This window comes from Variovorax sp. E3 (genome assembly GCF_016082275.1).
GTDB lineage: Bacteria > Pseudomonadota > Gammaproteobacteria > Burkholderiales > Burkholderiaceae_C > Variovorax.
The window spans coordinates 1-41,825 of record NZ_MOWM01000056.1 but is presented as its reverse complement, the minus strand read 5'-3'; the positions used below and the strand labels follow the sequence as shown (position 1 = coordinate 41,825).

41 protein-coding genes and 8 pseudogenes are annotated in these 41,825 nt (G+C 67.9%); 17 read left to right on the top strand and 32 right to left on the bottom strand.

Going from position 1 to position 41,825, the window contains the following annotated elements; translation table 11 throughout:
* Positions 1-202: pseudogene (locus BMG07_RS20080) on the top strand (helicase SNF2); the annotation flags it as partial.
* Between the two features lie 204 nt (positions 203-406).
* A complete protein-coding gene (locus BMG07_RS20075; protein ID WP_198086032.1) occupies positions 407-769 on the top strand; it encodes an alpha/beta hydrolase in 363 nt (120 codons plus the stop codon).
* 27 nt (positions 770-796) lie between these two features.
* On the opposite strand, the pseudogene BMG07_RS20070 reads toward BMG07_RS20075, so the two are convergent.
* From BMG07_RS20070 to BMG07_RS20040, 7 genes and pseudogenes are all read right to left on the bottom strand, one after another.
* Positions 797-1,857: pseudogene (locus BMG07_RS20070) on the bottom strand (maleylacetate reductase).
* 25 nt (positions 1,858-1,882) lie between these two features.
* Positions 1,883-3,241, bottom strand: a complete 1,359-nt coding sequence (locus BMG07_RS20065) for an MFS transporter (protein ID WP_269759197.1) — start codon at positions 3,239-3,241, stop codon at positions 1,883-1,885.
* A 96-nt stretch (positions 3,242-3,337) separates the two neighbouring features.
* A complete protein-coding gene (locus BMG07_RS20060; protein WP_198086031.1) occupies positions 3,338-3,748 on the bottom strand; it encodes a DoxX family protein in 411 nt (136 codons plus the stop codon).
* The gene (locus BMG07_RS20055; RefSeq protein ID WP_307867024.1) at positions 3,745-5,145 is read right to left on the bottom strand and encodes an MFS transporter; all 1,401 of its coding nucleotides are present in this window, start codon (positions 5,143-5,145) and stop codon (positions 3,745-3,747) included. Before BMG07_RS20055 ends, BMG07_RS20060 begins: the two co-directional genes overlap by 4 nt.
* Positions 5,142-6,353, bottom strand: a complete 1,212-nt coding sequence (locus tag BMG07_RS20050) for a 3-hydroxybenzoate 6-monooxygenase (RefSeq protein ID WP_198086030.1) — start codon at positions 6,351-6,353, stop codon at positions 5,142-5,144. Before BMG07_RS20050 ends, BMG07_RS20055 begins: the two co-directional genes overlap by 4 nt.
* Before the next feature lie 133 nt (positions 6,354-6,486).
* A complete protein-coding gene (locus BMG07_RS20045) occupies positions 6,487-7,458 on the bottom strand; it encodes an amidohydrolase family protein (RefSeq protein WP_198086029.1) in 972 nt (323 codons plus the stop codon).
* Between the two features lie 7 nt (positions 7,459-7,465).
* On the bottom strand, positions 7,466-8,455 hold the full coding sequence (locus tag BMG07_RS20040; protein WP_198086028.1) for a tripartite tricarboxylate transporter substrate binding protein: 990 nt from the start codon (positions 8,453-8,455) through the stop codon (positions 7,466-7,468).
* 74 nt (positions 8,456-8,529) lie between these two features.
* Here BMG07_RS20040 and BMG07_RS20035 point away from each other — a divergent pair, with 74 nt between their 5' ends.
* Positions 8,530-8,979 (top strand): MarR family winged helix-turn-helix transcriptional regulator, encoded by a 450-nt coding sequence (locus BMG07_RS20035; RefSeq protein ID WP_198086027.1) that lies wholly within the window; start codon positions 8,530-8,532, stop codon positions 8,977-8,979.
* 24 nt (positions 8,980-9,003) lie between these two features.
* On the opposite strand, the gene rtcA is transcribed toward BMG07_RS20035, so the two are convergent.
* The 11 genes and pseudogenes from rtcA to BMG07_RS19985 all read right to left on the bottom strand — a co-directional run bounded on the left by rtcA (position 9,004) and on the right by BMG07_RS19985 (position 18,074).
* Positions 9,004-10,062 (bottom strand): RNA 3'-terminal phosphate cyclase, encoded by a 1,059-nt coding sequence (rtcA, locus tag BMG07_RS20030; protein ID WP_198086026.1) that lies wholly within the window; start codon positions 10,060-10,062, stop codon positions 9,004-9,006.
* A gap of 30 nt (positions 10,063-10,092) precedes the next feature.
* Complete coding sequence (locus tag BMG07_RS20025; RefSeq protein ID WP_198086025.1) at positions 10,093-10,758, bottom strand: TerD family protein; 666 nt, start codon at positions 10,756-10,758, stop codon at positions 10,093-10,095.
* Positions 10,644-12,167 carry a hypothetical protein gene (locus tag BMG07_RS20020; RefSeq protein WP_198086024.1) on the bottom strand — a complete coding sequence of 508 codons (1,524 nt, stop codon included), beginning with the start codon at positions 12,165-12,167 and terminating at the stop codon, positions 10,644-10,646. Before BMG07_RS20020 ends, BMG07_RS20025 begins: the two co-directional genes overlap by 115 nt.
* 117 nt (positions 12,168-12,284) lie before the next feature.
* Positions 12,285-13,129, bottom strand: a pseudogene (locus tag BMG07_RS20015) (DNA polymerase beta superfamily protein).
* Positions 13,130-13,146: 17 nt separating this feature from the next.
* Entirely contained in the window at positions 13,147-13,581 is a 435-nt protein-coding gene (locus tag BMG07_RS42490) for a hypothetical protein (RefSeq protein ID WP_269759199.1), read from the bottom strand.
* A 146-nt stretch (positions 13,582-13,727) separates the two neighbouring features.
* Positions 13,728-14,099: pseudogene (locus BMG07_RS42485) on the bottom strand (MBL fold metallo-hydrolase); the annotation flags it as partial.
* A gap of 2 nt (positions 14,100-14,101) precedes the next feature.
* Positions 14,102-14,758, bottom strand: a complete 657-nt coding sequence (locus BMG07_RS20005; RefSeq protein WP_198086023.1) for a zinc-ribbon domain-containing protein — start codon at positions 14,756-14,758, stop codon at positions 14,102-14,104.
* A 58-nt stretch (positions 14,759-14,816) separates the two neighbouring features.
* Complete coding sequence (locus BMG07_RS20000; protein ID WP_198086022.1) at positions 14,817-15,098, bottom strand: hypothetical protein; 282 nt, start codon at positions 15,096-15,098, stop codon at positions 14,817-14,819.
* An 8-nt stretch (positions 15,099-15,106) separates the two neighbouring features.
* The gene (locus BMG07_RS19995) at positions 15,107-16,339 is read right to left on the bottom strand and encodes an RtcB family protein (RefSeq protein WP_198086021.1); all 1,233 of its coding nucleotides are present in this window, start codon (positions 16,337-16,339) and stop codon (positions 15,107-15,109) included.
* Between the two features lie 43 nt (positions 16,340-16,382).
* On the bottom strand, positions 16,383-16,880 hold the full coding sequence (locus BMG07_RS19990) for a hypothetical protein (RefSeq protein WP_269759196.1): 498 nt from the start codon (positions 16,878-16,880) through the stop codon (positions 16,383-16,385).
* A gap of 42 nt (positions 16,881-16,922) precedes the next feature.
* The gene (locus tag BMG07_RS19985) at positions 16,923-18,074 is read right to left on the bottom strand and encodes a slipin family protein (protein WP_198086020.1); all 1,152 of its coding nucleotides are present in this window, start codon (positions 18,072-18,074) and stop codon (positions 16,923-16,925) included.
* Positions 18,075-18,750: 676 nt separating this feature from the next.
* Here BMG07_RS19985 and rtcR point away from each other — a divergent pair.
* From rtcR to BMG07_RS19945, 9 genes and pseudogenes are all read left to right on the top strand, one after another.
* On the top strand, positions 18,751-20,358 hold the full coding sequence (gene rtcR, locus BMG07_RS19980) for an RNA repair transcriptional activator RtcR (protein WP_198086019.1): 1,608 nt from the start codon (positions 18,751-18,753) through the stop codon (positions 20,356-20,358).
* A 53-nt stretch (positions 20,359-20,411) separates the two neighbouring features.
* Positions 20,412-20,936, top strand: a complete 525-nt coding sequence (locus BMG07_RS19975) for a 2'-5' RNA ligase family protein (RefSeq protein WP_198086018.1) — start codon at positions 20,412-20,414, stop codon at positions 20,934-20,936.
* Positions 20,937-20,946: 10 nt separating this feature from the next.
* Entirely contained in the window at positions 20,947-21,126 is a 180-nt protein-coding gene (locus tag BMG07_RS19970) for a hypothetical protein (RefSeq protein WP_198086038.1), read from the top strand.
* Positions 21,123-22,097: an SMI1/KNR4 family protein gene (locus tag BMG07_RS19965; protein WP_198086017.1), complete on the top strand. Its 975-nt coding sequence runs from the start codon at positions 21,123-21,125 to the stop codon at positions 22,095-22,097. The genes BMG07_RS19970 and BMG07_RS19965 overlap by 4 nt, the downstream gene beginning before the upstream one ends.
* Positions 22,094-22,423: a hypothetical protein gene (locus tag BMG07_RS19960; protein WP_198086016.1), complete on the top strand. Its 330-nt coding sequence runs from the start codon at positions 22,094-22,096 to the stop codon at positions 22,421-22,423. Before BMG07_RS19965 ends, BMG07_RS19960 begins: the two co-directional genes overlap by 4 nt.
* A gap of 43 nt (positions 22,424-22,466) precedes the next feature.
* Positions 22,467-23,050, top strand: a pseudogene (locus BMG07_RS42480) (exonuclease).
* The gene (locus tag BMG07_RS19955) at positions 23,047-23,910 is read left to right on the top strand and encodes an alpha/beta hydrolase (protein WP_198086015.1); all 864 of its coding nucleotides are present in this window, start codon (positions 23,047-23,049) and stop codon (positions 23,908-23,910) included. Before BMG07_RS42480 ends, BMG07_RS19955 begins: the two are co-directional and overlap by 4 nt.
* Complete coding sequence (locus BMG07_RS19950; RefSeq protein WP_198086014.1) at positions 23,907-24,848, top strand: ornithine cyclodeaminase family protein; 942 nt, start codon at positions 23,907-23,909, stop codon at positions 24,846-24,848. The genes BMG07_RS19955 and BMG07_RS19950 overlap by 4 nt, the downstream gene beginning before the upstream one ends.
* Positions 24,849-24,984: 136 nt before the next feature.
* Positions 24,985-25,251, top strand: a complete 267-nt coding sequence (locus tag BMG07_RS19945) for a hypothetical protein (protein WP_198086013.1) — start codon at positions 24,985-24,987, stop codon at positions 25,249-25,251.
* Here the strand turns inward: BMG07_RS19945 and BMG07_RS19940 are convergent.
* On the bottom strand, positions 25,242-25,853 hold the full coding sequence (locus BMG07_RS19940; RefSeq protein ID WP_198086012.1) for a TetR/AcrR family transcriptional regulator: 612 nt from the start codon (positions 25,851-25,853) through the stop codon (positions 25,242-25,244). The genes BMG07_RS19945 and BMG07_RS19940 overlap by 10 nt on opposite strands.
* Positions 25,854-25,973: 120 nt before the next feature.
* Here BMG07_RS19940 and BMG07_RS19935 point away from each other — a divergent pair, with 120 nt between their 5' ends.
* Positions 25,974-26,483 carry a DinB family protein gene (locus BMG07_RS19935; protein ID WP_198086011.1) on the top strand — a complete coding sequence of 170 codons (510 nt, stop codon included), beginning with the start codon at positions 25,974-25,976 and terminating at the stop codon, positions 26,481-26,483.
* A 32-nt stretch (positions 26,484-26,515) separates the two neighbouring features.
* Here BMG07_RS19935 and BMG07_RS19930 read toward each other — a convergent pair whose 3' ends face one another.
* Positions 26,516-26,932, bottom strand: coding sequence for a hypothetical protein (locus tag BMG07_RS19930; protein ID WP_198086010.1), 417 nt, complete (start codon positions 26,930-26,932; stop codon positions 26,516-26,518).
* A 303-nt stretch (positions 26,933-27,235) separates the two neighbouring features.
* Here BMG07_RS19930 and BMG07_RS19925 point away from each other — a divergent pair, with 303 nt between their 5' ends.
* Together BMG07_RS19925 and BMG07_RS19920 are read left to right on the top strand one after the other, a co-directional pair.
* Positions 27,236-27,814: a DJ-1/PfpI family protein gene (locus BMG07_RS19925; protein ID WP_198086009.1), complete on the top strand. Its 579-nt coding sequence runs from the start codon at positions 27,236-27,238 to the stop codon at positions 27,812-27,814.
* A gap of 79 nt (positions 27,815-27,893) precedes the next feature.
* A complete protein-coding gene (locus BMG07_RS19920; protein WP_269759195.1) occupies positions 27,894-28,325 on the top strand; it encodes a ribbon-helix-helix domain-containing protein in 432 nt (143 codons plus the stop codon).
* A 2-nt stretch (positions 28,326-28,327) separates the two neighbouring features.
* Here the strand turns inward: BMG07_RS19920 and BMG07_RS19915 are convergent, their stop codons facing one another.
* The 5 genes and pseudogenes from BMG07_RS19915 to BMG07_RS19895 all read right to left on the bottom strand — a co-directional run bounded on the left by BMG07_RS19915 (position 28,328) and on the right by BMG07_RS19895 (position 32,865).
* Complete coding sequence (locus BMG07_RS19915; RefSeq protein WP_198086008.1) at positions 28,328-29,059, bottom strand: hypothetical protein; 732 nt, start codon at positions 29,057-29,059, stop codon at positions 28,328-28,330.
* 60 nt (positions 29,060-29,119) lie between these two features.
* A pseudogene (locus tag BMG07_RS19910) lies at positions 29,120-30,120 on the bottom strand (Bug family tripartite tricarboxylate transporter substrate binding protein).
* 149 nt (positions 30,121-30,269) lie between these two features.
* A pseudogene (pcaF, locus tag BMG07_RS19905) lies at positions 30,270-31,474 on the bottom strand (3-oxoadipyl-CoA thiolase).
* A 45-nt stretch (positions 31,475-31,519) separates the two neighbouring features.
* Positions 31,520-32,167, bottom strand: a complete 648-nt coding sequence (locus tag BMG07_RS19900) for a 3-oxoacid CoA-transferase subunit B (RefSeq protein ID WP_269759194.1) — start codon at positions 32,165-32,167, stop codon at positions 31,520-31,522.
* Entirely contained in the window at positions 32,164-32,865 is a 702-nt protein-coding gene (locus BMG07_RS19895) for a 3-oxoacid CoA-transferase subunit A (protein ID WP_198086006.1), read from the bottom strand. The genes BMG07_RS19900 and BMG07_RS19895 overlap by 4 nt, the downstream gene beginning before the upstream one ends.
* A gap of 179 nt (positions 32,866-33,044) precedes the next feature.
* Between BMG07_RS19895 and BMG07_RS19890 the strand changes: the two genes are divergently transcribed.
* The gene (locus tag BMG07_RS19890) at positions 33,045-33,779 is read left to right on the top strand and encodes an IclR family transcriptional regulator C-terminal domain-containing protein (RefSeq protein WP_307867023.1); all 735 of its coding nucleotides are present in this window, start codon (positions 33,045-33,047) and stop codon (positions 33,777-33,779) included.
* A 41-nt stretch (positions 33,780-33,820) separates the two neighbouring features.
* On the opposite strand, the pseudogene BMG07_RS19885 reads toward BMG07_RS19890, so the two are convergent.
* A pseudogene (locus BMG07_RS19885) lies at positions 33,821-34,826 on the bottom strand (Bug family tripartite tricarboxylate transporter substrate binding protein).
* Positions 34,827-35,003: 177 nt separating this feature from the next.
* On the opposite strand from BMG07_RS19885, the gene BMG07_RS19880 reads away from it, so the two are divergent.
* Positions 35,004-35,507, top strand: coding sequence for a hypothetical protein (locus BMG07_RS19880; protein ID WP_198086005.1), 504 nt, complete (start codon positions 35,004-35,006; stop codon positions 35,505-35,507).
* Here BMG07_RS19880 and BMG07_RS19875 read toward each other — a convergent pair.
* From BMG07_RS19875 to BMG07_RS19850, 6 genes are all read right to left on the bottom strand, one after another.
* Positions 35,485-36,513 (bottom strand): branched-chain amino acid ABC transporter permease, encoded by a 1,029-nt coding sequence (locus BMG07_RS19875; RefSeq protein ID WP_269759193.1) that lies wholly within the window; start codon positions 36,511-36,513, stop codon positions 35,485-35,487. The genes BMG07_RS19880 and BMG07_RS19875 overlap by 23 nt on opposite strands.
* Positions 36,514-36,527: 14 nt before the next feature.
* The gene (locus BMG07_RS19870) at positions 36,528-37,394 is read right to left on the bottom strand and encodes a branched-chain amino acid ABC transporter permease (RefSeq protein WP_198086003.1); all 867 of its coding nucleotides are present in this window, start codon (positions 37,392-37,394) and stop codon (positions 36,528-36,530) included.
* On the bottom strand, positions 37,387-38,109 hold the full coding sequence (locus BMG07_RS19865; protein WP_198086002.1) for an ABC transporter ATP-binding protein: 723 nt from the start codon (positions 38,107-38,109) through the stop codon (positions 37,387-37,389). The genes BMG07_RS19870 and BMG07_RS19865 overlap by 8 nt, the downstream gene beginning before the upstream one ends.
* Positions 38,110-38,254: 145 nt before the next feature.
* On the bottom strand, positions 38,255-38,974 hold the full coding sequence (locus tag BMG07_RS19860) for an ABC transporter ATP-binding protein (protein ID WP_198086001.1): 720 nt from the start codon (positions 38,972-38,974) through the stop codon (positions 38,255-38,257).
* A gap of 11 nt (positions 38,975-38,985) precedes the next feature.
* Positions 38,986-40,239, bottom strand: a complete 1,254-nt coding sequence (locus tag BMG07_RS19855) for an ABC transporter substrate-binding protein (RefSeq protein WP_198086000.1) — start codon at positions 40,237-40,239, stop codon at positions 38,986-38,988.
* A gap of 47 nt (positions 40,240-40,286) precedes the next feature.
* Positions 40,287-41,750, bottom strand: a complete 1,464-nt coding sequence (locus tag BMG07_RS19850) for an aldehyde dehydrogenase family protein (RefSeq protein ID WP_198086033.1) — start codon at positions 41,748-41,750, stop codon at positions 40,287-40,289.
* Positions 41,751-41,825: the final 75 nt, after the last annotated feature.

Here is a 41,825-nt window from a genome sequence, read left to right as displayed (position 1 = left end):
CGCCGGCCCCGCTTCGGTCGTCGCTTCGTCGACCAGCCGCGCCGCCGTGCGCGCCGAGGCCGTGGCCGCCGCGCACAGCGACAACCCCTATGCCGAAGGCGCCTCGTCGGGCACGGCCCCGATGGTGGCCAGCACGATCGATCGCGCCACCGTGCGTGCCGCCGCCCGCGCCGCGGCCCGTGGCGACGCACTGCCGCTGTAATCGGCGCGCCGCGCCTGTCTCGCTTCGGCGAGCCTCCACGCCCAAGCCGGCCCTTGCGAAAGCAGGGGCCGGTTTTTCATGTGCGGCAATGCGTGAAAGCGGTGCGCAAACGCACAGCGCGCATCACGCCGTGGTTTCACACTTCATGTTGTGGCAACGACGAATGTCCGCCGCCCACACCGTGAACCAAAGGGACTCTTCACCATGAACTCCAAGCAACGCATCGCCGCCTCCGTCTTCGCCACCGCCTTCGCACTGTTGGGCACCGCCGCCGCGCACGCGGAAAGCTATGACGGCGTGCACGCCATCACCTCGGCCGCCAGTCGCGCCGACGTGAACGCCGAAGCCGTGGCCGCCACGCGCGCGGGCAATGCCTACTCGGACGCCGCCGCCGAAGGCACCGTGGCCCTCAACTCCACGCTCGACCGCGCCGCCGTGCGCGAGCAGGCCGTGGCCGCCGCGAACAACCCGCTGCAAAGCCTGGACCGCCGCGCGTTCTACCGCGACGAAGTGCCTGCCGCGTACAAGAAGCCGTCGGTGTCGTTCACGCGCCGCGCCGGCCTGTAAGCAGCGGCGCAACGCGGCCCCGGGCGTTCAGGGCCGCACGCCTTCCCACGCGTTCTGCAACAGGGCGCGAATCGCGTCCCGCGCCAGCGGGCGCGGATTGGGATACTGGTTCTGCAGCGCGTGCGCGCAGGCCAGGTCGAGATCGGACTCCTTCATGCCGATGTCGCGCAGCGCAACCGGCGCGCCGTTGTCGCTCGCCAGGTCGTACACGGCCTGCGCGGCGCTGCTGCCCCCCAGAGCCTTGACGATGCGTGCCATCGCTTGCGGCGCCGCCTCGGCGTTGTAGGCCAGCGCGTGCGGCAGCACGATGGTGTGGGTCTCCGCATGCGGCAGGTTGAAGCTGCCGCCCAGCGTGTGGCACAGCTTGTGGTGCAGTGCCATGCCGACATTGCCCAGCACCGTGCCGCACAGCCACGCGCCGTAGAGCGCATCGCTGCGCGCGCCCGCGTCTTTCGGCGTCGCGCGGATGGCGGGCAACGCACGGCCCAGCGCGGCAATGCCTTCCTGCGCCATCAAATCCATGATCGGGTTCGAGTCGACCGCGTAGAGCCCTTCGGCCGCATGCGCGATGGCGTTGATGCCGCTCGTCACGCTCATGCCCACGGGCAGGCTCAGCGACAACTCGGGGTCGTAGATCACGGTGCGCGGCAGCACCTTGAAGTCCTTGCCCGTCTTCTTCATGCCGGCTTCGGTGATGCCGTAGATCGGCGTCATCTCGGAGCCGCGTAGGTGGTCGGGATCGCAAGAATCGGCAGGCCCGAGTCGAGCGCAATCGCCTTGCCCAGCCCCGTGGTCGAGCCGCCGCCGATGGCCACGGCGCAGTCGGCGCCCAGGCGCCGGGCCACTTCGCGCGCCTCGCGCGCGGTCTCGATGGGCACGTGCATCACGGCGCGGTCGAACACGCCGGCCGCATGGCCGCCGAGCATGTCGGCCACGCGCTCGGCCTGCGGGCGCTGCTCGGGCGTGGACAGCACCAATGCGCGGCGCGCGCCGAGCGCATCGATCTCGCGCGCCAGGTGCTGCAGCGAACCGGCGCCGAACACCACGCGCTGAGGCACGCTGTTGTAGACGAACGAAGGGGTGGTCATGGCTTTCCTGTCTCTTTCAGAATGTTCATGAAGCGTCGGTGTGGCTGATGCGGCCCTTGATGAAGACGCCCAACATCGCCAGCACCGCCGGCACGATCAGCACCGTGAGCACCTGCTCGAAGTTCCAGCCCAGGCCCAGCAGCGCCGCCCCGAGCCAGGCGCCCAGCACCGCGCCGAAGCGCCCGATGCCGAGCATCCATGAAACGCCCGTGGCGCGCACGTGGGTCGGGTAATAGCGCGCCGCCAGCGAGGGCATGGCCGACTGCGCGCCGTTGATGCACATGCCCGCGAACAGCACCAGCAGCACGAGCGCCAGCCCGCTGCCCATGCTGTGGCCCACCGCCACCGCGAGCACGCCGGCCAGCAGGTAGCAGAGGCCGATCACCTTGTGCGGGTTGCCGCGGTCCATGGCCCAGCCCACGCCCACCGCGCTCAGCACGCCGCCGAACTGGAACAGCGCGCCCACCACGGCCGACTGCGTCATCGACGCGCCGCTTTCGCGCATCAGCGTCGGCAGCCAGCTCGTGAGCAGGTAGATGATGATCAGCCCCATGAAGTTGGTGCCCCACAGCAGCAGCGTGCCCGGGCCCAGGCCGCTGGTGAACATGCGCGCCAGCACCGGGCCGCGCGGCCCCTTGCCGCCGGCCTGCTGGCCCGGAATGGTGAACGCCTCGACGCCCGCCAGCGACTCGCGCGCCACCGGCTGCAGCACCTTGCGGATGCGCTCGACCGGCTGCCCGCGAACCACCATGAAGCGCGCCGACTCCGGCAGCCAGAGCAGCAGCACGGGCAACAGCAGCATCGGCACGATGCCGCCGATCAGCAGCAGGCTGTGCCAGCCCCAGAGCGGAATGATCGCGGCCGACAGAAACCCGCCGCCGGCCATGCCCAGGTTGAAGCCGCAGAACATCGTCGTCACCAGCAGCGACTTGACCTTCTCGGGCGTGTACTCCGACAGCAGCGTGGTCGCGTTCGGCATGCCCGCGCCCAGCCCGATGCCGGTCAGGAAGCGCAGCACCACCAGCTGGTCGATGCCGGTCGCGAAGGCCGACCACAGCGAGAAGCCGCCGAACACCGCCACCGACACGCACAGCACCGCCTTGCGCCCGAAGCGGTCGGCCAGCGGGCCCGAACCCAGCGCGCCGAAGATCATGCCGGCCAGCGCCGCGCTCATCACCGGGCCGAGCGAGGCGCTGGGCACGCCCCAGTCGCGCACCAGCGCCGGCGCGATGAAGCCCATGGCGGCGGTGTCCAGGCCGTCGAGCAGCACGATCAGGAAGCACATCGCCACGATGCCCCACTGGTAGCGCGACAAGGGACGGGCGTTGATGAGCCACTGCACGTCGACGGTGCGGCGCGTGGCGATTGAACCTGTATCGGTCATGGCGTTGTCTTGTCTCCATCGCTGGTTTGCGATGGGCGCGAGTGTCCCGCCGGCCCGCGACCGGTTCAACGACGCGAGCGGAAAGCAGTTTTCCGCTCAGCCGGGGGCGCCGGCCCGGCGCCGGCCGGCCGGCGCGTGGACGATCAGCAGCAGGAAACCGCCGACCATGGCCACGTTCTTCAGGAAGTTGTTGAGCTGCCCCGCGAACTGCGCCGCGTCGGCCGCCCAGAAGGCGTGCGCGGTGAAGGCCGTGGCCAGCGTGAACAGCGCGAGCGCCGAGGCCACCCACTGCACCCGCCACCCGGCGATCAGCAGCAGCCCGCCGCCCACCTCGAGCGCGATGGTCAGCGGCAGCACCACGTCGGCCAGCGGAATGCCCAGCTTGCCGAAGTAGCCGAGCGTGGCGCCGTAGGTCATGAGCTTGCGCACGCCCGCGACCAGGAAGATCACCGCCATCAGCACGCGCGCGGCCAGGGCCCCGCCGCGCGAGGAATCGTTCGTCGTCATTCGTTCTCTCCAGGATGTGCGAGCGCCGCCGTGGCGCCCGTGAATTTCAGTCGCCCCATGCACAGCACCATCAGGCACGACAGCAGCGCCGGCACGGCCGCCGCGATGAAGAGTGCGCTGTGGCTCCAGTGCAGGCCGATGAGCCAGCCCGCCAGCACCGGCCCCACGATGGAGCCCGCGCGGCCGATGCCCAGGCTCCAGCCCATGCCGGTGGCACGCACCGTCGTCGGGTACACGCCCGACGCCAGCGCGATGAGCGCGGGCTGCGCCCCCACCACGCAGAAGCCGCTGACCATGACCACCGCGAGCAGCAGGGCCAGCGGCAGCGCCGGCTGGCCGATGACCGCGATGGTCACCACCGCCACCGCGAACACCGGCACCAGCACGCGGTAGAAGCCGATGCGGTCGATCAGCGGCCCCATGGCCACCGTGCCCACCACGCCGCCCACCTGCAGCAGCGTGCCCACCAGCACCGCCATGCGGCCGCTGTAGCCGGCCTCGGTCGCGATGGTCGGCAGCCAGTTCGCCAGGAAGAACAGGTTCAGCAGGTTCATGAAGTTGATGCCCCACAGCAGCAGCGTGGCGGGCCCGCGCCCGGCGCGGAACAGCTCGACCACGGGCGCACCGTCTTGCTTCGCCTCATGCACCACATAGCGCGTGCCGGGGCCCACGCGCACCTCGGGCGCGATGCGGCCCAGCCACTGCTGCACGCGATCGAGCTTGCGCCCGCGCAGCACCAGGAACTGCATCGACTCGGGCATGTAGCGCAGCATGAGCGCGGCGATCACCAGCGGCACGATGCCGCCGAAGACGAACACCGCCTGCCAGCCGCCCCACGGAATGAGCACGGCCGAGATCAGCCCGCCCAGCACCGCGCCGCCGGTGAAGCCGCACGACACCCACATCATCAGCGTCACGCGCCGGCGCCTCGGGCTGTACTCGCTGGCCAGCGCGCTGGCGTTGGCCATGATGCCGCCCAGGCCGATGCCGGTGATGAAGCGCATCGCGAGCAGCTCGTTGAGCGTGTGCGTGAACGCGGTCGCCAGCATGCACAGCGCAAAGAACACCGTGGCGCCGATCAGCACCGGCCGGCGGCCGATGCGGTCGGCGCACACGCTCAGCACCAGCGAGCCGACCAGCATGCCGAACAGGCCCGCGCCGAACACCGGGCCCAGCGCCGCCTTCTCGATGCCCCAGGCATGCACGATGGCCGGCGCCACGAAGCCCATGGCCTGCACGTCGAAGCCGTCCATCACGACCGCGCAGCCCACCAGCAGCAGGATCCATTTCTGGAAGGCGCCGACGGGGTGGCTGTCGATCAGCGCGGGGATGTCGATGGCGCCTTCGGCCGCAGCCGGGCCACCGCCCGCGTCCAGAGAATGCGGCAGGATCTTCACGCGACGTCCCCGGCCAGGCAGTTCGCGGCGGTCCAGCCGTAGAGCCACTCGAGCGCGTCGTAGAAGCGCTCCTGCGGGCGGCCGGTCCACATGCCGTTGCGCACCAGCCGCTCGACGCCCTTGGCGTGGTAGATGCGGCCCATCTCGCGCGCCGACAGCACCACGCGCGCGGTGCGCGCCACGCGGGAGCGCTCGTACAGCGCCAGCGCGCGCGGCCAGTCGCCGCCTTCGCGGCGCAGGGCCAGGCCCAGCGTCACCGCGTCTTCGCAGGCCGTGCAGGCGCCTTGCGCCAGGTACTGCACCATCGGGTGCGCCGCGTCGCCCAGCAGCGTGGCGCGGCCGAAGGTCCATTGTTCGATGGGGTTGCGGTCGGCGGTGGAATAGCGCTTCCATGCCTTCGGAATGCGCAGCAGTTGTTGCACCTGCTCGCAGGTCGAACGGAAGTAGCGCTGCACTTCGGCCGGGTCGCCGTCCATCGAGCCCCACGCCTCGGGCTGGTCGCTGTGGAAGGTGACGGCCAGGTTGAACTTGTCGCCGCCCTTCAGCGGGTAGTGCACCAGGTGGCAGTTGGGCCCGACCCAGATGCACGGTGCGGTGAAGCGCAGCGCCTCGGGGAAGTCGGCCGTGTCGATCACCGCGCGAAACACCACGTGGCCCGACACGCGGATGCTGTCGCCCACGTACTGCTGGCGCACCGCCGAACGCACGCCGTCGCAGCCGATCACGGCCTGCCCTTGATGCCGGCCGCCCTGCGCGTCGATCAGCGTCACGCCGTGGTCGTCCTGCTCGATGTGCACGACCCTGGTCGAGGTCAGGAACTCGATGCCCTCGGTGGTGGCCTTCACGCCTTCGAGCAGCGCGCCGTGGATGTCGGCGCGATGGATCACCGCATACGGGTTGCCGAAGCGCTCGCGAAAACGCTGCGACAGCGAAATGCCCGCCACGCGCTGCGCGTCGATGGCGTCGAACATCACCATCTCTTCGGTGTAGACCGCCTTGGCGCGCAGGTGTTCGCCCACGCCCAGCGCGTCGCAGGCGGCGAATGCGTTGGGGCTGAGCTGGATGCCGGCGCCGATCTCGCCGATCTGCCCGGCCTGCTCGATCACCTTCACGCGGTAGCCCTCGCGCACCAGCGCCAGCGCGGCAGCCAGGCCGCCGATGCCGCCGCCGGCCACGAGCACGGGGCGAGTGTCTTTGGATCTATTCATCGACCTTCCTCAGGGATTTGCGCAGGAGTTCTTTCCAGGAACACCGCGGAACCGGCTTTGCCGGGCCGCCGGTGTTGCCCCCTGCAAGGGGGTTGGCGTAGCGACACGAAGTGCGCGAAGACTGGGGGTGAGCTCATACCAATCCGAACAGCTTGCGCGCGTTGTCGCGGCCGATCTTCTGGCGGTCGTTTTCGCTGATCTCGCACGTGTCGAACCAGCGGGCCGCGTCCTCGTGCTTCTCGAACGGGTAGTCGACCGAATACATGATGCGGTCCGAACCCACCTCGAGCAGGGTCGACAGCAGCGTGGGCGTGCGGAAGTTGCCGCTGGTCGTGATGTGCACGTTGCTGCGCAGGTAGTCGCCGATCTCTCTGTCGCAGGGCATGCCGCGGCGGCCCTTGCGCAGGATGTGGTCGACGCGCCAGATGTTGAACGGCAGGCCTTCGCCGAAGTGGCCCAGGATCATCTGCAGCTCGGGGTGGCGGTCGAACAGGCCGCTGGACATGATGCGCAGCGCATGCAGGCCGGTCTCCACCGCGAAGGCCCAGGTCGGGCCGGTGAGCCAGTGCGCGCCTTCGTAGATGGGCTCGCGGCTGAGCAGCGGATCACGCGGGTGCATATAGAAGGGCTTCTTCAGCGCGGCCGCCACGGCCCAGAAATCGGCGAAGCGCGGGTCGTCGTAATAGACCACCGTGTGCTCGTCGCCGACCTGCGAGAAGCCGTTGACCAGGAAGCCGTGAAAGCCCAGCTCGTTCACGCAGCGTGTCAGCTCGCGCGCGGCGGCTTCGGGGTCTTGCAAAGGCAGCGCGGCAAAGCCGCCGAAGCGCGTGGGGTGGCGCTTGACCTGTTCGGCCAGCACGTCGTTGGCGCGGCGGGCCACCTCGACGGCGCGCTTCGCGTCGGGAATGCCCTGCACCGCCGGCGAGTTCAGCGAGAGGATCGACATCTCGGTGCCCCACGCGTCCATCTGCTCGATGCGCTGCTGCTCGAAGTCGAGCAGGTTGTTCTTCAGGCCCTGCCACACCTCGGGGCGGGCGTACACCTGCGAGTCGGCAATGGTGAGGTCGATCGCAAAGTGCTCTTCGAGCGCAATCTTGTTCTTCATGGGTGAATCACTCCGGTTTGATGTTGAGCTTGTCCAGCACGTCCTGCCAGACCTTGCGGTCGTCGGCGATGTAGCGCGCCAGCTGTTCGGGGGTGCCCGGCCGTGGGTAGGTGCCGAGCTCGCGCGACTTGGCCACCACGTCGGGCAGCAGCAGCGCTTCGTTCATGTCCTTGTTGAGCCTGGCGAGCACCAGCGGGTCGACGCCCTTCTTCGCGATGACCGCGAACCAGCCGTGCGCCACCGCGCCGGGCACTGTCTTGCTCGCGAGCGGGAACGGCTCCAGCCCCGCTTCCACGCGGTCGCCCATGCTCGCGAGGATGCGCATGCGGCCGCCCTGCACATTGCCGGCGACCACGTTGTAGGTCTCGACCATCATCTGCGTCTGGCCGCCCAGCGTGCCCTGCATGGCCTGCGCGCCGCCGGTGTAGTGCACCTCCAGGAACTGCGTTCCCGACTGCAGCCCCAGCAGCGCCGAGGCCAGGTGCGGCGCGGTGCCGCGCCCGTTGTCGGCCACCTCGAGGCCCTGCGGCTTGGTGCGCGCGGCGGCAAGAAAGTCGGCCAGCGTCTTGTAGGGCGAGTTGGCCGGCACCGCGAGCATGAAGGGCGCCACGGCCGCGAGCGTGACCGGCACGAAGTCGCGGTTGAAGTCGTAGTTGACGCCCTTGATGATGCTGGGCGCCACCGAGATCGCCGAGCCCTGCACGAAGCCGAAGGTATAGCCGTCGGCCGATGCCGAGAGGATGCTGTTCATGCCGATCACGCCGCTGCCGCCGGGCTTGTTGTCGACGATCACCGCCTGCCCCCACTTGTCGCCCAGCTTGGCGCCCACCTGGCGCACCAGCACGTCGGGCGCGGAGCCCGCCGGAAACGGAACGATGAAGCGCACCGCCTGCTGCGGCCACTTGGCCGCCGCGCTCTGCGCATGGGCCAGCGGCAACGCCGACAGAAGAGAAAGCGCCACCGCGATGGCACCCCGACGGGAAGGGCTCAGGTTCATGGTCGTCTCCGTTTTTGCTTGATTATTCAAGTAATTGCGGCGGACTATATACTTGATTGTTCAAGCATGTCTACATGAAAACCCTGTCTCGCGATCACGACCTGGAGAAGGCCATTCCGTTCCTTCTGGCGCGCGCCGGCGCGCGCATGGGCAACGCCTTTGCGAAGGCGCTGAAGCCCTACGGACTCAGCCTCAGCGAGTGGCGCGTGTGCGCGTCGCTGCAGCACACGCCGCGGCAAACGCTGTCGGAACTGGCCACGCATGCATCGACCGACCTGTCGGCGCTGTCGCGCATCGTCGACCGGCTGGTGGCGCAGGAACTGGTGGCGCGCGAGAAGTGCGACACCGACAAACGCGCGGTGCGCATCGCGCTCACGGAACGCGGGCTGGCGCTGACCTGCGAACTGATTCCGCGCGCGCAGCACTATGAGGCCGTGGCGACCTCGGACTTCACCGCGGCCGAGGTGAAGACGCTGCGCGCGATGCTGCTGCGCCTGTACGCCAACGCGACGCCGCTCGCCTGAGCGAGCGGGTTTTTTCTCTCTACTTCAGGCCGGAGAGACCTGCACCGTGCAGGCCTCGCGGCGCTCGGTGATGGCGAAGCGCACCGGCAGGAACCGCTCGATCACCGCGCAGTTGGTGCGCGTGTGCTCGGTCACCTCGCTGCAGGTGAAGGCCGCGGCCTTATGGCCCTGCCACGCCGCGAGCGCGAGCAGCAGCGCCAGCTGGTCCGCCAGGTGCGGGCCGACGGCGGCTTCGCTCTTCTGGAACGCGCGCAGTTCCTTGACAAGGCCATGCGCCACCTGCTCCGCGCTCATCGACTTCTCGCCGAAGACCGTGAAGACCTCGGTGATGTGCTCATAAGCCAGCGTGGCCAGCAGCGCATTGCCCGGGCCTTCGTTCTGCCGCACGGCGCCCAGGCGCAGCTGCTCGCCGGACCAGCCCATGGCGCCGCCCAGCGTGTCGAGTTCGCGCGTCGGCACATGGCGCGGCAGGCCGGGCGCCAGGCATTCGGCATGGCTCGACTGGAGCGCGCCGCGCGCCATCAGGTCGAATGACTGCAGCGCGCCCACGGCCGGCACGATGATCGCCTCGACCTCGCCGCCGCCGGCCGGGTAGAAGCCGCAGCGGCGCAGCGTCAGTTGCAGGTCCGCGCCCAGGCGGCGCACCAGCGGCGCGAACGCGCGCTCCAGGAAGTGGAACGGCGGCGCCATCGGGTTGTGCGTGCCGCCGCTGAGCTGCACGCGGCTGCTCGCGCCGGCCAGCAGCAACGGCGGCAGCACGGTCTGCAGCACCAGCATGCAGCTGCCGGCGCTGGCGATCGAGAAGCGGTAGTCGCCCGCGCGCACCGCGCCCGGCGCGAAGCGCAGCGACTGCGAGCCGAGTTCGGCGCCCTCGACCTGCGCGCCGCTGATTTCGGCGGCGGCGTTCACGCACGCCAGGTGCTGGCGCATCAGGCCCGGCTTGGCGCGGCCCGCGCGGATCTTCTCGATGGCCAGCGGCTGGCCCGTGGCCACCGACAGCGCGAGGCTGGTGCGCAGGATCTGCCCGCCGCCCTCGCCTTGCGAGCCGTCCAGCGCGATCGTTTCTTTGTCCTTGTTCGTCATCATCTTGTTCTTCTTGCAATGCGCCGGCCGCTACATGAAGTCGGCGCGTATCTTGTCCAGGTCGAAAGGCGTGATCCCCTGGTGCACGCCGAACACCGTCTCGGCCTCCCCGGCCGTTTCCATCAATTGCCCACGCGCCCGCGCATGCAGCATGAAGAGCGTGTGGAGATCGGGCTTGGCCAGTTCCACCAGCGAGCGCAGCATCAGCGACACGCCCGCGAGATTGTTCTGCACGTTGTTCCACAGCGGATACCGCTTCAGCGCGATGTCCGCCCAGATCACCTCGCGCGCCTGGAGATCGAAGATCGCCGGCAGGCAGATCGTCGTGTTCGCCGCCACGTCGACCTTGTCGATCACCGTGGACGGCTCAAAGATCTCGCCCGAGCCCGCGGACTCGCGCGCCATCCAGCCCGCGAAGCACTCGGGCAGGTCGCAGAAGGCCTGCGAGGTGTAGCTGTTGATCGAGCTCACCACGTAGCGCACGCCCTTCTCGCGCAGCAGCGCGATGTCGAGGTCGATGAACTCCGCCGCTCCCTTCGGCGCATCGACGATGTCGCCGCTGTGCACGCCGCCGTAGCTCTTCAGGTTGTAGTACGCAAGCACGTCCAGGTACTTGTAGCGTGCGTCGAAGAGCGCCGCCGACAGGTCGATGTCCGTGCGTTCGCGGCCGTTCTTCCACCAGAGGAAGAGGCGCACGATGTTGCCCGCCGGCATCGGCAAACGGCTGCCGCGCACCAGCGTGCGCAGCGCCTTCGAGGCCGAGCGCTGCGAGAACGGCACGAGGTAGTTGCGCAGGTCCGCGTCGACATGGCAGCGGCCGAGCGACGGAAGCTGCGCAAAGCGCCGCAGCAGCGCGGCTTCGCACAAGGCCGCGGCCTCCCCGGCCGCGCCTTGCGGCAAGGGGCGCGCGTGTCCTCGATGGCGAAGACGTTGGCCGTCTCGCCCTTGGGGAAGAAACTGCGCAGCGTGTGTTCGCCACGCCGGCGGAACTGCACCATCGCCTGCAACAGCACGGCCGTCGATGCCTGGTCCGCGACGGCCTCGAAGCGCGCAAGCACATCGGCCGGTTGCGGCGCCACGCGCAGCACGTGGTCCAGACGGCGCGCGAATTCACCGGGCCGCGTCGGCAGCAACGCCAGCGCGTCGTCGATGGCGCGCATTTCCAGCTGCCGCTCGATGTGGTGGTTGAAGCCCTGCGGCCGCACACCGTTGCGCACGCCTTCGAATGCAGCCGCCGCGGCCGGGAAACGCTTGGCGTATTCGCCGGGATGCAGCACCTCGCCCAGCCGCTTGAACACCTCGGGGCGGCGCGCCATGTCTTCGGCCACGCTGCCGCAGCGGTCCATCATCGCGATGAGCCAGCGGCGCATCGGGCGCTTCATGCGCGCGAACTTCGTCGGCTCGGCGAGCGACACGTCGCCCTTGCTCCACGCCACGGCCAGCCGCAGCACATCGGTCGCGGTCTGCAGATGCGCCTCGAGAAAAGGCAACGCACCCGGTTCTTCCGCGCGCAGCAGCGCACCGCCGAGCGTGGCGAGGTTTTCCTTCGACACGAACTGCGCCGGCATCCAGGCGTACACCTTGCCGCCGTACTGGCGCACGAACCAGTCGAGGTCGTCCTTGTCCTGCGGCGAGAGCGAACTGCGCGCGCCGGCCAGCTGCGTGAAGATCTGTTCGAAGTCTTGCTGCGTTCCGATGTCGATGGTTCGCAGGTGCGCGCGGCGCGCGGCTTCGCCCAGGTCGCGGCGGGGCGAAGCCGTTTCGTCGGGCCGCCAGGTTCCGAAGCTCGCGTAGTGCCGCACCGCGTTGAGAAACAGCTCGGCCGCGCTGGCCCGCACGACCTGCGCGGGAAAGTCCGGGTAGAGCGGGCGCCACGTGTGGTGCACGCCCTTCATCTCCCGAATGTCCTTGAGCAGCGCCTTGTAGAACACCTCGAAAGGCCGTGCCTCCCACGTGCCCAGGCAGGCGTCCAGCGCCGGCGACAGCGTGAAGCCGAGCGCCTCGAGTTCCTTGTAGAGCGTCGCCAGGTAGGCCGGCGGCAGCATCGCGCGGCCGGGCTGGGCCAGCACACGCGAACGTCGGCGCAGGTAGATCTGGCCGTTCATTGCATGACCTGCGCAAGCGCCGGTGCGAAGGCACGGCGCACGAAAAAAGAGCGGAAAGCGCAGACCCTGGATTCAGTGGATGGAAGAAGGAAGGACCCACATAGCCGCTCACGAACATCATACGACCTCCATGGCCGCGCCATCGAAGCGCAGCACCGTTTCATGCAGGAATGCATCGAGCCCGGAGCCATCGGCCGAAGGCAGCGGCGTGATGGGTTCGGCCGCGTTGGCGGCCAGCTCGGCTTCGATGAACGCGTGGATGCCGGGCCAGCGCGGGCTGGTCGCGGCTTCGCCGGCGCGCATCTTCACCTCGAGCAGTGCGTTGATCTCGGCGATCAGCGCGGCGTCGCGCGCCGCGTCGAGCGTGTGCTGCGCCAGGTCGGCGAAACGCATCGGCGGCACGCCGGGCCGCGCGCGGATCCAGCGCGCAGCCAGCAGCGGGCGCAGCACGTAGAGGTACTTCTTGTAGCGCACCTCGTCGGCCTGCAGGTGCTCGCGAAAGTTCTTCTTCGCCATCGAGGTGTAGTGATGCCAGCCGCGCGCGTGGAGAACACCGCCTCCGACAGCGCACGAAAACGCGGCATCGCCACCGCGTCGTCGCGGTAGACGATGGGCGAACGCAGCCATTCGAGCAGCGTCGGGTTCGACTCGCGCATCAGGCCCAGCGCCTTGCGCAGGTCCCAGCCGTTGATATCGAGGTCGCCGCTGATCGGCAGTTCGATCACGTCGCGACGCGGCGCCACCGTGAGGTACCACGGCAGGCGGTTCACGTAGATGAAGCGCACGTCGTAGTCGCTGTCGGGCGAAGCGAAGCCCCAGCCGCGGCTGCCGGATTCGCAGGCGAAGAGCACGGTGACGTCGTGCTCGGCTTCGATGCCGCGCAGGGCCTCCATGATCTGTGCGCGCATGGCGGGGTCGATCGGGTGGGCGGAGCGCAGGAACTCTTCTTTCTCAGTGCTCATTTCTTCTTTTTCCTCCTTCAAGCTCGGGTGACGGCTACGTGGCCGGCACTGTCGAGTTCATAAACATCCAGGTCGTTGGCAAGAAACGCATTGCCGTTGTAGTGCGCCTTCGTCTCAGCCATCAATGCGGCCATGCCCTCGTCGTTCTGGTGGCGCGCGCTGAAATGCGTGAGGACCAGGTTGGGCACTTCGGCCGTTTGCGCGAACTCAGCGAGCAGGCGCGCGGAACTGTGCATCGGCCCGGGGCCGACCTTGTCGAGCGCGTCCTGCGTGAAAGTGGCTTCGTGCACCAGCAGCTGCGCGCCCTTGCAGGCGTCGAGCAGCAACGCGGGCTCGGCGTTGTCGCCGCCCAGCACGGCGGTGGCCGTGTCGACCTGCGTGTCGGTGTAGTCGGCGCCGCGCAGCACCTGGCCGTTGAAAGGCACGTCTTCGCCGGTCTGCAGCGCGCGCATGCGGGGCCGGGCGGTAGGCCGATGGCGCGCAGCGCGTCGGCTTTCAATCGCGAACGGCGCGTTTCGACCTGCACGCGGAAGGCGTGGCTGGGCACGCGATGGCGCAACACATGGCACTCGATGCGAACGCCGGGTGCGGCATGCACGAGCGCACGGTCTTCGAGATCGACGTGCTCGATTTCGTAGGGCAGATGCAGGTCCGTCAGGTCGCGCGTGGCCTGGAACCACTGCCACACCGGCAGCGGCGCGATCAGCTTCAGCGGCTTGGTGCGCTTGTTCATGCCCGCGCTCGCGAGCAGGCCCGGCAGTCCGTAGCAATGGTCGCCGTGCACATGCGTGATGCAGACGGCGGCCAGGTCGTTCAGCGACAGCGGCGTTTGCAGCACGCGATGCTGCGTGCCTTCGCCGCAGTCGACCAGGAACCAGTCAGCGCCCAGCACCGTCTGCACGGCGAGGCCGGAGACGTTGCGATGGCGTGTGGGGGTGCCGGAAGAGGTCCCCAGGAAAGTCAGTTTCATCATCATTTTGTCTTTTCCTCCGCAAGGCGAGCCAATGCTTTTGCGGCCGCATCCGCTGCCTCGCGCTCCCACCAACGGTGATTGCTTCCGCCCGGATGGCCGGCCACGAAGGCTTTCAACCGCACGACCTGTTCCGGGCCACCCCAGCGCCCCATGACCTCGATCGCAACGACGCGCAGGCTTCGCCACTTGCTCTGCAAGGCGGCATCTATTTCTGCCAAGGCTACGGCATTGGGCTTGGCTGCGGCGAGGGCACGCAACCGCGCCACCTCCTCGCGCAACAGGTTGGCACCCGCATGCGCCGAAGCCGTTGCTTGCAACTGGCGCCGCGCCTTCCGGCACGCGCTGCATCGAACCGCGTGACTGTAAATCGATCCTTGCGCGGACTCGTACCACCACTTCTGCTGCTTGGCCGTCCACACTTCCTCGGCGCTGCAATCGCGGCACGTGAAGACACGGTCGATATAGAAGTCGGGCACCTCGCCGTACAAGGTGTTGCAGTGCGCAAGTTTGGACTTGTCGGCCACCTCCAGACCTGGCACGGACTCCCAGACCCTGGGCGTCCGCACATCGCGCACGCGCAGCCTGGCTTCCAGTGCCGCCGCACGTTCGAGGCGCCGCGCCTTGATCTCGGCACGCCGCTGCTTGTTGCTTTTCATTTTCTTCCCACCTTCGCAATACGTCGCTACGAAGGCCGGTCGTTCTCCCGAAAACCTTCTATAGCGCTTCCACTGTCACGATACCTTCGCCCGCGGCAAGTTGAACGATGCAGCCCAACACCTGCCGCGCGAAGTTGCTGTTCGCAAGCAGGCAGACGACGAAGCCATCTGCCTCGATGCTCACCGAGACCTGGGCCCATTCAGAGGGCGAGGACGGCGGCGCGGGATAGAAATCCGCACGCGCGCCGTCCATGCGCAGGTGGCAGCCGATGCCCGCCTTCCTGCACATGCCTTCCGCCACGGCGCGCGACGGCAACGTGACCTTGACGCGATATTCCACGCCCACGTTCAACCCTTCACGCACACGACCTGCTTGAGCGTGTAAACCACCTCCACCAGGTCCTTCTGCGCATCCATCACCGCGTCGATGTCCTTGTAGGCCATCGGAATCTCGTCGATCACGTCGGCGTCTTTTCGGCATTCCACGCCTTGCGTCGCGGCGATCTGGTCGGCGATGGTGAAGAGCTTCTTCGCCTTGGTACGGCTCATCTTTCGACCGGCGCCGTGGCTGCAGCTCATGAAGCTCTCGGGGTTGCCCTTTCCGCGCACGATGAAGCTCTTGGCGCCCATGCTGCCGGGAATGATCCCCAGCTCGCCGGCCTTGGCGCTCACCGCACCCTTGCGGGTCACGAGTACGTCTTCACCGAAGTGCGTTTCGCGGCTCACGTAGTTGTGGTGGCAGTTCACCGCTTCCACATGCGCCTCGAAAGGCTTGGTGATTACCTTGCGCGCGGCCGCGACCACGCGCTGCATCATCACCTCGCGGTTCGCACGCGCGAACTTCTGGGCCCAACCCACCGCGCGCACGTAGTCGCCGAAGTACTGGGCGCCTTCCTCGAAGTACGCCAGGTCCTGATCGGGCAGGTTGCGCTGGTGCAGTTCCGCGTCCTTCTTGGCCAGCTCGATGAAGTGCGTGCCGATGGCGTTACCCACTCCGCGCGAACCCGAGTGCAGCATGAACCACACGGCTCCCGCTTCGTCCAGGCACACCTCGATGAAGTGGTTGCCCGTACCCAGCGTTCCCAGATGCTTGTGGTTGTTGGTGTTCTGCAGGCGCGGGTAGTCCTCGCAGATCAGGTCGAACTCGTTCACCAGCTGGGCCCAGGCCGCATCGGTTTCGTCAGGCGGCGTTTCCCACGAACCCTTGTCGCGGCCCATGCGCTTGGGGTTGCTTCCGTGCGGCACGGCCTTCTCGATCGCCGAGCGCAGCGGGCCCAGGTTGTCGGGCAGGTCGCGCGCGTTGAGCGTGGTCTTGCACGCCATCATTCCGCAACCGATGTCCACGCCCACCGCGGCCGGGATGATGGCCTTGAAGGTCGGGATCACCGAACCCACGGTCGCACCGATGCCGTAGTGCACGTCGGGCATGGCCGCGATGTGCTTGAACACGATAGGCAGGCGCGCGGCGTTTTCCAGCTGCTTCTGCGCCTCGGCTTCCACGGGCACGCCGCGGGTCCACATCTTCACGGGCACGCCGTTCTCGACTTCGTGCAGGTTGTAGTTCGTTTGTTCTGCGTTCATCTTCGTCCTCTTCTGTTCTCTTCTTCGTTCGTTCCGTGTCGCCTCAGGTCATCGCGCGCTTGTGCAGCGCGATCGACAGGCGTTCGTAGTCCTGCAGCGGGAAGTCGTGCTCGACCCACATCTCGCGGTATCGCTGCGGCCCCACGTCATCGTGAATGCGCCGCAGGATCGCATGGATGTTGCCGACCAGCCCGGCACGCCCGATCTCGCCGCGCGCCACCACCTCGTGGGCTTCGAGCGCGACGATGCCCCAGCTGGCCCAGTCACGGTACTGGCGCAGCTCGTACTGCAAGGTGTTCCCGGCGCCCGAGACCACAAGAATCGCCTCGCCCGGCTCGTCCATGAACACCGCCTCGGCGCGCCCGGCGCCCTTCTGCAGGGCAAGGCCCATGCGTGCCAGGTCGCCGAGCGAATCGTGCAGGTAAGACACCGCAAAGCCCAATCGCTCGGGTGCGGCACTGAGCCGCATCTCTGCCCAGCCCGCATCGTGCAGGTGGTAGGCGATGAGCTCGTCTTGCGACTGCAATTCTTCTTCGGTCATTCTCTTCTTCCCTTCTCTCTCTGTCTCTCTCGAATGCGCGACTCAAGGGGCGTTCGGCCGCAGCGTCACCAACCCGTTGAGCACCTGGTCCAGACCGCCGATCACGGAGATCTTGTCGATGCGCTCGGCCACGCGTTCCAGCGTTTCGAGCTCCTTCATCCGCAACGCGACGGGGTTGCCCTCCATCACCTTGGCGGTGTTCAGCAGCGAGCGCGTGGCCGCGGTTTCCTCGCGGCGGCGGATCACGTTGGCCTGCGCCGACTTCTCCGCCTCCACCACCTGAGCGAGGATGGTCTTCATCTCGCCGGGCAGGATGATGTCCTTCACGCCCACGCTTTCCAGCGCGATGCCGGTGCCCTGCAAACGCTCGCGCACTTGCGCCAGCACCGTCTGGTCGATGGCCGACTTGTTCTCCAGCAGCGCATCGAGCGTCTGCTCGCCCACGGCGGCGCGCAGCCCGAACTGCGGCTCGCGGTACACGTGGTCGGCCGGCTTCGGCATCTGCGCCATGGCCTGCCGCACGTCGGTGAAGTGCCACACCGCCGACATGTTCAAGCGCAGGCCCACCTTGTCGCGGGTCAGGATTTCCTGGCCGCTCACTTCGGCGATCTGCGAACGCAGGTCCACGCAGGTCACGGCCACCTGCCGGTTGAAGCGCCAGAAACCATGGTTGCCCGGCGCCAGCAGTTCCTGCATCTGGCCCTGGAGCGTCAGCACGCCGACATGGAACTCCGGCACCTGCACCAGCAGCACACCGTCCAGGCCCGCCACCGCACGCGGACGCAGGGCCACGCTCTGCAGCTTGGACACCAGCTCGGCCGGCAGGCGTGCGTCGCTTGCCACGTCGATCACATCGACGCGCTGCGCACGCAAGCCGCGCCAATACAGCTTGCGCGTGGCGGGCGGCAGGATCTGCACCAGCACGCCGTCTTCCAGCCGCAGGCCGACTTCGGTTTCGCCGAGCGACACATGCACGAACTCGCGCTCCACCAGCGCGGGCTCCTGCGCCAGAAAGTAGTCGGTCAGTTCGTGCTCGAACGCGGGCTGGGTCAGCGCGAAGCGCTCCAGTTGCACCTTGTCCAAGCCGGAGAACACCCAGTGCTTGCCGGCGCCCAGCAGTTGCTCGAAATCGCCGTTGCGCAGCAGCAGCGCGCGTTCGCTCTTCTTGATCGTGATTCGGTTGAAACCCAGCATTTTTGTACTCCCGTTCTTTCTTCGTTCAGTGTTCGTTCGTCGTCATTCAGTGCCCGGTAAGGGCAGGCGGCGGGCACTGCGGTTCGCAAGGTTCGCGATGCAGCGGTCGCCGGGGCGGGAAGCCTGCGCCGCCCCGTGGGCGACGCCGTCTCTGTCCTCTCCGTCGATGGCTGCACGCGGTTCCTTGCGGAACGCACGGTGCACAAGCCGCCTGCACTGGCACGGTGTCGCGCGCCGCAGGGAATTGGTTTGCCCTGCGCCATCGCTCCGGTGTGCCGGGGCGGTGGGGCTTTCGCCCCCATCAGATGGCGGTGCAAGCACCGCGTGGTTTTCGCGGGAATCGAACCCGCAACGCCATGTGGTCAACACGGTGCTCAACCATGAGCAAAACTGAATCGAGTTCAGTTGCCAGACAGCTCAACCGCGGCATACGGCAAACCCAAGGAAGGACCTGGCTTGCGGCACCGGACCGCTTTCATGCGGAACCTGCGAGTGGATGAACTGCGTCCTGACGGGAGATGTATTGCAGCCGGCGTGCCAGCTTTGCGTTCGGCACTCTCATCCTCCATGCAAGTCATTGATGTGAAAGGAAAAAATCTTTTCGCGGCTTGGTTGCACGGGACTTCACCACCGTTAGAATTCGATCATCTATATAAATTCAGCTAGTTTTATATCTATGAAGCCAATCGTCGTCATCGGCTTCCTCGGCACCCAGCTCGACGCCGGCCAGGGCGCGGGCCGCTGGAACAAGTGGCGCCCCACCGTCTCTCTCGCGCAGCACGAGGACATGGTCGTCTCGCGCATGGAGCTGCTCTACACGCTGCGCCACAAGGCGCTGGCCGAGATCGTGAAGGCCGATATCACCAGCGTGTCGCCCGAGACCATCGTCAACCTCGTGCCGTTCGACCTCGCGGACCCGTGGGACTTCGGCGAGGTCTACACGCGCCTGTACGACTGGGCACGCGGCTACAGCTTCGACACCGAGCGCGAGCAGTACTGGACGCACATCACCACCGGCACGCACGTCGCGCAGATCTGCATGTTCCTGCTGTCGGAGTCGCGCGTGGTGCCGGGCGTGCTGGCGCAGACCTCGCCGCCCAAGAGGCAGCGCCAGGGCGATGCCGGCAAGTGCACGCTGATCGACCTCGACCTGTCGCGCTACGACGTGATCGCGCGGCGCTTCGACGCGGAGCAGCGCGACGCGGTCGCGTTCTTGAAGAGCGGCATCGCCACGCGCAATGCGCGCTTCAATGCGCTGATCGATGAGATCGAACGCGTGGCGGTGCGATCGCGCGCGCCGATATTGCTGGTCGGTCCGACCGGCGCGGGCAAGTCCTTTCTCGCGCGGCGCATGTTCGAGCTGAAGCAGGCGCGGCACCAGGTGACGGGCCCCTTCGTCGAGGTGAACTGCGCCACGCTGCGCGGGGACGGCGCCGCGTCCACGCTGTTCGGCCACAAGAAGGGCGCGTTCACCGGCGCCGCGAGCGACCGCGCGGGCCTGCTGCGCACGGCGCACCAGGGCGCCCTCTTCCTCGACGAAATCGGCGAGCTCGGACTCGACGAGCAGGCGATGCTGCTGAAGGCGATCGAAGAAAAGCGCTTCTTCCCCGTGGGCGCCGACAAGGAAGTGGAAAGCGACTTCCAATTGATCGCCGGCACCAACCGCGACCTGCGCAGCGACGTGGCCGAGGGGCGCTTTCGCGAAGACCTGTTCGCGCGCATCAACCTCTGGACCTACGACCTGCCCGGCCTGGCGCAGCGGCCCGAGGACATCGAGCCCAACGTCGACCATCTGCTGGCCATTCACGCGGCCGAGAACCACCGCGTGGTGCGCTTCAACGCCGAGGCGCGCGCGGCCTACCTGCGCTTTGCGCAGAGCGGCGAAGCGGTCTGGAGCGGCAACTTCCGCGACCTGTCGGCCAGCGTGACGCGGCTGGCCACGCTGGCGGACGGCGGGCGCATTCCGGTGGCGCTGGTCGAGGCCGAGATCGCGCGGCTGCGATGGCTGTGGAAGCATGCGGGGCCGATGCCCGCGGCGCGCGGCGACATCGATCTGGATGCGCTGCTCGGCGAAGAGCGCGCGGCGGCGCTCGATCTTTTCGACAGGCTGCAGCTCGAAGCGGTGGTGCGCGTGTGTCGCCAGTCGCGCAGCCTGTCGGATGCGGGACGGCAACTGTTCCAGGCCTCGCGCGCGCAGCGCAGCGTGGTGAACGATGCGGACCGGCTGCGCAAGTACCTGGCCAAGCTGGGGCTGGACTGGGCGCGCGTTTCCGCTGCTTTCTAGAGCGCGTGATCCAGGAGCCCGCCCCCTGCATCGATGGGCTATCCTCCGCCCCGATGGCCATCTCCGCATTCGTCGTGAAGGTTCCCGCCGCCGAGCCCATGGCCGGTGACCTGCGCCGCCGCTACGACGCCACCGTGGCACTCGGCGTGCCGGCGCACATCACGTTGCTCGTGCCCTTCATGGACCCGGCGCTGGTCACGCCCGACGTGCTGGCGCGTGCCCGGCGGGTGTTGATGCAGACGCCCGCGTTCGCGTTTTCGCTGGGCAAGGTCGGGCGGTTCCCCGAGACCGCGTACCTGGCACCCGAGCCGTCCGCGCCCTTCATCGAAATGACACTGGCGCTGGCAAAGATGTTCCCCGGGTTCCCGCCTTATGGCGGCGAACACGCCGACGTCGTTCCGCACCTGTCGGTCGCGCACGGCAACGCGAGCGACGCGGAAGAAGCCGCCGCCGAGCTGCGCACGCGCCTGCTCGCATCGGGCACCGTGCATGCACGCTGCACCGAGGTCACGCTGATCGAGAACGCATCGGGGCGCTGGCAGGACATGCATGTCTTCCCCTTGCCCGAGGCCCCCTGAACATTTCTTCATGCCCAAAGAACCACCGACCACGACACCCGTGCGCAACGTGCTCTTCATCCGCAGCCGCAGCCAGTGGCGCAGCCCGACCGCCGAGCAGGTCTGGCGCCGGCATCCGCTGGTTTCCGCGCGTTCCGCCGGCATCGAAAAACTCGAGCGGTCGGTTGCTTGCATCCTGGACATCGAGTGAACGACATTCTTTCCCAGCTCCGCACGCTCACGCGGCTCGACCTCGACTGCGCCTGCTTCGCGGCGAAGTCGCACTGGTACGACCTGAACCCACCGCTCGCCGAGGAAGAAGTCGCGCGGATGGAGGCCAAACACCAGTGCCGTTTTCCGTCAGAGTACCGACGGTTCATCACCGAGATCGGCAATGGGGGCGCCGGCCCGTCCTATGGCGTGTTTCCTCTCGGCCAGCATGACCACGGCCATGATCTCTCGCGCTGGGAAGACGGCTACGGGCTCGTCGGCGATCTGTCGAAACCGTTTCCGCTGACAAACGCCTGGAACCTGCCGGACACGTTCTGGCAGCAGGAGCCAGACCCGCCCGAAGGCACGCCAGTCGACGAAGAAGACCAGTTGTGGGAAGCCTGGAATGCGAGGCTCGAGAGCGAGTACTACGCAACGCACCTCACGGACGGCGCCATTCCCATCTGCCACGAGGGCTGCGCGTTGCGCAACTGGCTGGTGGTCACGGGGCCGCTGGCCGGCACCGTGTGGCGCGACTTGCGCGCCGACAACGGCGGCATCCACCCGTTCCTCAACGCGGATGGAACCTTCATGGGTTTCAACGACTGGTACCTCGACTGGCTGCGAAAGAACATCGCGCAGGTCACGGCCTCGCATGCGCAGAGCCGCTTTGCCCAGGCCTACACGGCGCGGCTCGAAAGCCTTTCGGACAAGAAGCAGATGGCCTTCGCGGCTTTTTGCGCGCAGGCGATCCAGCCGAATCTCGCGGCGTATGCCAAGGCCATTGGCGTCGAAGAGGCGCGCATTCCACAGGACATACTGGACCATTGGCTGTGGCGCCGATTGCTGGAGCGGCGGGCGGATTTTCCCAGGGAGTGCCACGAGATGGTGGACGACTTCCTTGATCTCTGGCACGACCTGAGGCGCCATCTGCAGTCGCAGAAAAAACGGGGCCCGACGATGCCGCCATGAAGGCGGCGATCTTCTCTCGCATTGCCGCATTCGCGTTCTGGTACAGCAAAGGCAGCGTGGCGCAACTGCTGGCCGTCGTGCAGGGCGCGGCCGACGCCACGCCCGTGCCCGCGGAAGCCGAGGCGGAACTGCAGTGGGCACTGGCACAACTGGAAAGCGAGCCGTCAGAGTGGGCACCTCACGGCGTCCTCGAAAGCCTCGCGGACCGCGCCCGCACGAGCGGGAAATTTCTGCAGTCCCCCATCGAATCGCCGCAGGCGCCTCCCGCCGATCCGTCGGCACAAGGCCCGTGGTGGAAGCGCCTGTTTCAGGCCAACACAAGTTAACCGGGCTTGCAGCCTTGCTGCGGCCCTTGCAATCATTCAACTCATGTCAGAAATCTACATCAGCACCGACGTCGAATCCGACGGCCCCATTCCGGGGCCGCATTCGATGCTCAGCTTCGGCTCGGCCGCCTACACGGCCGACAAGCAACTCGTCTCCACCTTCAGCGCCAACCTGCACACCCTGCCCGGCGCCGAGGCTGACCCGAAAACCGCCGCCTGGTGGCAGACCCAGCCCGAAGCCTGGGCCGCCTGCCGCAGCGACCTGCAGGACCCCGCGCACGCCATGAAGAACTACGTGGCCTGGCTCAAGGGCCTGTCGGCGCGGCCGGTGTTCGTGGCGTACCCGGCCGGCTACGACTTCCTGTTCGTCTACTGGTACCTGATGCGCTTCGCGGGCGAGAGCCCGTTCAGCCACTCGGCGCTGGACGTCAAGTCGTACGCGATGGCGATGCTCAAGCTCGACTACCGCGACAGCACCAAGCGCGCCATGCCGCGCCGCTGGTTCGACCGCGGGCTGCCGCACACGCACGTGGCGCTGGACGACGCCATCGAGCAGGCGCCCTGTTCTGCAACATGCTCGCGGAGAACCGCGCGGCCACCAAAGATACAAAGGGCCCGCAGCCATGACCGGCAGCAGCGGCATCCGCAGATGGTGCAAGCGGCTCGCGCTGTGCGCGCTGCCGCTGATGCTCGCGGGCTGCGTGCAGTCGATGTTCTACTACCCCGACAGCGTGCGCTACGAAACGCCCGACGTGCTGGGCATGCGCTACGAGGCCGTGCAGTTCACCAGCGCCGACGGCACGCGCCTGAGCGGCTGGTTCCTGCCCGCCGCCGGCCGCGAGAACCCGAAGGAAGCCAAGGGCACGGTGGTGCACTTCCACGGCAACGCGCAGAACATGAGCACGCACTGGCGCTTCGTGGCGTGGCTGCCCAAGCAGGACTACAACGTGTTCGTCTTCGACTACCGGGGCTACGGCCAGTCCGAAGGCAAGCCCGAGCCCAAGGGCGTGTTCGAAGATTCCAATGCCGCGCTGAACTACGTGCGCTCGCGCGCCGATGTCGACCCCGAGCGGCTGTTCGTCTTCGGCCAGAGCCTGGGCGGCACCAACGCGATCGCGGTGGTGGGCTCGGGCAACCGGGCGGGCGTGAAGGCCGCGGCCATCGAGTCGACCTTCTACTCGTACTCGTCGATTGCCAACGACAAGCTCAAGGGCGCGGGCTTGCTGGTGAGCGACGACTATGCGGCGTCGAAATACGTGGCGGCGGTTTCGCCGATTCCGCTGCTGTTCATTCACGGCACGGCCGACCAGGTGATTCCGCTGGCGCATTCGAAGCGCCTGCTGGCCGACGCGCGCGAGCCCAAGCGGCTGATCGAAGTGCCGGGCGCCGGCCACCTCGAGCCGATGACGGCGCTGCGCTTCGGGCACGCCTACCGGAAGGCGCTGACGGCGTTCTTCGAATCTTCCATGCATCCGCTGCAGCAATGAAACACTTCGACGAAGCCGCCACCCGCGCACCCCTGACCTTCGAGCGGCTGGTGCCCGCGCTGCGCGCCGCTTTCGCGGCCGAGGCGCAAGTGCCGCCGCGCCACGTGCACGGCATCGAGACAGCCGGCGGCAAGGGCACGGTGCTCATCATGCCGGCATGGAGCGACGCGGGTTTCCTGGGCATCAAGACCATCAACATCTTTCCCGGCAACAGCGCGCGCGGCCTGCCCGGCCTGCATGCGACCTACGTGCTGTACGACGCGCACACCGGCGTGCCGTTGGCCCTGATGGACGGCAACGAGATCACCGCGCGCCGCACGGCCGCCGCGTCGGCGCTGGGCGCGTCGTTTCTCGCGCGCAAGAACGCGCACCGCCTGCTGGTGCTGGGCACCGGCCGCGTCGCGCGCATGCTGCCGGCCGCGCATGCGAGCGTGCGCCCCATCGACGAGGTGTGGGTGTGGAACCACCGCGCCGAAGGCGCCGAAGCGCTGGCCGCGCAATGGCGCGCCGAAGGCCGGAACGCGCATGCCGCCACCGACCTGGAGACGGCCGTGCGCCAGGCCGACATCGTGAGCTGCGCCACGCTGGCCACCGCGCCGCTGGTGCGCGGCGACTGGCTGGCGGCGGGCTCGCACCTGGACCTGATCGGCAGTTTCACGCCCGCAATGCGCGAGGCCGACGTGCACTGCTTCGCGGGCGCGCGCACCTTCGTCGACACCGACGAGGCGCTGCGGAAGTCGGGCGACCTGCTCGACGCCATGGCCGCCGGCACGCTGCGCGCCGACGACATCCAGGGCACGCTCGCCACCCTGTGCCACGACGAGCAGCGCGCGGGCCGCGCCAGCGACGAAGAACGCACCGTGTTCAAGGCCGTGGGCAGCGCGCTCGAAGACCTGACGGCCGCCACGCTGGTGTGGCGCGCGGCGGGCTCGACATAAGACTTTTGGCTTAGTACCGGTACTGGAAACCGGTGCCGGCGGGCTTTTGCCTGCCTCCGCATACGTCGTGCAGCCGATGGCGGCGTTCACGCCTTGTTGCTATCGTGTTGTACACGACAGACACAGGAGGCTTCGCATGCTCAGCATCCAACACATGGCCAACATCCTGCGCAAGGCCGGTTACGACGTGCCGGCCTGTCCGATCGCCCACGACGCGGCGGTGCCGTACCCCGCCAGCCTGCCGGCCGACACAGTCCACCAGACGCCGCAGGCCTGGGGCAAGGCGATCGAAACGCTGTACGTGTCCTACGCGGCGGCCCGCGCCGCCAAGAGCCTGCGCGACGCCGAAGAAGCGCGCATGCTGGCCATGCTGCAGCTGCGGCCGGCCAAGGCTTACGCCTGAGCCCGGTCGCGCAGGTAGGCCAGGATCAGGCGCACGAGTTCGGTCCGCAGCGCCGTGGCGCCGAGATCGCCACGGCCCGCCGCCGAATGCACGACCCCTTCGACCGCTGACGAGAGCATCCGCGCCGCCACGCCGTCGTCATCGTCGTCGTCTTCATCGCTGCGGCCACCGCTCGATGCGAGCAGCGCCCGGTAGCGGCGCTGGTATTGCGCTTCGAAGGCGCCATGGCTGGAGCGCGCGCTCAGCGGCACTTCGTCGACCAGCACGTGGTGCAGCGCCTGGTCGATCGAATGGGCGGCAATGACGCCGTCGACGAATTGCGCGACACGCTGGTCGAGCGTGATGGCTGCGTCGTCGTCCTGCCCGTCCGCGCCGGACAGCACCAGCAGCACTTCGCCCAGGTGCCGCTCGCGGATCGCCTCGGCAATGGCCAGCTTGTCCGGAAAGTACTGGTAGAGCGAGCCCACGCTGACACCCGCGACCGCCGCGATCTCGTTCGTCGTGAAGCGCGCCCATCCGCGCCGGGCCAGAACGCGAGCAGCGGCCTCGACGATCACGTCCACCGTGGCGCGCGAACGCTGCTGGCGCGGCGCTTTGCGCATGGTCTTGCGTTGCGAGGGAATGCGAGTACCCAAGTTCGAGGCTCCACTCAAGAATGAGACCGCACACCCGCAGTCGGCCCATGAGGGCGAAGTGTGCCGTTTTAATTCAAGGGAACCACGATGAGTACGCAGACGCTTTTGACTTCACTGTTCCGCTACAAGGCCTGGGCGGACGAAGGGCTGCTCGCGGGCCTGGCCGAATTGGCCATGAAGGCGCCGGAAGCCGAGTACCGCGCGGCGGTGCGCGTTTTCAACCACGCGTGCATCGTCGACCGCATCTTCGTCGCGAACCTGCAGCAGGTGGCGCACGGCTGCATCGCCACCGGATCGGACGTGGCACCACCGCTGCCCGCGCTGGCCGAAGCCGTCAGGGCAACGGATCGCTGGTACATCGACTACGCCGCCAGCGTGGGCGCGAGCGCGCTGGCGGAAAGCATCGGCTTCACCTTCACTGACGGCGCGCCCGGGCGCATGTCGCGCGAAGAAATGCTGGGGCACGTGGTGACCCATGCCGGCTACCACCGGGGCGAAGTCGGCCGGATCATGTGGCGGCTCATGGGCGCGTCGCCGCCCGACACCTTCACCGGCTTTCTGCACGCCACCGAACCCACGCGCCGCCTGCGCGCGTGATCGACGGCTGTTGCTGCTGCTGTTGTTGTTGCTTACTTGCCCTGCGCGGACTTCAGCACGGGGTTCTCCATGGTGGAGATCACCCGGCTGTTGACGCGCGAGCCGCCGGTCACGTTCTGGTCGGGCGCGGCGGCCGTGGCCATGGCTTCCTGGAGGACTTGTGCCGGGTCGCGGGTCGAGGTGAACGGATCGGCGCCGCGCGAACCGCGGGTCACGTTCTGGTTCGGCGCGTGAGCCGTGTCGACGGCTTGCTTGTACATGGCTTCGGGGTCGGCCGTGGACGTGAACGGATCGGCACCGCGCGAGCCGCGCGTGACGTTCTGGTTCGGCGCATGGGCGGCGGCAACGGCTTCGGCTTCGACGGATTCGCGGGTGCGCTGCTGCGCGTTGGCGGAAGCGACGGCGAGCACGGCGAGTGCTGCAACGAGGGCGAGTCGGGTGGTCTTCATGGTTCGGTCTTTTCTGTGAGTTGTCTGTTTGGATGGCGTCGGCCCGTGGATGCGGGAAAACCCTGAGCAAGACTAGTCAGCGCAAAAGTCGGATCCGTGACGGCCCCGAGCGGCGGACCGGGCTCTTTCGCGGGCGCTGCAGCGTCGGCGAAGTTCTGGTAACGCACGCCTCCCGCCCCGGGGTTTGCAGGTCACAGCCCGCTGCTACCCGCTGCCCCCTTTACCTTCGAATAATGCGGCGACGGTTGCCGCGAACGCGCGCGCACCGCGTTCCACCCACCTCATTCGAAGGAGACAAATCAAATGGCTCGCAAGATCCTGATGCTCTGCGGCGACTACGCCGAAGACTACGAAACCATGGTGCCTTTCCAGACCCTGCTGGCCGTGGGCCACACGGTGCACGCGGTGGCGCCCGACAAGAAGGCCGGCGACTGGGTGCACACCGCCATCCACGACTTCGAGGGCGCGCAGACCTACAGCGAGAAGCCGGGCCACCGCTTCACGCTCAACGCCAACTTCGACGACGTGCGCCCCCAGGCCTACGACGCGCTCGTCATTCCCGGCGGCCGCGCGCCCGAGTACCTGCGCATGCACGCCCGCGTGGTCGAGATCGCCAAGCACTTCCTGGCTGCCGACAAGCCCGTGGCAGCGGTGTGCCACGGCGCGCAGCTGCTCGCGGCCACGGGGCTCATCAAGGGCCGCAAGGTGTCGGCCTACCCGGCCTGCCAGGTCGAGGTGGAGCTGGCCGGCGCCGAGTACATGGGCATCCCGGTCGACCAGGCCGTGACCGACCGCAACCTGGTCACCGCGCCCGCGTGGCCCGCGCACCCGGCGTGGCTCGCGCAGTTCCTGGTGGTGCTGGGCACGCGCATCACGCACTGATTGATTGATTTCACGGCGGGCGGCGCTACAGTGCGTGCGTCCGCCCCACCGTCCACCTACCCCGCAAAGGAGACAGCCCATGTGCGAGGTCTTCATCAGCGCCGACCCGCAGAGCTACGACGCGCGCACGCGCTCGGTACGGCTGCACGGCGTGGTCACCAGCATCCGGCTCGAGAACCTGTTCTGGCAGGTGCTCGAGGAAATCGCGCAGCGCGACGGCATGGTCGTGGTGCAGCTCATCGAGCGGCTCTACGACGAGCTGGTGGCCGCGCGCGGCGAGGTCGGCAATTTCGCGTCGTTCCTGCGGGTCTGCGCCTTGCGCTACGAGGCGATGGTGGCGCAGGGACGCATACCGGCGGACACGTCGGTGGCGATTCGCTCGCTGGATGCGAAGGCTGTGCTGCATGAACTGCCGCGGGGGTGGGGACGGCCGTCGCCGGAGGCGCTACAGCCTGACCAGCAGACTCGGGTACGCACGCTGCATGTGGCTGCAAGGCGGCACGCTTGGTAGCGTTACACGTCTGCCGCCCGCGCGCGCTGAATCTGCCGCTTCGTCTTGGCGTCGGGCGCCTTGTAGGTCGGTGACAAGCGGCGCTTGACGGACTTGATGGCGTTCGCTCGCGCGGCGTCGACATCGGCCCCAGGCACTTCGAGCTTCTGCAGCCATGCAAGCGCCTGCGCCGTCGGGGCGCCGCGAGCCGCCCAGAGGCAAAGGCTCTTCAGGAAGGGCTCGGGCGTGGCGTCGAAGGCCGTGATGACGACACGCAGCAGATCATCCATCACCGCTTGCTCAACCCTCACACCGTCGTCGAAACTCAGCAGCAGGTTCAGCGCCGACAGGGCCTTCCATTCCGCATGCGTCACATCGGGCGATTGCCAGCCGGCGGACGCGCAAAAGCCAAGCAACACCTGAACGCTCTGCGCGGTCTTCACCTCTTGCAGGACGCCGATGGCAAAGCTCGCAAGCTCTGGGTCGGCCAGCAGCAGGCGCAGCGCGGCGACACCGCCGCGCCCGAAGGCCGCGCAAGCTTGCGCCCACAGGGCGAACGGCACGACGCGCGTGCCGTCCTCCAGCAAGGCGTTGCGCAGCCAGCCGTGCTGCGCGCAGAGGCGCTCGATCTCGTCCGCGCCTCCAGCGCCATGGACCAAGGCGAAGCGGATCATGTCCTCGACATTCATTGCGCCGCCACGGGCCGACGGTGCCGAGCCTTTCGATGCCTTGCGGGCCAGTGCGTTCAGGTTCATTCGTTCATTGGCAGACGTATGGAAATTGCTCGGCACCCGGCGCTCAAGGCTTCGCGCCTCTCAGTCCAGCGACACGTTCGCCTTGCGGATCACGTCGGTGAACCGCGTCGTCTCGTTCGCCACGAACTGGTCGAACTGCGGGCGCGTGGTCGGGAACGGCTCGTAGCCGAAACTCTTGAACTTCTCCAGCACGTCGGGTTCGGCCAGGCCCTTCTCGATGTCGCGCTTGATCTTCTCGGTGACCGACGGCGGCAGGCCCTTCGGCACGGCAATGGCGTTCCAGCCGATGACCTCGAAGCCCTTGGGCCCGCCCGATTCGCTGACGGTCGGCACGTCGGGGAACGCGGCCACGCGCTGCGGCGCGGCGGCCGCCAGGAAGCGCAGCTTGTTCGCGCGCTGCAGCGGGCCGGCGGTGGCGCTGCTGCCCAATGCAAAGGCCAGCTCGCCCGTGGCCACCGAGGTGTAGAGCTGCGTGGTCTCCTTGTAGACGATGTGCTCCATCTGCGTGCCGGTGGCCGACTCGAACAGCTCCGAGCCCAGGTGCACCGGGTTGCCGATCGACCACGAGCCGTAGTCGAGCTTGCCGGGGTTGGCCTTGGCGTCGCGATCAGGTCGCCGATGGTCTTGTACTTGCTGTTGGTGGCCACGGTGAAGAAGAAGTAGGTCTTGAACAGCGGCAGCAGCGCGTCGAAGTCCTTGGCCGTGTCGTAGGGCAGCTTCTTGAACAGCGCGGGGTACGCGGCCAGGTGCACGTTGTCGAGCACGATGATGTCGTGCCCGTCCTTGGCGCCGCGCTTGAACGCGTCGATGGCGATGAAGCCGTTGCCGCCCGGGCGGTTCTCGACCACCACGGGCTGGCCCCAGGCGCGCGAGAGTTTGTCGGCCACCAGGCGCGCCACGCCGTCAGGGCCACCGCCCACCGGGAACGGCGTGATGATGCGCACGGGCTTGGTGGGAAAGGCCGGCTGCTGCGCCGATGCGGCGGCGGGCAGCAGCGCCGCGGTGGCCAGCGCCAACGCGGCCAGGCCGGCGGTGCGGCGCGTGGTCTTCGTGTTCTTCATCCTCTGATCCTCTTCTTTCGATCCTCTTTGATTGAAAAAAAGCCATCGGGCCGCTCTGTGTGCGGCTTCCGATGGCTTGTTCGCTTGCTTCTTGTGGTTGTTATGTATTCGTTCCCGCCGATCCGGCGGTGGCGGCGGCGACGGTGGCGTCAGACGCGCTCGAGAATCACCGCGATGCCCTGGCCCACGCCGATGCACATGGTGCACAGCGCATAGCGGCCGCCGCCCTTGTGCAGCTGGTTCACGGCCGTGGTGGCCAGGCGCGCACCGCTGGCGCCCAGCGGGTGGCCCAGCGCAATGGCGCCGCCGTTGATGTTCACGCGGGCGTCGTCGTCCTTCAGGCCCAGCAGGCGCAGCACGGCCAGGCCTTGCGCGGCAAAGGCTTCGTTGAGCTCGATCACGTCGATCTGGTCGAGCGTGAGGCCGGTCAGCGCCAGCACCTTCTGCGTGGCCGGCGCGGGGCCGATGCCCATCACGCGCGGCGCGACGCCGGCGGTGGCCATGCCGACCACGCGGGCGCGCGGCGTGAGGCCGTGCTTCGCGGCGCTGGCTTCGTCGGCCAGCAGCAGTGCGCAGGCGCCGTCGTTCACGCCGCTGGCATTGCCTGCCGTCACGGTGCCGTCGGGGCGCACCACGCCCTTGAGCTTGGCCAGCGACTCGAGGCTGGTCTCGCGCGGATGCTCGTCCTTGTTGACGATGAGGCGTCGCCCTTTTTCTGCGGCACGCTCACGGGCACGATCTCGGCGTCGAAGAAGCCCGACTTCTGCGAGGCCACGGCACGCAGCTGCGAGTTCAGCGCCATCAGGTCTTGCGCCTCGCGCTCGATCTTGTAGTCGGTGGCCACGTTCTCGGCCGTCTCGGGCATGGAGTCGACGCCATACTGCGCCTTCATGAGCTTGTTGACGAAGCGCCAGCCGATGGTGGTGTCGTACACCGCGTTGTTGCGGCTGAAGGCGCTCTCGGCCTTGGGCATGACGAAGGGCGCGCGGCTCATGCTTTCCACGCCGCCGGCGATCATCAGGCCGGCTTCACCGGCGCGGATGGCGCGCGCGGCGGTGCCCACGGCGTCCAGGCCCGAACCGCACAGGCGGTTGATGGTGCCGCCGCCGATTTCGAGCGGCAGGCCCGCCAGCAGCGCCGACATGCGCGCGACGTTGCGGTTGTCTTCGCCGGCCTGGTTGGCGCAGCCGTAGAGCACGTCGCTCACGGCCTGCCAGTCGACGTTCTTGTTGCGTTCCATCAGCGCGCGCAGGGGCACGGCGCCCAGGTCGTCGGTGCGCACGCTGCTGAGCGAACCGCCGTAGCGGCCGAAGGGGGTGCGAACGGCGTCGCAGATGAAGGCTTGGTGGGTCATGGAACTGTCTCTCTTTGAATGCGGTGAATGCGTGAAAAAAGGGAATCAGGCGGCGATCGGCAGGCCGACCAGCGTCTCGAGTTCTTCGCGGCTCAGGCCGTCGACCAGGTCGATGAGCTTCAGCCCCTGCGGCGTGCACTCGAGCGTGGCGAGGTCGGAGTACACGCGCTTGACGCAGGCGATGCCGGTCAGCGGGTAGGTGCATTCCTTCACCAGCTTGCTCACGCCCTGCTTGGTCAGCAGGTCCATCATGACCCAGGTCTGCTTGGCGCCGATGGCGAGGTCCATGGCACCGCCGACGGCGGGAATGGCGTCTTTCTCGCCGGTGTGCCAGTTGGCCAGGTCGCCGGTGGCCGACACCTGGAACGCGCCGAGCACGCAGATGTCCAGGTGGCCGCCGCGCATCATCGCGAAGCTGTCGGCGTGGTGGAAGAACGCGCCGCCCGGCAGCAGCGTGACGGGCTGCTTGCCGGCGTTGATGAGGTCGTAGTCTTCCTCGCCGGCCTCGGGCGCGGGGCCCATGCCCAGGATGCCGTTCTCGCTTTGCAGGATGACTTCGCGGCCCTTGGGCAGGTGGTTGGCCACCAGCGTGGGCTGGCCGATGCCCAGGTTGACGACGGCGCCGTCGAAGATGTCCTGTGCCACTCGCGCTGCGAGCTGGTCCTTGGTGCGACGTGTGTAGCTCATGGTCATGCTGCCTTCTTGAAGCCACCGGCCTGCGTGGCCACGCGTTCGATGCGCACCACCTGGTGCACGAAGATGCCCGGGGTGACGATGGTCTCGGGGTCGAGGGTGCCGAGCTCGGCGATGTCGTGCACGGTGGCAATGGTCTTCTTCGCGGCCATGGCCATCACCGGGCCGAAGTTGCGCGCGGCCTTGCGGTACACCAGGTTGCCCCAGCGGTCGCCGCGCTCGGCCTTGATGAGCGCCACGTCGCCGTGAATGGGGTACTCCAGCACGTACTGCTTGCCGTCGATCTCGCGGGTCTCGCGGTTGCCCGCGAGCTGCGTGCCGTAGCCCGTGGGGCAGAAGAAGGCGCCGATGCCCGCGCCCGCCGCGCGGATGCGCTCGGCCAGGTTGCCCTGGGGCACCAGTTCCAGTTCGAGCTTGCCGCTGCGGTAGAGCCCGTCGAACACCTGGCTGTCGGCCTGGCGCGGGAAGCTGCAGATGATCTTGCGCACGCGGCCCGCCTTGAGCAGCGCCGCAAGGCCGGTCTCGCCGTTGCCTGCGTTGTTGTTGACGACGGTGAGGTCCTTGGCGCCCTGCTCGACGAGGCCGTCGATGAGTTCGCCGGGAATGCCGGCGGTGCCGAAGCCGCCGATGAGAACCGTGGCGCCGTCCTGGATGCCCGCCAGGGCATCGGCGACCGAGCGCGCGATCTTGTTGATCATGAAGCCTGTCTCCGGAAGTGAAGAAAGAAACCGAACGGTGTGAACGATCCGGTCGATTCTGCGAACCGCCGATTTGTTCGTCTAAAGAACTTTTGTTCGTATAATGAATTTTAAAGAGGATCGCTCACCATGCAACCCACAGCACACAACCCGTCACACCTGCGCCCGGCGACAGCTACGTGCAGTCTTTCGCGCGCGGCCTGCAGGTGATCCGCTCGTTCAGCGCGAGCGCGCCGCACCAGACGCTCAGCGAGGTGGCGGCCGGCAGCGGGCTCACGCGCGCGGGGGCCCGGCGCATCCTGCTCACGCTGCAGACGCTGGGCTACGTGGTGACCGACGGCAAGCTCTTCACGCTCACGCCGCGCATCCTCGACCTGGGCTTTGCGTACCTGTCGTCGATGCCGATCTGGAACCGCGCCGAGCCGGTGATGGAAGCGCTGGTGCAGCAGGTGCAGGAGTCGTGCTCGGCCGCCGTGCTGGACGCGACCGACATCGTCTACGTGCTGCGCGTGCCCACGCAGAAGATCATGCGCATCAGCCTGGGGGTGGGCTCGCGGCTGCCGGCATATTGCACGTCGCTGGGCCGGCTGCTGCTGGCCGACCTGGACGACGACGAGGTGCGCGCGCGGCTCGAGGCCTCCGACATCGAGGCGCTGACCAAGCACACCGTGACCGACATCGACGCGCTCATGGCCAAGGTGGCGCAGGCCCGCAGGCAGCAGTGGTGCCTGGTGAACCAGGAGCTGGAAGAAGGCCTGATCTCGGTGGCCGCGCCCATCGTCAACCGGCAGGGGCGCATGGTGGCCGCGCTGAACATCAGCGGCCAGGCCAACCGCACCAGCGCGAAGGTGATGCAGGAAACGATGCTGCCCGCGCTGGTGGAAGCGGCCAGGCGGGTGTCGCAGCTGCTCTGAGCCCGCGCGCCGCGCAGGGCCGGCCAGGGCCGGCCAGGGGCTCAGGCGTCCGAGTGGATGCCCTTCATGATGATCACGCCGCCCAGGCGCGTGGTGTCGGCGCGCATGCGCTTGGCCAGCGTGTCGGGCGAACCGGGCTGCGCCTGCCAGCCGGTCTTGAGCAAGGCCTCGCTCACCTCGGGCATCGCGAGCACTTCGACCAGCGCGGCATTGAGCTTGGCCACGGCGGCGGGCTTCATGCCGGCGGGCGCGGCCAGCGCGGTCCAGATCTCCAGGTCGGCGCCGCGCACATCGGCGTCGCGGATGGTCGGCAGGTCGGGCGCAGTGCGCTGCGCTCGGGCGAAGTCACGCCGATGGCCTTGAGCTTGCCCGACTTGATGTGCGGCTGCGCCAGGCCCGGCGGCAGCAGCGCCAGCTGGATCTCGTTGGCCAGCAGGCCCGCGATGACCTGCGGGTTGCCGGTGTAGGGCTTGTGCTGCGCGGTGATGGCCGCGCGGCTCTTGATGAGCTCCATGCCCAGGTGGCCCACGGTGCCCACGCCCGGCGTGCCGTACTTGCCGCCGCTGCCCAGGTTGCGCACCCACAGCAGCTGCTCGGCCGAGGTCTTGCCCGTGGCATTGCCCGACACCGCCAGCACCAGCGGCGCGGTGCCGATCAGGCCGACGGGCGCGAAGTCTTTCTCGGGGTCGAAAGGCAGCGACGGGTTGAGCAGCTTGGCAATCGTGAGGTTGCCGTTGATCAGCGCGCCGATGGTGTGGTCGTCGGTGGCCTTGGCCACCAGGTCGGCCACGATGTTGCCGCTGGCGCCGGGCTTGTTCTCGACGGTGACCGGCTGGCGCAGGATCTTCGACAGGGGTTCGGCGATGGCGCGGGTCGCGAGGTCGGGCGACGCACCGGCGGGGAAGCCCACCAGGATGCGGACGGGCTTGGTGGGCCAGGCGGCGTCGCCACCGGCGTTGCGCTGCTGCGCCCAGGAAGCTTCGCAAGCAGCGAGGCGGCGACAGCGGCCGCGCCGCCTTCGAGCAGGCGGCGTTTGGTGATCGTCACGGTAACTCCAGAGGGGGTGGGGATCAGGGAAAGCTCCAGGATGGAGCTTACACAACGTTACAGGATGGCGCTTCATTAGGCAAGCCCGACGGCACTGTGCGCAGGGGCTTTAGCATGGGGCGCGACGGCGCTTCGCCCCGTTGCCGCCGCCAACCAACGACAGGGAGAACTCTGGCCATGATCGAATTTTTCCGGACCAAGGAGCGCATCCGCTTTCTGCTCTACGTGGGCGCCATCGCGCTGCCGCTGCTGCTGATCAGCGCCTGGGTCGTGAGCAGCATGGAAGACGCGTCCGCCGCCAACGGCGAGCCCGACGGGCAAGGCGGCCTGCACTACCGCATCAAGGAAAAGAGCGGCGCCAAGACCCTGCCCGCGCCGCTGGCCTCGCTGCTCTCGGTGCCGCCGAACACCGCGATGACCGACGTGAACGTGAGCGCCGACGGCAACGCCCACGTGACCAGCGCCATGGTCAAGGCCTTCAGCACCGACGACTTCAAGACCGTCGCGGCCTTCCACCGGCCCACGCTGTCGCCCGTGACCTACGAGACGCCGACCCAGCTCTGGGGCGTGCGCAATGGCTACGAGATCAAGATCTCGCAGCAGCAGAGGATCTTCGACGACGACCCGTACAAGGACCGCACCAAGGTCGAGTACTACATCAGCCCCGCGCAGAAGCCTTAGAAGCAGCCGCGGGCCCGGGCAGCAGCTTGCGCTGCGTGGGAAACAGCGACCAGCCCCAGCGTTGCTGCGCGTAGCCCCACAGCCCCTGCTTGAAGAACAGCGTGACCACGATCGCCAGCAGCCCCAGGCCCAGCAGGTACCACGTGCCGTAGTCGCTCAGGAACTTGTTGAGCGCCCAGAAGATGAGCGCGCCCACCAGCGGCCCTTCGATGCGGCCGATGCCGCCGATCACCACCATGAAGATGGCGAAGGCCGTCCAGTTGACGCTGAAGGCCGCGTCGGGGCTGATGCGCAGGTTGCCCACGAAGTACAGCGCCCCCGCGAGCCCCGCGCCGAAGGCCGCGACCACGTACACCGCGAGCTTCATGCGCGCCACCGGCACGCCCTGCGATTCGGCCGCCACCTCGTTGTCGCGAATGGCCAGCAGCGCAAGGCCGCGCTTGCTGCGCAGGAACAGGTACACCAGCGCAATGGCCGCGACCACGCAGGCCAGTGCCATCCAGTAGGTGGTGCTCTCGCGCGTGGCCTTGTCGATGCCGCGCAGCGCCGTGAGCGTGGTGCCCGAGCCGCCGCCCACCGCCGACATGTTGGCAAAGCTCAGGCGGAACACCTCGGCGATCACCCAGGTGCCGATGGCGAAGTAGCCGCCCGACAGGCGAAAAGCCACGAAGGACACAGGTATCGCAACGAGCCCCGCGGCCAGCGCGCCCAGCGGTATCGCCACGAACGGATTGACGCCCGCGAAGTTGCCGAGCATCAGCATCACGTAGCCGCCGAAGCCGAAGAAGGCCTGCTGCCCGATGCTCACCATGCCGCCGTAGCCGGTGAGCAGGTTCCACATCATCGCGAAGATGAAGTAGCAGGCGATCTCGACGAATTCGCGCATCCAGCTCGAGTCGCCCCAGAACGGAAGGCTGGCTGCAATCAGCACGAGCGCGATGCCCATGAAGAGCGCGACGCGGCTCGCGGCGGTGGCGCGCTCGACGGCGATGAGGGGTGGGGGCATGTTCGTCATTCGCTTCATCCGCGCGTCTTGGGAAAGAGCCCCTGCGGCCGCAGCACCAGCACCAGCAGGAACACGATGTGCCCGGCCCAGATGCCCCAGCCCGGGTCGAGCCGGAAGCCGATCTGCTGCGTGATGCCCAGGATCATCGCGCCGGCCAGCGTGCCCCAGAACGAGCCCATGCCGCCGATGATCACGGCCTCGAACGCGAAGAGCAGCAGCAGCGGGCCGTCCGACGGGGACACGGTGGTGCGCATGCCCTGCAGCGCGCCCGCGATGGCGATCAGCACGAAGGCGATGGCGGTCGCGAAGGCGTAGACCTTCTTCGCGTTCAGCCCCATCAGCTCGGCGATCTCGCGGTCGTCCGACACGGCGCGAAACGACCGGCCCAGCGCCGTGCGCGCGAACAGCCACTGCAGCGCGCCCGTCGCCACGAGCGCGACGGCCAGCACGATCAGCGGCAGCACGCCCAGCGACATCGCATCGCCCAGCGCGATGCCCTGCGTGTTGAGCCCGCCGGTCTCGATGGCGCGCGGGTCGGCCGAGAACAGTTCGAGCAGCAGGTTCTGGATGACGATCGACAGGCCGAAGGTGACGACCAGCGACGGCAGCGGGTCCTTGCCGAGCGTACCGTTGAGCACATAGCGCTGCAGCGCATAGCCGAAGCCGAAGGCCACCGGCAGCACCGCGAGCGCCACCAGCCACGGCGCCACCGAATCGTTGCCCAGCGACACGCCCGCGATGACCGCGAACGCGCCGAGGATGATGAAGTCGCCCTGCGCCGTGTTGGTCAGCCGCATGACGCCAAACATCAGCGACTGGCCCAGCGCGAACAGCGTGTAGAGGCCGCCGAGCAGCACGCCTTGCACGAGGGTTTCAAGCATGGGCGGCCTCCGTGGCAATGCCGAAGTAGGCCTGCGAGATCTGCTCGCGCGTGAGCTCGTTCGAATCGCCTTCGAGCGACACGCGGCCTTCCTGGAAGCAGTAGATGCGCCGCGAGACCTGGCGCGCCATGGTCACGTCCTGCTCGACGATGACGACCGTCATGCCCTCGCCGGTGATGGTGGGCATGGCCGCGTAGATCTCGCGGATGACGATGGGCGCAAGGCCGAGCGAGAGCTCGTCGCACAGCAGTACGTCGGGGTTGCTCATGAGCGCGCGGCCCAGCGCCACCATCTGCTGCTGGCCGCCCGACAGCGAGGTGCCGGGCTGGTGGCGCTTCTCCGCGAGGATGGGGAACAGCGCATACAGCCGCTGCAGGTTCCACGGCCCCTTGCGCGCGGCGGTGGCGCCCATGCGCAGGTTCTCCTCGACGCTGAGGCTGGGGAACAGGCGCCGGCCCTCGGGGACCATGGCAAGGCCCTGGCGGACGATGTCGCCGGGCGGCAGGCCGCCGATGGGGCGGCCCTTGAAATGGATGGCGTCGCGCGGTGCGCGCACCAGGCCGGTGAGGCTCTTGAGGAAGGTCGACTTGCCCGCGCCGTTGGCGCCGATGATGGCGACGAGCTCGCCCTGCACCAGCGAGAAGTCGATGCCGAAGAGGGCCTGGGCGTCGCCGTAGAAGGCTTGCAGGGCGTGGGTGGAGAGCAGTGCGTTCATGGTCTTTGCTCCCTCCCCTTCCGGGGGAGGGTTGGGGTGGGGGCAAGCGGAGGTCGATGAGGCGCGGTAGGGGAGCAGGCGCCGTCGTGCCCCCATCCCAGCCTTCCCCCGGAGGGCGAAGGAGCCATGCAAGCGCCCGGCGCGCTCATGCCTCCATCCCCATATAAACCCGCCGCACCTCCGCATCGTTCATCACCCCCCGCGGCTCCCCTTCCGCCAGCCGCTGCCCGAAGTTGATGACAAACAACCGGTCCGCCAGCGACAGCAGCGCATGCACCACGTGCTCGATCCAGATCATCGTCACGCCCCGCGCCTTGATGCGCTTGAGTTCCGCCACGAGCACCGCCGCCTCGGGCTCCGTCAGCCCACCCGCGATCTCGTCGAGCAGCAGCAAACGCGGCCGCGTCGCCAACGCGCGCGCCAGCTCCAGCCGCTTGCGGTCGAGCAGCGTCAGCCCGCCCGCCGGCTTGTTCGCATGCGGCATCAGCCCGGTCTGCGACAGCACCTCGTGCGCCGTGTGCCACGCCTCGCGCTCCGTCTGCTGCCCGCCGAAGCAGGCGGCCGTCACGAGGTTCTCGAACACGCTCATGTTGCCGAAGGGCTGCGGTACCTGGTAGCTGCGGCCGATGCCCGCGTGGCAGCGCTGGTGCGGCTTGAGTCGCGTCACGTCGCGGCCCGCGTACTCGACGCGGCCCGCATCGACGCGCACGTCGCCCGAGATCAGGTTGAAGAGCGTGGTCTTCCCCGCGCCGTTCGGCCCGAGGATGCCCAGCGTCTCGCCCTCGGCCACCGACAGCGTGATGTCGTCCGTAACCTTGAGCGCGCCGTAAGACTTGCTCACGGCATGCAGTGCCAGCAGCGCCATGGCGTTCTTCTTCAGAGCAGCCGCAGCGTGCCGCCGGTGGGAATGTTCGTCGCGGCCTCGTTGTTCACGATGGTCAGCTCCACCTTGTACTTCTTGCCCTTGCCCCACTGGCCGAGCACCAGCGGCGTCTTGCTGACGTTCTTGAACGGGCCCTGGCCGCCCCACTTCACCGGGCCGACCACGGAGTTGATCGAGGTCGAGGCCACGGCGTCGCGCACGTCGCCCGCCTTCAGCGACTTCGCACGGCCGAACGCATTCGCGGCCACTTCGAACAGCGCATGCGCAAAGCCGATCGGCTGCGTCCACTGCTTCTTCGTGCCGGCTTCGTACGCATCGGCCAGCGCCTTCGCGCTCTGCTGCGTGAGGCTGGAGGTGAACGGGTGCGACGGGCTCCACCACACCTCGGTCGACAGGCCGTCGCCCAGGTCGCCCAGCGCCTCGATGGCGCCGGGGAACAGCAGCGCCTTGCCCAGCGTGATGACCTTCGGCTTGAAGCCCTGCTGCCGCGCCTGCGTGAGAAAGGTCTTGGCGTCGGGCGGGATCACCACGCCGGTGACGATCTCGACGCCCGCGCTCTTGAACGCCGCGATCTGCGCGCTGAAGTCCTGCGTGCCGTTCTGGAAGCGGCCCGGGTCTGTGAGCGTGAAGCCCATGGCCGCGAGCGGCTTCGGAAAGCCCAGCTCTTTGTCGCCCCATGCGTTGCCGTCGCCGTCGTTCGGGAACAGGCCGCCCACTTTCTTGTTGGTGTTCAGCGTCTTCCAGCCGTTGGTGAAATTGGCGATGACGTCTTCCAGGCCCCAGAACATGTGGTACGTCCAGTTGAAGCCCTTCGCCGGGTCGCCCTTGCGGCCGAAGAACCACGGCTGCCACGGCACCACGGTCGAGATGCAGGGCACCTCGTTGAGCTCGCAGGCATCGCTCACGGGGTTGGCGGTTTCGGGCGTGCCGGCGGTGAGCACCAGCGCGACCTTGTCCTTCAGGATCAGGTCGTTCGCGACTTCGCCCGCGCGGTTGGGGTTCGACTGGCTGTCTTTCAGCACGATCTGCACCGCGTACTTTTTTCCGCCGACGCTGATGCCGTCCTTGAAGGTCGTCTTCATCTGGTCGATGACCCACTTGTCGGCCTCGCCGAAGGGCGCGAGCGGGCCGGTCTGCGGCGACACGTAGCCGATCTTCAGCGTGTCGGCCGCGAACACCAGCGGTGCCGCGCCCGAAGCCACCAGCGCGGCCGTGGCCTGCGTGAACTGTCTGCGATTGAATGCCATGGTTGTCTCCGTCTCTTGTGTTCGTGTTGCCGCAAAAGGGGCCGGGGTCAGCGCGCGAAGTGCGGCGGTATCTGCGCGTCGACGTTCACCCACACGCTCTTGACCTGCGTGTATTCGCGCATCGCGTCGAAGCCCATCTCGCGGCCGTAGCCGCTCTGGCCCACGCCGCCGAAGGGCGAGCCGGGGTTCACGCGCTTGTAGCTGTTGATCCACACCATGCCGGCGTGCAGGTCGCGCGCGACCTTGTGGGCGCGCTGCAGGTCGCGGGTCCACAGGCCGCTGCCCAGGCCGTAGTCGGTGCCGTTGGCGATCTGCATCGCCTCTTCGTCATTCTTGAAAGTCAGCACGGTGACGAAGGGGCCGAAGACTTCCTCCTGTGCCACGCGGTCCTTGTACGACTTGGCGCGCATCACGGTGGGCTCGACGTAGCAGCCGTTGGCAAGATCGCCCCCCGGCGACTTGCCGCCCGCGAGCAGTTCGCCGCCCTCGCCCTGCGCGATTTCCACATAGCTCAGCACGCGTTCGCGATGCTGCGCACTCGTGAGCGGGCCCATCTCGGTGTTCTCGTCCAGCGGGTTGCCCAGGCGGATCGACCTGGCGAGCGGAATGAACTGCTCGAGGAACGCATCGGCGATCTTCTCGTGCAGCATCAGCCGCGAGCCCGCGATGCAGGCCTGCCCCTGGTTGTGGAAGATGGCCCACGCGCTGCCGTTGACGGCGGCCTGCAGGTTCGCGTCCTCGAACACGATGTTGGGGCCCTTGCCGCCCAGCTCGAGCTGCACCTTCTTCAGGTTGCCCGCGCTGGCCTGCACGATGCGCCGGCCCGTGGCGGTGCTGCCGGTGAAGGCGATCTTGGCGATCTCCGGGTGCTCGGCGATGTACTGGCCCGCCACGCTGCCCAGGCCCGGCAGCATGTTGACCACGCCGGGCGGCAGGCCCGCCTCGGCCATGAGCTCGGCGATGCGCAGCGAACTCAGCGGCGTGATCTCGGCGGGCTTCATGACGATGCAGTTGCCGGCCGCGAGCGCGGGCGCCATCTTCCAGCTGGTGAACATCAGCGGGAAGTTCCACGGCACCACCTGGCCGACGATGCCGACGGGCTCGCGCAGCGTGTAGTTCAAGAAGCCCTCTTCCACCGGAATGGTCTCGCCCTGGAACTTGTCGGCCATGCCGCCGAAGTAGCGAAAGCACGCGGCCGTGCGCGGCACGTCGAGCCGGCGCGAGTCGCGGATGGGGTGGCCGGTGTCCAGCGATTCGAGGCGTGCGAGCTCTTCGCCGTTGGCCTCGATGAGGTCGGCGAGTTTGAGCAGGATGCGGCCGCGGTCGGCGGCGGCCATGCGGGCCCATCTGGGGAACGCGCGCTTCGCGGCGGCCACGGCCTTGTCGACGTCGGCCTTGCCGGCGAGCGCGACGCGCGCGATGGGCGTGTTGTCGTGCGGGTTGAGCGTGGCGAGGGTCTCGCCGGACTCGGCGTCGACGAAGCGGCCGTCGATGAAGAGTTGGTGGCGGATGGAAGAAAAAGGCATGAGCGTTCCTCTCCCTCCCCCTTTGGGGGAGGGTTGGGGTGGGGGCATCTTCAAAGAGGG

What these genes read in the sequence shown, in the direction of transcription:
- BMG07_RS20075 (WP_198086032.1), top strand. Translation starts at nt 407, where the DNA reads ATGAACTCCAAGCAACGCATCGCCGCCTCCGTCTTCGCCACCGCCTTC.
- BMG07_RS20065 (WP_269759197.1), bottom strand. Translation starts at nt 3,241, where the DNA reads ATGACCGATACAGGTTCAATCGCCACGCGCCGCACCGTCGACGTGCAG.
- BMG07_RS20060 (WP_198086031.1), bottom strand. Translation starts at nt 3,748, where the DNA reads ATGACGACGAACGATTCCTCGCGCGGCGGGGCCCTGGCCGCGCGCGTG.
- BMG07_RS20050 (WP_198086030.1), bottom strand. Translation starts at nt 6,353, where the DNA reads ATGAATAGATCCAAAGACACTCGCCCCGTGCTCGTGGCCGGCGGCGGC.
- BMG07_RS20045 (WP_198086029.1), bottom strand. Translation starts at nt 7,458, where the DNA reads ATGAAGAACAAGATTGCGCTCGAAGAGCACTTTGCGATCGACCTCACC.
- BMG07_RS20040 (WP_198086028.1), bottom strand. Translation starts at nt 8,455, where the DNA reads ATGAACCTGAGCCCTTCCCGTCGGGGTGCCATCGCGGTGGCGCTTTCT.
- BMG07_RS20035 (WP_198086027.1), top strand. Translation starts at nt 8,530, where the DNA reads ATGAAAACCCTGTCTCGCGATCACGACCTGGAGAAGGCCATTCCGTTC.
- rtcA (WP_198086026.1), bottom strand. Translation starts at nt 10,062, where the DNA reads ATGACGAACAAGGACAAAGAAACGATCGCGCTGGACGGCTCGCAAGGC.
- BMG07_RS20020 (WP_198086024.1), bottom strand. Translation starts at nt 12,167, where the DNA reads ATGAACGGCCAGATCTACCTGCGCCGACGTTCGCGTGTGCTGGCCCAG.
- BMG07_RS42490 (WP_269759199.1), bottom strand. Translation starts at nt 13,581, where the DNA reads ATGCGCGCGCTGCAGACCGGCGAAGACGTGCCTTTCAACGGCCAGGTG.
- BMG07_RS20005 (WP_198086023.1), bottom strand. Translation starts at nt 14,758, where the DNA reads ATGAAAAGCAACAAGCAGCGGCGTGCCGAGATCAAGGCGCGGCGCCTC.
- BMG07_RS19995 (WP_198086021.1), bottom strand. Translation starts at nt 16,339, where the DNA reads ATGAACGCAGAACAAACGAACTACAACCTGCACGAAGTCGAGAACGGC.
- BMG07_RS19990 (WP_269759196.1), bottom strand. Translation starts at nt 16,880, where the DNA reads ATGACCGAAGAAGAATTGCAGTCGCAAGACGAGCTCATCGCCTACCAC.
- BMG07_RS19985 (WP_198086020.1), bottom strand. Translation starts at nt 18,074, where the DNA reads ATGCTGGGTTTCAACCGAATCACGATCAAGAAGAGCGAACGCGCGCTG.
- rtcR (WP_198086019.1), top strand. Translation starts at nt 18,751, where the DNA reads ATGAAGCCAATCGTCGTCATCGGCTTCCTCGGCACCCAGCTCGACGCC.
- BMG07_RS19975 (WP_198086018.1), top strand. Translation starts at nt 20,412, where the DNA reads ATGGCCATCTCCGCATTCGTCGTGAAGGTTCCCGCCGCCGAGCCCATG.
- BMG07_RS19970 (WP_198086038.1), top strand. Translation starts at nt 20,947, where the DNA reads ATGCCCAAAGAACCACCGACCACGACACCCGTGCGCAACGTGCTCTTC.
- BMG07_RS19960 (WP_198086016.1), top strand. Translation starts at nt 22,094, where the DNA reads ATGAAGGCGGCGATCTTCTCTCGCATTGCCGCATTCGCGTTCTGGTAC.
- BMG07_RS19955 (WP_198086015.1), top strand. Translation starts at nt 23,047, where the DNA reads ATGACCGGCAGCAGCGGCATCCGCAGATGGTGCAAGCGGCTCGCGCTG.
- BMG07_RS19950 (WP_198086014.1), top strand. Translation starts at nt 23,907, where the DNA reads ATGAAACACTTCGACGAAGCCGCCACCCGCGCACCCCTGACCTTCGAG.
- BMG07_RS19945 (WP_198086013.1), top strand. Translation starts at nt 24,985, where the DNA reads ATGCTCAGCATCCAACACATGGCCAACATCCTGCGCAAGGCCGGTTAC.
- BMG07_RS19940 (WP_198086012.1), bottom strand. Translation starts at nt 25,853, where the DNA reads ATGCGCAAAGCGCCGCGCCAGCAGCGTTCGCGCGCCACGGTGGACGTG.
- BMG07_RS19935 (WP_198086011.1), top strand. Translation starts at nt 25,974, where the DNA reads ATGAGTACGCAGACGCTTTTGACTTCACTGTTCCGCTACAAGGCCTGG.
- BMG07_RS19930 (WP_198086010.1), bottom strand. Translation starts at nt 26,932, where the DNA reads ATGAAGACCACCCGACTCGCCCTCGTTGCAGCACTCGCCGTGCTCGCC.
- BMG07_RS19925 (WP_198086009.1), top strand. Translation starts at nt 27,236, where the DNA reads ATGGCTCGCAAGATCCTGATGCTCTGCGGCGACTACGCCGAAGACTAC.
- BMG07_RS19920 (WP_269759195.1), top strand. Translation starts at nt 27,894, where the DNA reads ATGTGCGAGGTCTTCATCAGCGCCGACCCGCAGAGCTACGACGCGCGC.
- BMG07_RS19915 (WP_198086008.1), bottom strand. Translation starts at nt 29,059, where the DNA reads ATGAACCTGAACGCACTGGCCCGCAAGGCATCGAAAGGCTCGGCACCG.
- BMG07_RS19900 (WP_269759194.1), bottom strand. Translation starts at nt 32,167, where the DNA reads ATGACCATGAGCTACACACGTCGCACCAAGGACCAGCTCGCAGCGCGA.
- BMG07_RS19895 (WP_198086006.1), bottom strand. Translation starts at nt 32,865, where the DNA reads ATGATCAACAAGATCGCGCGCTCGGTCGCCGATGCCCTGGCGGGCATC.
- BMG07_RS19880 (WP_198086005.1), top strand. Translation starts at nt 35,004, where the DNA reads ATGATCGAATTTTTCCGGACCAAGGAGCGCATCCGCTTTCTGCTCTAC.
- BMG07_RS19875 (WP_269759193.1), bottom strand. Translation starts at nt 36,513, where the DNA reads ATGCCCCCACCCCTCATCGCCGTCGAGCGCGCCACCGCCGCGAGCCGC.
- BMG07_RS19870 (WP_198086003.1), bottom strand. Translation starts at nt 37,394, where the DNA reads ATGCTTGAAACCCTCGTGCAAGGCGTGCTGCTCGGCGGCCTCTACACG.
- BMG07_RS19865 (WP_198086002.1), bottom strand. Translation starts at nt 38,109, where the DNA reads ATGAACGCACTGCTCTCCACCCACGCCCTGCAAGCCTTCTACGGCGAC.
- BMG07_RS19860 (WP_198086001.1), bottom strand. Translation starts at nt 38,974, where the DNA reads ATGGCGCTGCTGGCACTGCATGCCGTGAGCAAGTCTTACGGCGCGCTC.
- BMG07_RS19855 (WP_198086000.1), bottom strand. Translation starts at nt 40,239, where the DNA reads ATGGCATTCAATCGCAGACAGTTCACGCAGGCCACGGCCGCGCTGGTG.